The organism is Cyanobium sp. BA5m-21, assembly GCF_024346235.1.
GTDB lineage: Bacteria > Cyanobacteriota > Cyanobacteriia > PCC-6307 > Cyanobiaceae > Cyanobium_A > Cyanobium_A usitatum.
Genome location: NZ_JAGQCO010000016.1, coordinates 1 through 49663, shown reverse-complemented (window position 1 = coordinate 49663; position 49663 = coordinate 1). Strand labels below are relative to the sequence as shown.

Genomic DNA, 49663 nt, shown 5'->3' with positions numbered 1-49663 from the left:
GCAGGAGTGGTTCGGTGCCACTGGCGCGCACCAGCACCCGGCCCTGTCCCTCCATCGCAATCTCCGCCTGCTCCACGGCGAGCCGCAGCGGCTCGCAGGCTTGCCACTGCTGGCGCCGTTGCCGGTCTGGCACCGTCACATTCACCAGGGTCTGGGGGTAGGGCTTGAAACTGCTATCCATCCAGTCGGCCAGTGATTGGCCACTGCGGTGCAACAGCGTGGCCACCTGCAAAGCGGTGAGCAGTCCATCGCCACTCATGCCATGGCGGGCCGACAAAATATGGCCCGACTGCTCGCCACCGAGGCCAGCGCCCATCTGCTCCATCGCCTGGTGAACGTATTGATCACCAACGGTGGTGCGCTCAAGCACCCCTCCCTTGGCCTGCCAGGCACGCTCAAAACCGAGGTTTGACATCACCGTGGCAACGATGCGATTGGCCGGCAACTGGCCCGCATCAAGCAGGGACGATCCCCAGAGATAAAGGATCTGGTCACCATCCACCACCCGGCCCCGGCCATCGACCGCCAGCATCCGATCTGCATCGCCATCGAAGCCAAAACCCATGCTGGCTCCGCTCTCGAGCACCGCGCGCCTGAGCGGCTCAAGGTGGGTGCTGCCGCAGTCCACGTTGATGCGCGCCCCATCCGGCTTGCCGTGCAACACGGTGAGTTCCGCGCCTAAGGCCCGAAACACCGCCTCTCCACAGGCAGAAGCCGAGCCCCAACAGAGGTCCAGCACAATCTTGCAACCTTCTAAGCGCCGACCCATCACGCTCGCCACCAAGGACCGCTGGTAGTCGGCCAGTAAATCGGGGCGGTCGTGCACAACTCCTGTGCCCAAGAAGCCGCCGGAAGCACCTATTGCCGGTCCAGCCCCCACCCCCTGCAGCCCAGCCTCGATCGCCTGCTGCTGGCCGCGGCTCAGCTTGGCGCCGGAGGCCCCAAACACCTTGATGCCGTTGTCTTCAGGGGGGTTGTGGCTGGCGGACACCATCAGACCTCCAGCCGCGCCAAGACGGCGAATGGCGCCAGGAATCGCTGGCGTAGGGCATAGCCCCAGGGTCCATACCTCCCTACCTGCAGCCGTGAGTCCGGCGGTGAGCGCCGCCACCAGCATCGGGCCACTGCTACGGGAGTCCATGCCGATGAGCACCGGCGCCCCTTGGGGCAACACCTGGCCGCACCAGAAGCCAACCTGCAAAGCCAAAGCCGGGCTCACCTGGGTTCCCACCCGGCCACGGATGCCATCGGTCCCGAAACCGGCCACACCACCCCGCAGGGGCAGGCCAACGGGATGGGGAGCCAGGTCGGCCATGGGCAGCAGCAGATGCCTCAGTGATGTCCAGGTTACGTGGGCTGCTGCAAAGCGCTCACCATGGCTGGCCTGGGCCAGGTAGGGGCCTGAGCCCATTCAGCGCCAGCGGCGGGGCCACCAGATCCAGAGCACCAGTTCGCCAATCGTCCAGAGCAGCAGCGCACCAACCACCCAGCCGGGCAGCCAGCTCAATGGCCAAAAAGGGCGCAGCAGCAGCACCAGGCCCGATACCGCCAGCACCCGCAGAGCCCGCAACCGCTGCTCAGCCCCAGGCAAGGTTGAGAGATAGGGGGGTAGGGAGGGCAGGCGCACCAGCTAAGTGGGATTCACACCTCCCCAGAATGCCGAAGCTGCGCCGCTATTGCCCTTGGCTCGCCTCCCCCTGCTGCTGGCCCTCACCTGCTTGGGCAGCGGCGCCGCCTTGGTGGGCGGCAGGGCACTGCTGACCCTGATTCCCGCGCCAGACCCCAGCACACCCACCCCAACCCTGGAGCGCCTGCGGCGGTTCTCGCCCGATCCGGAACGGCGGCGGGAGGCCAGCTTGCTGCTGCTGCCGCGCCAGGCAAAAGGCGACCTAGCCGGCGAGCGCCGGTTGCTGCGCGGCCAGGGCTGGGGTGGCGATGAGCTAGCCGCCCTGGTGCTCAAACGCGATGCCCTGGCCGCCGAAGCCCTGGGTGATCAGAAAGCCGCCCAGCAACGCTGGCAGCAGCTTGTGAGGCGCTTCCCCCACACGCCCGCCTCAGCCGATGGGCTTTATGCCCTGGGCCGGCAGCAGCCCCAGCTGCGGCAGAAACTACGCAGCCGCTTCGCCGCCCATCCCGCGGCCCTCGCGGCCGCCGTGGAGGCGGGCCCGAGCGACGCAGATCGCCTCCAGGCAGCCCTGCACCTGGCCCGTCACGGTGTGCGCTGGCCCGGTGCGGGGCCACGCTTGCGCCAGGCCTGCCAGAGCACGCCCGCAGCAGCTACCCCTAGCCAGCGGGACCAATTGGCCAGGGGCCTGGCCCAGCTAGGCGATTCGGCCGCTGCCCTGAGCTGCCTCAAGGGCAGTCCGCCGAGCCCAGCAACCCAGCTAGCCCTCAGCCGGGCCCTACTCGGTGGCGGCAGCCAGCAGCAGGCCCAGGCCGAAAGTCTGCTGCTGCAACTGGCCAAATCCGCGCCGCGCTCCAGCCAGGCCAGCGAGGCCGCAGCCCTGCTCAGCGAACAGCCCGGGCCCAGGGCTCTCCAGGCCTTGAAGGGGCTGCCCTCTGCCCTGCAAGCCACGGCCCCGGTGCAGGCGCGGCGGGCAATGGAGAGTGGCGACATCGGCGCGACGCTGGCGGTGCTGCAGCGCTGGCCCAAAGATCCAGCCAGCTGGGAACTGCAGTGGCAGCAAGCCCGTCAGGCCCTGCTCAAGCGCCAATGGGCAACGGCCACAACGCTGCTGAGTGCGCCGATCGGTCGCGAATTGCCGGTGGGGCTGGTGGGACGCCAGCGCTTCTGGCTGGGTTTCAGCCAGAAGCAGCAAGGCGCCACCGCCAAAGCACAACGCACCTGGACTGATCTGACCAAACAGCATCCCGGCGGCTACTACGGCTGGCGGGCGGCGGTGCGCCTAGGCCGCGGCGATCTCAACCTCGATCCCCGCAGCAGCCCGGCCCTTGTGCAACCCCAATGGCACCCCCTGGGCAGCGGCGACTGGCAGATCGACCGGCTCTGGCGCCTGGGCCAACCCCTGGAAGCCTGGGAGCACTGGCGCACGGAGCGGAGTTCCCCCCCCACTAGTCCCCAGGAGCTGATTACGGAAGGCCGGCTACGCCGGGCCGTGGGAGACCACTGGATAGGACTCGGCCAACTCGAGCAAGCCAGCCTGCGCCTACCGGTGAATGCAAACTGCGCCCTGGCCCAACAGCTTGAGCTCGACCTGCAAACCGCCAGCTTCGTGGCAGAGCTCAAGGAGGCTGGCGCAACCGCCGGGGTGCCGGCAGCCCTGCTGGCAGCCGTAGCCAAACAGGAATCGCGCTTCAGCCCGGGGGTGAGCTCCGGCGCCGGTGCCGTCGGCTTGCTGCAACTGATGCCGGCCACCGCCGCCGAACTAGCCGGCACGCCCCTGGCAGCCGATGACCTCACCGACCCAGCCCGCAATGCCCAGTTAGGCGCGCTTTACCTAAAGCAACTGCTGGGCCAGTGGCAGGGCAACCCCGTGCTTATGGCTGCCAGCTACAACGCCGGCCCCGGTGCCACCTCTGGCTGGGTGACACCCCAACTGCAACAAGAACCGGAGCTATGGATAGAGGCCATCCCCTACCCGGAAACCCGGCTGTACGTCAAAAAAGTGCTCGGCAACTTTTGGAACTTCCAAGAGAGGCCGCTGGCTAGCTGCTAGCCACCGCTTGCCAGCCAGCGGCCTACCCATGCCCCTGACAACACGAGCACACCCAGCACCCCTGCCAGGAGCACCGGCGGGGGTGCCACCCGAATCCGAGCTAGATCGAGGCGTGCCAACAACACAGTGGTGCCCAGGATCAGCACATTCGTGAGCACTTTGAGGTGGAGCAGATAGAGGCCACCCACCGTGACGATCAACAGGCTGATCACCAGGCTCATCACCCGACTGGCGGCCATCAAATTGGAAATCCGCTGCAGCAGCAGGTCGGGCATGGTGCACACCACCACCACCAGCAAGGCGTGGAGACAGTCAAGCGACCAGAACAAGCTGGATAACTGCCCCATCCCCGACGCTGCCGCACCCTCGAGCGGCTGGCTCCACTGCAAGCCCTCGTAAACGGATATCACTACCAGCACCAGCAGCATCGGCGCCCGCAAGGGCAGCAACAGCAGACGCAACATCGCCATCACGGGGGAGCCAGCACCAGGGAAATCGCATCCAGAGGGCAACTCGGAATGCACTGTTCGCACACCAAGCAGCGTTGCGCATCGAATTGCAGCTGCCAAGCCGGCTGGGTCAAGCTGAGGGCACCGCTGGGGCAAACGCTCGAGCAGAGGCCGCAGTCGATACAGAGACTGCGGTCTACGGCTATCTGACCCGGCGCCCGGTTAAGACCAAGTCCCTGACTTTCTAGCCAGGCTTCCGCAGCCGTCAGTTCGTCGATGTCACCGGAGAGCTCCACCACCATGGTGCCGCTCTGGTTGGGGGAAATCTGGGCGCGCAGGATCTTGGCGGCGATATCGAAATCCACCGCCAGCCGATAGGTGATCGGCTGATGCACCGCTTCGCGGGGAAAGTGCAGGGTTAGGCGCCGTTTCACGAGGATCCGGTTCGCGGGAACAGCACGCTTACCTCCGCAAAACGCTAGCAAGCACTGGCAAAGTGCAGTCATGACCAACTCCACCCCGAATTCCGGCCTGGGGCCAAGCGAACGGCTGCTGCTAGTCGTGCTGGCGGCCCTACTGGCAGCGGGCCTGCTGTGGTTCCGGGGCGGACTGAATCCGGAGGCTCCACTGGAACGCTTGGCGCGCCAATCCCTGGATCTACCCGTGGCCTTGCGCAATGGCAAGCCAACGCTGGTGGAGTTCTACGCCGACTGGTGCGACGCCTGCCGCACCATGGCTCCGGCAATGGAAACGATCGAAGCCCAACACCGCGGCCAGCTTGATGTGGTGCTGCTCAACGTTGACAATCCGCGCTGGCAGCCGGAGCTGGAGCGCTACGACGTCAACGGCATTCCCCAACTAGAGCTGTTCAATGCTGCCGGTGAAGCGGTGGGCCGCTCGATTGGCGCCCGCAGCCTCAACGAATTGCGCGCTCTCAGCAGCGCCCTGATCGCCGGCGCCCCCCTGCCGGCCCTGGCCGGAGTGGGTGCCGTCAGCAACCTGAGCCAACCCGCTGGCGAAGTTGCGGCAGCGGAGCCAGCTACTGCCACGATGGCCGGACCCCGCAGCCACGGTTGACGCCCGCCATGGATTCCCGTTTCCGCGTTGACCTGATCGCCGCCACGCCTAACCCCCAGCAGTGCGTTTATGCGGGAATGCATCAGGACTACAGCGAGGGCTTTGTGGCGGCAGACTCCGCCAACTGGCCCGAGGAGAGCAAAGCAGGGGAGATCTGCATCAAACGACTTCTCGCCGGCGAGCGCGGTCACTACGGCCCCTTAGAACACGCCCAAATCGTGCTCAACGTTGGCTGGTTTCCCCACTCAGTGATGCAGCAGGCGCGTACACACCGGGTGGGGGTGAGCTTTGACGTGCAATCCATGCGCTACACCGGCGATCGCATCTGCAAGGCCGCCAATGGTGAACTGGAACTGGAGGAGGTGTTCTATCTACGGCCCATAGGTAGCTATAGCGACCGGCAAGGCAAAAAATACGCCTACACAGAAGAGCAGCGCTACATAGATCTAGAGCTCTGCAGGGCTGCGGCGGCTCGCTACCGCGACCTTTTGGCGGCTGGCTTCGCCGAGGAGCACGCCCGCGGCATCCTGCCCTTCGACTACCGCCAGCACTTCGTGGTGAGCTTCACCTTGCGGGCATTTCTGCACTTCCTTGACCTGCGGGCGAAGCTCGATGCCCAGCAGGAGATCCGTGAGCTCTGTGATCTGATGTGGCCCCACCTACAGGCTTGGACACCCCAATTTGCTGACTGGTATGAAAAGAGCCGCTTACATAAAGCCAGGCTCGCCCCATAAGGCGAACCACCTGGCGCACCTCTCGGTGCGCCAGGTGGTTCGCCTTATGGGGCATTTTGCTGGGAACTAGATACGCGCCAAGGTAACCCGTTCGGGCTGATGCTGATATTTACCAGCCCGATCTTGATAGGTTGTCTCGCAGGGATCGCCCTCAAAAAAGAGCAGCTGACAAATTCCCTCATTTGCATAAATGCGGCAGTCAGCACCCGAAGAATTACTGAACTCCAGGGTGAGGTGACCCTGCCAGCCGGCTTCCGCTGGGGTCGTATTAACAATGATGCCTAGCCTGGCGTATGTGCTCTTACCCAGGCAGATCACCGTGATATTTGATGGCACCTTCATCTTCTCCAGTGCTACTCCCAAGCCATAGGAATGGGCCGGCAAAATAAAATAGGATCCGTCCTCGTCTTCGCGCAGGGGAGCGGGCTCCAGGTTCGCCGGGTTGAACCGCTTGGGGTTCATCACGGTGCCAGGCACATGCCGAAAGATCAAAAATTCCTTGGCCGACAACCGCAAGTCGTAGCCATAGGAAGAACAGCCGTAGCTGAGCACCGGGGAGCCCGCCGTAGCGGGATCGAGGTGGCGCACCAGGCTCGACTGAAACGGCTGCAACATTCCTACCGCAGCTTGCTCGTTGATCCAGCGATCGTTCTTCAGCATCAGAGGCCTCGGCGCAACTGGGTGACCTGATCAGCCATGGCCATCAACTCAGGAGTCATGGCTGGCCCTGTCAAAATGACATCTAGATGGGCTGGTCGGCGCTCCAAGGTTGCCAGCACTTCAGCCTGCTCGATGTAGCCCAGCTCCACAGCCAAGCCCAGCTCGTCGAGCACCATTAGATCCACCGCACCACTGAGCAGCTGCTCGCGGCTGAAGGCCCACACCTGGCGCACCGCCTCCAACAGCTCGAGCCCCTGGTGGGCAGCTGGCTCTGACAGACAGCCGGGCACACCGGGCCGCAGCCATTGCAGTCGCCCACACAGCCAGACGCTGCTGCCGAGGCCCTGATCTACACCGCCCTTAAGGAACTGAGTAACTAGCACCCGGCTACCCAAGCCGGCACTACGTAGGGCCTGGCTGAGCACGGCTCCGTAACTGCCGCGGAAAGGCGCCGTATGGATTTGCAGTAAGCCCTCCGACTGGGCCACCAGCCGCAATGCCGGCGCAGCAGAAGGGGCGGACGCGGCAGCCGCCACAGCCAAAGGGCGATGGCCAGAGCGCTGAGGTTGGTGCTGGACCGCCGGAAAACCAGCTCCAGAGGAGGAGGAGGTGAGGCCTGAGACGGGCAAGCTCGCGGTCATGAACAACCTGAATAAGAACCTTGAAAATCGAAAAACAGACCTGGGGCGCCGCGAGCAGCCCATGGCCTCGCGGAGCTGAATGTAGCGGGATCGAGCCGCTCCACAAGCAAACGACACCATCCCTAGCGGAAACATACGTACTGGTGCGCAGGGGGCGCCGGCGGTGTCGTCTCAAACCGTGTGTATTGCTACAAGCCGCCCCCCGGGTGATCCTTAGGGTCCCGGCACTTGCCAAAACCTTGATGGTTGGCGCTACCCACGGATTTAGCCGTACCGCCAACACCCCATCGACGGGTGCTCCTGGCGTGGTGGCAGGCATGGGCAGCGCCGGCCAGGGCAACCCCACCCTGTTGGAAGTGATCCGGGGCCTGGCCGGCAGCAGTGTCGAGACGATCGAACGGGGCAAAACGATTTTTTTTCCCGGCGATCCAGCCGAGCGGGTCTATCTGCTGCGGCGCGGAGCGGTCCGGCTGTCGCGGGTATATGAATCAGGCGAGGAGATCACCGTGGCCCTGTTGCGCGAGAACAGCCTGTTTGGTGTGCTCTCGCTGCTTACCGGCCAGCGCTCCGATCGCTTCTATCACGCTGTTGCCTTCACCAGGGTCGAGATGGTGACCGCACCAGCCACCTCCGTGCGCCGTGCGATCGAGCAGGACGCCAGCGTGGGCTTGCTACTGCTGCAGGGCCTGTCTTCGCGAATACTGCAGACCGAAACGATGATCGAAACCCTCACCCACCGCGACATGAGCTCGCGGCTGGTGAGCTTCCTGCTGGTGCTGTGCCGAGATTTCGGCGTTCCCAGCTCGGAAGGGATCACGATTGATCTGCGCCTCTCCCACCAGGCGATTGCCGAAGCGATTGGCTCCACCCGCGTCACAATCACTCGCCTGCTGGGCGACCTGCGCAACGACGGGCTGGTTCAGATCGACCGCAAAAAGATCACTGTGTTTGATCCAATCGCCCTAGCTAAGCGCTTCAGCTGAAGGCCAGGGATACTGGGGCCCTCCGGGGACGTATGTGACGGGCTGGCTGCTGATCCTCGCTCTGCTCGCCCTGGGGGGAGTGCTCTCCACCCTGGGCGACCGACTCGGCAGCCTGGTGGGCAAGGCGCGCTTGAGCCTGTTGGGGATGCGGCCCCGCCGCACCGCCGTGTTGATCACAGTGCTCACTGGCAGCCTGATCAGTGCCATCTCCCTCGGCCTGATGCTGCTGGTAAGCGAGCGGCTGCGCACGGGCCTGTTTGAACTCGATCGACTGGAGCAACGGCTGCAAACCAGCCGCAGCGAACTGAGCCGCAGCAACAGCCAACTAGCCAGCAGCCGCCTGCAGGTGGCGCGGGCCGAACAGGGCAAACGCGAGGCTCAGACGCGCTTTGAGCAGGCCCAAGCCCGCGCCAGCAAATTGCGCCAAGAGCTGGCGCCACTTCTAACCCAGCGCAACCGGTTGGAGCTGGAGCGCAGCCGTCTCAGCCAGGAGGTGAAGGGGCGGGATGCGGAAATCCGCCGCACCGAAGCGGAACTAGCCCAGGTGCGCCGCCGGATTAGCGCCGGAGCCCAAGAACTTAAAGACCTGGAGGGCAACCTGATTGCCCTGCGCCGCGGCGACGTGGTGCTCAGCAGCGGTCAGACCCTGGCCAGCGCCAAGGTGACCCTTGAGCGCCCCGAGCAGGCCAAGGAGGTGATCACCGCCTTGCTGCAGCAGGCCAATCTCAACGCCTTCAGGCGGGTGCTGCCCGGCCAGCCCCCCGATCGCCAGATCCTGCTGGTACCCAAAAATGACATCAGCAAGCTGGAAGGCCTGCTCGCCAAACCCGGCAGCTGGGTGGTGAGCATTCTCTCGGCCGCCAACGTGCTGAGGGGCGAGCGCCAGGTGCTTGCCTTCCCAGACCTACGCCCCAACCGCCCAGTAGTTAAAGCAGGTGAAGTGCTGGCCAGCACCACGATCGAGGGCGACCTCACAGCCCTGGAGCCGGTTTCGCGGCGACTCAACCTGCTGCTGGCCGCTGCCTATGCCCGAGCCCAGCGCCAGGGCACATTGGTGGAAGGGCTGCAGTTCGATGCGGCCAGCTTTAAAAAGCTGGCCCGGGAGCTGAGCGAGCGCCAGCCGGGCCAGGTTGCCCAACTAGAAGCCCTCGCCATCAACAGCGCCAGCACCGCCGACCCAATTGCAGCGGAATTGCGCTGGTTGGCGGCCCCATCTCCCGCCCAATCGGGTCCGGGCCCTCGCCGCCCATGACGAGCGCTGCGGCGGGCCTGGTGGCAGGCCTCGATCCCGGGCGCAGCAAATGCGGTCTAGTGCTGGCTGATCCTGCCGTTGGCCAGATCCGGCAGGCTGCCATCCTGCCCCCACAAGCCTGCCTCGCCCTGCTCAAAAGCTGGCAGCAAGTGGGGCTTGGCCAGGTTGTGCTCGGCAATGGCACCGGCAGCAAAGACTGGTGCAGCCAACTTGGCCAGCAGCGGCTGGCGCTAGCTGTGGTGGATGAGAGCGGCAGCACCCTGGCGGCCCGGGAGCGCTACTGGCAGCTTTGGCCCCCTAGGGGCTGGAGGCGGCTGCTGCCGGCGGGCTTGCGATTACCACCCCGAGATATCGACGATGTGGTGGCCCAGCTGCTGATAGAGCGCTACTGCGGGGTGACCCTGCAACGCAGCAACCAGGAGGTGCTGAGGCGATGGCCGCTGCCGGTCGCGCTGGAGGCTGAATCGGTTTAAAAACGGGCCCGAACCGTAAAGATGTAGTCACCGCCAGGCTCGAGCTGGTAGTCGACCTTGAGCAGATAACGCAGCAGGGCATCCTGGATCAGAGCCCTGCCCAAAGAAGGCTCAACGCTGAGTTCACCGCGGTCAAAGGCCCAGCGGAAACTCCATTGGTAGCCGCCCGCACTCACCTCCCCCTCCAGCACCCGCTGGCTGAAGCTCTGGTGCAGCACCCGCAACTGGGCAGTGGTGGAGGGAAGGCGTGCCATCGGCTCAGGCTGCCGCGCCCTGGGGCTGAAAACCGTTGAGTCGGTTGCCAGCCCGCTCCAGGCCGAGGAGCTGGATCAGGCCAATACCTGCCTCCACCTCGCGCAGCACCTCCTCGAGCAGGGGCTGCTCGGCAGGCGTGAAGCGTCCGAGCACATGGCCAACGGTGCGGGCGCGGCGCTCGCCGGGATCTTGGGCGGGGGCGCCAATACCAATACGAAGCCGCGGAAAGTCCTGGGTACCTAGGTGGCTGATGGTGCTGCGCAGGCCGTTATGCCCCCCGGCACTGCCCGTAGCCCGCAGTCTCAACTTGCCGAGGGGCAGGTCCATGTCGTCAACCACCACCAGCAACTGGGCGGGCTCTAAACCAAACCAGTCAAGGGCTGCGCGGATCGAGCGACCACTTTCATTCATGTAGGTCTGGGGCATCAACAGCCGCAGCCGGGAAGGCCCCGAACCCACCTCAGCCAACAAGCCCTGAAGCTTGGGCTGCTGCCGAAAAGATGCACCACCAGCGCAATCTGCTAGACGCTCAAGGGCCATAAAGCCCACGTTGTGGCGAGTACCTGCGTACTTGGCTCCAGGGTTACCCAGGCCCACCACCAACTGCAACGACAACTCAGGCCGCGGGACCATCGAGAGGCTGCTCAATCAGCTCTGGAGCATCAGCCGCGGAGGCGTCAGCTGAAACAAGCTCAGTTGCAGAAACTGCAACTGGGAGGTCAGCCGCAACAGGTTCGGCGGTGGTGATCGCCGTGCGCAGCTCCTTTTCGAATTCAGAGGAGGCCGATTGAAAACCCTTAAGGGTGCGGCCCAAGGTTTTACCGAGCTCCGGCAGCCGCTTTGGTCCGAACACCAGCAGCCCGATGGCGGCAATTACCGCCAGCTCAGGCAAGCCAATGCCAAACACATTCATCAGCCGAGGCCGTTCCAATTGACAGTGATGCCCTCGAGCAGCAAGGACTTGTTGTACAGCTGCAGGATGATCAGCAGAAACACCAAGAAGAGCACCATAAAAATGCCCATCACGGGCGTGGTGCCCCAGCCGGGGACGACCTTCCCGTACTCAGAATTGAGTGGCCGCAGGATATCTCCGAGGCGGGTGCGTTGGGCCATGTCTGCTGCAGCCTCTCGGGCATGGATTCGCTTTTAGTACTGTAAGGGCCTCGCGTACCGCGCCGCGGCTGTCCGTCGAGAGTTGTGACGCAACCCGTCACCTGCATTCCCCTTCCGCCTCCATGGACCCCACCGCCACCACCAGCTCCCCGGCCCTTTCCGTGGCCCTCGCCGTGCTGGCGGTGCTGCTTTCACTCACCGGTTTTGGGGTGTACCAAGCCTTCGGGCCGCCCTCCAAGGGCCTCACCGACCCCTTTGACGACCACGAAGACTGAGCCCTAAGCGCTGACCCAATCAGGGCGCACTCGCCAAAAGCCCAGGCTCCACGGCGCCAGCAACCAGGGATCTTCAGAGAGCTTTCCCCGGGAAATCAGAGGCTGATCCAGGCCATCGAGTCGCTCCAGCAGCTGCCAGCTCTCTCCCAACTCCAGGTAACGGCGGCAAGGGGAACAGTTCTGCACGGTGAGCACCACGTCTCCCGACTCCCCTAGCGGCCGGCAGCCCAGTAGCAACAGCCCCTCGCCCAGGGGAGGCAGGGCCTGATGTCGTTTAGGCCGGCCCTGGGCCGCCGCCGGCCGCAGCCATAGCGGTTCCCTGAAGGCCACCGCCTGCTTGGGCACCTGATCCCGGCACCAACCTGCTGGGCAGGGCGCCAGGGCCAGCCGCAGGCGCTGCAAGCCGTTATCGGCGCCAGGATCGGGCCAAGTAGGCGCCCGCAGCAACGACACACCCAACTGCTCCGGACTAGCCGACACCCCCTGGGGCCCATCGAGCAGCACCGCCAAGCCGCCGCCAGCAGCCACAGAAGCGATCCAGCTGATCGCTGGCAGCTCCCAGCGGGCCTGCTCGCGGGCAGTGACCGGCTGGGCTGGCCGTTCCAGCACGCCACCGGAGGTATCTGCCGCCCAGCGCTGGGCCGACTGGGCCAAGGGGATCTCCAGGCGCAGCAGCTCATGGCGCTGGCGCCAGTCGACGCTGAGCACAAGCTCGAGCCAGGGGGTATTGGCAAGTAAGCGCCCCTCAAGCCGCACCGCACTTGCCCCGCACTGGCCCCGCCACACAAAACTGGTGCACAGCTCGCCCTGCTCCAGCCAGCTGGGCTCGCCCTGCCACTGCCAGGCCAGCGGATGGTCCCGGTAGCCCGTGGCGATGTCCCAGGCATCCCAAAACTCACCTCGATCGGCAAAACGCCGCCAGGCCAGCGGGCCTGCCAACTGGGGATGATCCTGGCTATCCCACAGCTGCTCGAGGCCCCGCGGACCCAGCTCAAAACTCACCAAACCGTTGCCGCAGCGCCAGCCCTCTCGCCACACCGGCGCCTCAACCTGAGCTACCTGAGGGGCCGCCGCTGCGACCGTTCGCTCTAGGGGCAGGGCGGCCACGCCCGCCAAGGGCGGCAGCTGCAGCCACTGGCCGCCAGCCCGGGCCGGCTGGGACGGCAGCTTCACACCGCCGCAACTCCAGCCGCCCAAAGGCACCCGCAGGCTGCGGGCCCGGGGAGGCAGGGGCTGGAGCTGGGCTACCCACCAACCCACGCCCACACCGTCATCTTCACCCTCACCAGCTCCTAGCCAGGCCTGCAGAGCCCGATCCCGTTGCAGGCAGGCGCTGCGGCGCGCTGCCCGCCACTGGGGCTCGGCCTGCTCGAACACCTCTGGAATCGAGGTGCCGGGCAAAATGTCGTGAAACTGCTGAAAAAGCAGCGTTCGCCAGTCGACCGTTTCAGGATCGCCGGCTAGGGCCTGGGCCAGCTCCGCCTCCCGCAGCAGCCGCTCGAGTGTGCGGTTGTGGCGCTTCTGATCAGGGCGCGAGGTGGCGCAGCCGCGATGCAGCTCCAGGTAGAGCTCGTCGCGCCACACCGGCAGCCGGGGCGCCAGCGGCTCGAGGTCAGCCAAATAACCCCGCAAGCTGCCGTGATGCTGGGGAGCAGCTTCAGCTTGCTGCTGCCAGAGCCGCAGCTGCTCGAGCATTTCAGCGCTGGGGCCTCCACCGTGGTCGCCCACTCCGGGCAGCCACAGGGCCGAATCAACCCCGGTCGCGCCTTGCCAAGCCAAGCGATAGCGCTCCATCGCCACGGGATCGCCATCGGTGCCGATCGGGGCGTTGATCAGGGCCAGCAGCTCGGAACCACAGCGGCTGCGCCAGCGAAACAGCCGGTGGGGGAAGGGATTGGTGGCGTTCCAGGCCATTTTGTGGGTGCAAAACCAACGCACGCCGGTGCTGCGAGCCACGGCCGGCAGGCCGCTGGCGAAACCAAAGCTGTCGGGCAACCAGGCCAGATAGTGCTCCAGCTCAGGGAAGCTGGCGGCGCTGAATTGCTGGCCCAGCTGAAACTGGCGCAGCAGTGAGGAGCTGCTGATCAGCACGCAGTCGCTCTCCACCCAGGGGCCGTTGATCGGTTCAAAGCGACCGGCTGCCACCGCACGCTGCAGGCGGGCGAACAGGGCCGGCCGGTGTTGCTGCAGCCAGGCGTATAAGGCCGGTGTGGAGTGGCCGAAATGCAACTCCTCGAAGCGCTCGATCAGATCAAGGGCAGAGGTGAAGGTGCGCTCGGCCGCTTGCCAGGTGTCGGCCACCGGCCAGAGCCAGGCCAGATCGAGGTGGGCATGGCCCAACACATGAAACCGACCCGTCGGCGGTTCGCCGCTGCGCAGCTGGGCAAGCTCAGCCTTGGTTTCAGCCAACAAATCCAACGGATCGGCTGGATCCAGGGGCTCGAGCTCGAGACGGCTCTCGATCAGGGCACCGTCGTCGTGCAAGGGGCTGCGCAGGCGTAACTCCAGCTCAAGGGCCTCCCCCTGCCACCAGCGCTCGGGCAGCAACCAGCGGCAAGCGGTGTCAAACAGGTCGCCGCCATGCACCGGCACACCATCCACCCGCAGCTCCACCTGGTCGGCCCACCAGCGCAGCACCAGCCGGGCCTGGGCAACGGGCTCCGGCTGGTGCAGCTGCAGCCAGGTCGCCGGGCAAACCAGCCGCAGCCGTAGCTCCCGCCACTGGCCACCCCGCGGCCAGATCACCAACCCCCGCGCTGCCCAATCCGGACGACATTGCTGGCCCCAAGGATCGTCAAGGGCTGGGCCAAACCGCCCTCCCGCCTGCACGCAGCGCCAGGATGGTTGGAGATCCCAGCGCGAATGGGTTGGCCGCAAACGTGACTGAATCGTTTCAATCCGTGGGGTCTGCCCTAGTCCTGAGGCCTCAGGCATCGTTGGATGGCAAGCCGAGTCCCATAGGATGATCCCGCAGCTGCGGGGTCGACTAGGCCCTTCAACGCGCCTGTCACTCCCTGTCACCCGCTCGCCATTCCCCAAGGCCGAACCATGCTCGCCCTCAAGATCTCGGTTTATTCGGTCGTCTTCTTCTTTATCGGGATCTTTGTGTTCGGCTTTTTGGCCAGCGACCCCAGCCGCACCCCGAGCCGTAAAGACCTGGAAGATTGATCAGCTGGCACTAGGCAGGCAAGATCCTGATTCTGTTTGTGGGATGATCCCCAAAAGGACCTGCTGCGCCTGATTTAATCGTGCCAATTTCAGACACGCTTCCTTCAACACTTCGGGCTCAAGAAGGTATTAAGGGCTGATGGATTTGGCTGGCAATTCCCACCGAGTGCCTCTGGGGAAATCGCCTTTAAAAAGGCTCGCTCACCAACTATTAACAGCTGCTTGCCTATCCGTCCTATTCGCTCCAGAGGCTCTGGCAGGTGAAATTCCCAGCCAGCCTGGGGCGGTCAAAGCCTCTAGTTCCGTTATTCCTGCTCCCAACTTTGCTGTAATCAAGGCCGATCAGCAAGGCTACGACCAGCAACTGGGCCGGTTTGTTGCCACCGGCAACGTAGAAGCCCGCTTCAATGGCTGGCGCCTGCTGGCAGATCGAGTCGAACTGGCAGAAGCCAGCCGCAGTGTCTACGCAAGCGGGCAAATTCGCCTGATCAAAGGAGATCAATACCTACAAGCAAGCCGTCTGCGCTATAGCGAACTAGAAGACAGCGGCGAACTTGACGACGTCTATGGCGTTATCGAGCAGGACACCCTTGCCCGGGAAATCAATTTTAAAGAGGTCAACTCCCCAGATCCCAACGCCAAAACGAACGGTCTGCCGTCTAACTTCAGCCAACCAGCGTTTGCCTGTCCGCCACTCAGCACAGATCCTGCCAATAGAACGCTGGTGCGGGTGTTGCCACCAGGTCGCAGCAGCCTGCCCACCATGCCAGCGCCAGCCGGCTGCCCTGGCAGTGAGCTCTCGACTCCAGCTCTATCTCTAAATAGGGCACTGGAATCAGTTGCTTTCGGCCCCCCCCAAGCGGGCGGCCCGCAGGCACAGGCGATCTCGATGGGATCTGGGAAACCTGTCGTTAAAGCAACTGAGATCGAGCAGCTGCCAGACGTGGACTCAAAGGTGAGCAACGTGACGTTCCAGCAGAGCTGGAGCACCAGCCTGAAGCTCGACCTGGGAGCCGTTATTGACACCACGGACTCGCTCAACAGCAATGGGCAGGGCTACCGCCCGCCCGCAAACAAAGCGGGCACGATCAGCCGCATTCGCTTTCAAGGAGCCCAGATCCAAATCAGAGGCAACCGCTGGACTGCCGAACAAATTGCTTTTACCAACGATCCCTTCACTCCTGCCGCCTCTTGGAGCCTGGCCCGCAAGGTGGTGGCCGTTATGGATGGGCGCGGCGTGACCCGCATCAACAGCCGCAGCAGCCAGATTCTGCTGGACGGCAAAGTTTCTTTGCCGGCAATCACAAACACAACCATCGGCGCCGAAGAAGCTCGTTTTGCCTGGGATACGGATAAAGAAGATCGCGATGGCTTCTTTATTGGCTACAATATGGAGCCAATAAAAATAGGCAAGCGGGGCAGCTTGCAACTCCAGCCCCAGCTGAATGTGCAGCGGGCCATCGAAGGCCGTACCAGTAGCTATGTGCTTCCTGGACAAAGCCTGGCTAATCCCACCAGCGAACAGACCGCCAAGCTCGCAGATATGTTCGGCCTGCTGGCGGGACTCAACCTGCCCATGGGCTGGCTCTCATTAAATGCTGAAGCCAGCCTGTCTACCCTCAACCCAGACAACTTCCGATCCGGCATCCGCAGCACCAGTCGCCTGACGGCTCCACTCAACCTGCCCGGCCATACAAGCGCAAACGCTGATCTATTTGGATCCTATCGCGAGCGCATTTACAATGGCAGCCTGGGACTTCAAACCGTAGTTTATTCCTATGGCGCCAATCTAGCTGGCAACGTGGTCTTGAATCAGCCCAAGGCTCAGGCTGCCCCCCCAAAAGCTCCCTACTTAGCACCGGTGAATCTCAACTGGGCAGCCCAATCTGGAGTCTACGAAGCAACATTATTTGAAGCAAACACCCTTGATTCTTTATGGCGTAGCTATGCCAACCTCGCAGCAAGCACCACCCTGCAGCTCTGGCAGGGCTCTGCCCTTGATGCCAGTGAAGATCCCAAGCGGGGCTTGCGCTATGCACCTGTGCCGGTAGTACCAGGCCTGGGAATCAACTTCGGAGCCAGTGGCTATGCAGCCACATATAGCGATGGAGCAAACCAGAACACCCTCACCCTGTGGGGCGGACCTTCGTTCACACTGGGACAGTTTGATCGACCCGTATTCGATTACACCCGCTTCTCCGCCTCAATCGCTGGCACCTTTTTAAATGGAGCCAGCCCCTTTGGCTTTGATCGCACGGTAGATCTACGCACCCTTAGTTTTCAAGCAGCCCAACAGATCTATGGTCCAATTGTGCTGGAAGCTGGTGCCACCTTCAACATTGATAATGGCTCCGAATTCTATGGCGACGTTTCCTATTCCTATGTGGAATTAAAACTGCAACGCCGCTCCTACGAGCTCGGGGTCTACTACAGCCCCTACGACGGCATCGGCGGCATCCGCATCAAACTCAACGACTTTAACTTCAACGGCAATGGCACACCCTTCGTGCCCAAGCCTAGAAGCCGTTGATGTAAGGCAACGATGCAGCGGTGCGAGCCAGCTCGCCGTCGTTGGCCAGCAACTGGGAGGTGGCATCCCATTGCCCAGAAGCCAGCATCTGCTGGGGACCGGACTGGAGTTCTAGCTGCCAAAGCTGCCCCCGTGAGGCTTCCAGGGTGGCCTTAGCCAGCGACAAGCTCAGCTCCTGGCCAGGATCGGCAATCAGCGACTCTTGCAGACTCAGCACGCTGGCGTGGGATGAGGTGAAACAGGGGATTCCCAAGGCCAGACAGTTGCCATAGAAGATCTCAGCAAAGCTTTCCCCCACCACCGCCCGGATGCCCCAGCGCATCAACGCCTGGGGAGCATGCTCACGACTTGAGCCACAGCCAAAGTTGCGGTTCACAACCAGCACAGAGGCTCCCTGCAGCCCTGCTCGATCGAAGGGATGCTCCCCAGAGAGCTCGGCCCGATCATCGGCAAACACCTGCTCGCCAAGCCCATCAAAGGTGACACATTTAAGAAAACGGGCTGGAATGATTCGATCGGTGTCAATGTCGTCACCGGCGATAACAACGGCGCGCCCGCGCACAGCCGAGATAGGGCCAAAGGGAAAGCTGGAGGTGGTCATGGCCGCGGTCATGGCGTGGTGTTAATCATCTGGCGCACATCACACACTTTGCCGGCAATTGCGGCCGCAGCCACCATCGCCGGACTCATCAGCAGGGTGCGGCCGGTAGCCGAGCCCTGGCGACCCTTGAAGTTGCGATTACTTGAACTAGCGCTGATCTGGCGGCCCTCAAGCCGGTCTGGATTCATGGCCAGGCACATCGAGCAGCCGGGCTCACGCCACTCAAAGCCAGCTTCCCTAAACACCTGGTCAAGCCCTTCAGCTTCCGCAGCCGCCGCCACCTGTTCAGAGCCAGGCACCACAAAGGCCTTGATGCCCGGAGCTACATGGCGTCCCTTGGCCACCGCCGCAGCCGCCTGCAAATCGGACAGGCGCCCATTGGTGCAGCTGCCAATGAAGCAAACATCCACCGCTGTGCCTGCAATCGGAGTGCCGGGCTGCAGATCCATGTAGCGGTAGGCCTCCTGGGCCAAGGGCCGCTCATCCGGCTCTGTCTGCTCCATGGTTGGCACCGTTTCATCAACGCCGATGCCCTGGCCGGGGGTGATACCCCAGGTGACTGTCGGCGCAATTGCCGCAGCATCGAAGCGCACCTCATCGTCAAAAACTGCGTCTGCACCACTGGCCAGGCCACGCCACCAGGCCACGGCCCGCTCCCAGGCTTCAGCCTTGGGGGCATAGGGCCGGCCTTGCAGGTAGGCAAAGGTGACGGCGTCGGGGTTGACATAGCCGCAGCGGGCACCGCCCTCGATTGCCATGTTGCAGAGGGTCATGCGCTCCTCCATCGTCAAAGCATCGATGGCTGGACCGGCAAATTCGTAGGCGTAGCCCACACCACCTTTGACACCCAACACCCGGATGATGTGCAACACCAAGTCCTTGGCATAGACGCCCGGCTGCAGCTGACCCTCAACCCAAATCCTCCGCACCTTGAGCTTGCCCATCGACAGGCTCTGGCTGGCCAGCACATCGCGCACCTGGCTGGTGCCAATGCCAAAGGCAATCGCCCCAAACGCCCCGTGGGTGGAGGTGTGAGAGTCGCCGCAGGCGACGGTCATACCCGGCTGGGTGAGGCCCAATTCGGGGGCAATCACATGCACGATTCCCTGGCGGCCGCTGCCGAGGCCATGCAAAGGGATGCCGTAGTCGCTGCAATTGCGCTCGAGGGTGGCGAGCATCTCCTCAGCCAGGGGATCAGCGAAGGGGCGCGCCTGGGATGTGGTGGGCACGATGTGATCAACCGTGGCCACGGTGCGCTCGGGGAGTCGCACCGGTAGGCCCAGATCTTTCAAGGCAGCAAAGGCCTGGGGGCTGGTCACCTCATGAATCAGGTGCAACCCGATAAACAACTGGGTGGAGCCGCCAGGCAACTGGGCCACCCGATGCAGATCCCAGACCTTGTCGTAGAGGGTGCCGGCACTCACGAAAGGTCCGTTCGACTGAGGCTTAAGCCTAAAGCTGCGCCCCGGGGGCGTCGGCCAGCCGCAGGCGCAAGCGATTGAGCGCTTCACCGCTCGTCAACCGCTGGATCCAGACCCGGCCACGCGTGGCGCCAAAGCGCACTGCCTCGCTGCTGCAACCATCAGGGCCGGCAATGGCGATATGCACAAGTCCTACCGGCTTCTCAGTGCTGCCACCCCCCGGGCCGGCGATGCCGGTCACAGCAATTGCCCAGGTGGCACCAATTGCACGGCGAGCGCCCTCAGCCATGGCGATAGCCACCGGATCGCTCACGGCGCCTTGGCTCTCAAGCAGCGCCGGCGGCACCCCAAGCAACGCCTGCTTAATCGAGTTGGCATAGGCAATCACGCCACCAACAAAGCCATCAGAGGCTCCGGGCACCGCCGCCAGTGCCGCCCCCAGCCCCCCGCCAGTGCAGCTCTCAGCTACAGCCAGCGTCTCACCGCGGCGGCGCATCTGCTCAAGCACCACACTGGCCAGGCTGTCGTCATCGGCGCCGAAGCAGGCCCTCCCGGAGCGGGCCCGGATCTGCGCCTCAAGCGGAGCCAGCAGTACCTGGGCTTCAGCAACGCTGCCTGCCCTGGCCGTGAGTCGCAGCTTCACTTCACCGGCGCCGGCGTAGGGAGCCACAGTTGGGTTTTCTAGAGCCAGCAGATCGGCCATCTGCTCAGCCAGAGCCGACTCGGAAACGCCCCAAAAGCGCAACATGCGACTGGCGAACACCCCCTCAGCCAAACCAGCTGAGCGCAGCCATGGCTCTGCGGTGCCAGACCACATCGCCTCCATTTCGCTTGGCACGCCAGGGAAAGTGAGCACCGTGAAACCTGGCTGAATGCCCGGGGCCGCAGGCGGGGTCCAGATCATGCCGGGGGCGGTGCCGGTGGGATTTGGCAACACCGCCGCCCCTGCGGGCAGAAATGCCTGCTTGCGGTTACTGGGGGAACAGAAACGGCCGCGCGCGCCGATGCGGGCCTGGATGTCAATCCAGATCTCTGGGTGCTCCACCAGGGGCGTGTCAAAGGCAGCAGCGATAGCTTCTGTGGTTAGGTCGTCTGGGGTCGGGCCGAGGCCGCCGGTTGTGATCAACACCCGGCAGCGACCTGCCGCTTCCCGAACCGCGGCCATCAGACGCGTGCGGTTGTCACCAACCACGCTCTGGCGCTGGTGGGCGATGCCCAGGGCCGCCAGCTGCTCCGCCAGCCAGCGGGCATTGCCATTGGTGATGTTGCCGAGCAGTAGCTCGGTGCCGATGCAGAGAATCTCGGCGCTCACAGCCTCACAGCTCCCGAGTGGCCGCAGGCTGCTGCAAGGCCCGGCGAGTGCTAACCAGCACCCAGATCAGCACCGCAGTAGCCAGGGCCAGCCAGAGAAAGCGCAATTCAGCATTCACCAGCACCAGGGCCAGGGAGCCCAACCACTGGGTGAAGGCATAAATGAGCAACACGGTGCGGCGATGGCTCAGTCCCGTCCTCAGCAGCCGGTGGTGCAGGTGGCGTCGATCGGGATAGAAGGGAGAGTGGCCTTCGCTGAGGCGCCCCATGATCACTGCCGACATGTCGGCCAAGGGCAGCGACAGGATCAGCAGAGGTAGTAGCAGGCTGACGCTGGTGAGCCCCTTGGCCGGGCCGACAATGCTGATCGCCGCCAAGGCAAAGCCCAAAAAATAGGAGCCGCCGTCGCCCATGAAGATGCGGGCAGGGTTGAAGTTGTGGCGCAGGAAACCGAGGCAGCTACCGGCCAGCGCCGCGGCCAGCAGGCCAGCAGCAGGCTGATGCAGGCTGAAACTCACCGACAACAAACCCACTGCAGCGATACCGCTCACGCCCGCCGCCAGACCATCGAGACCATCAAGCCAGTTGATGGCGTTGGTGATACCCACCAACCAGATCACCGTTGCCAGCAGGCTGAGCCAATCTGGCAATGGCAGCAGCAGATCAGAGCCTCCCCACCAGCCCATGGGGATCTCGATGTTGCCGATGCGCACACCCTCGTTCCAAGCAACCATCGAAATGGCCAACTGGCCGGCCAAACGGGGCAGGGGCGGCAGGGCATAGAGATCATCTGCCAGCCCGATCAAGAAAAAGCAAAGGGCTCCAGCCAGGGTGGTCCAGATCAACTGGTCCTTTTCAGCGGGAAGGTTGGCGAACCCACCCAAGGCCCAGGTGAGACCCAGTGCTGCACTAAAGGCGATAACAATGCCGACCCCTCCAAGGCGCACCATGGGAGAGGTGTGCTGCTTGCGGGAATCGGGAGCATCCACCAATCCCAAGCGCAAGCCTAGCCGGCGTACCACTGGCACCACCAAAGCCGTGCACAGAGCAGCAACGGCAAAAGTGAGCAAGGCGGCCGCGTTGGGGCTGTAGGCGAGGGTCACTGAACCAGACCGAAGCAAGCCGAAAAATGGCCTTCAGCAAACAGCTTACGGGCGTTGAAGTGGATCAAGCGTGCTGAAGCTCACGCGCTGCTGCGTAAAGCGGGAAGCGCTCACAGAGAGCCGCAACCCGATCGCGGCAGCGCTGCTCAATGGCGCTGTCTTCGGGATTGAGCAGGCGATCAGCAATCACATCGGCCACCTCGCGGAAGGCGGCTTCGTCAAAACCGCGGGTGGTGCAGGCAGCGGTGCCCAGGCGCAGGCCGCTGGTCACGAAGGGCGACTGGGGATCGAAGGGCACCGTGTTCTTGTTGGCGGTGATGTGCACATCACTCACCAGCAGGTCAGCCACCTTGCCTGTCATGCCGATGCCGCGCAGATCCAGCAGCACGATGTGGTTGTCGGTGCCGCCGCTCACCACGGCGATGCCGCGCTCCTGGATGCGCTCGGCGAGGGCCTGGGCGTTGGCAACTACCTGCTGGCTGTAGACGCGGAAGCAGGGCTGTAGGGCCTCACCAAAGGCCACCGCCTTGGCGGCGATCACGTGCTCAAGTGGCCCGCCCTGGCTGCCGGGGAACACGGCCTTGTCGAACTGCTTGCCGAACTCGGCATCGCGGCAGAGGATCAGGCCGCCGCGGGGGCCCCTCAGGGTCTTGTGGGTGGTGGTGGTCACCACGTCGCAATGGGGCACGGGGTTGGGGTGCACGCCCGCCGCCACCAGGCCGGCGATGTGGGCCATATCGGCCAGCAGGTAGGCGCCCACCTCATCGGCGATGGCGCGGAAGGCCTGGAAATCAATGGTGCGTGGGTAGGCGGAGTAGCCGCACACGATCAGCTTGGGCTTGTGCTCCAGGGCCAGCTGGCGGATGGTGTCGAAGTTGAGCTGCTGGGTGTCGGGGTTCACGCCGTAGTGCACGGCCTTGAACCACTTGCCGCTCACGTTCACCGGGGAGCCATGGGTGAGGTGGCCGCCATGGCTGAGGTCCATACCCAGGATCGTGTCGCCGGGCTGCAGCAGGGCCAGGAACACCGCGAAGTTGGCCTGGGCACCGCTGTGGGGCTGCACGTTGGCCCAGGCGGCACCAAACAACTGCTTGGCCCGCTCAATCGCCAGCTCCTCGATCGCATCAACATGCTCACAGCCGCCGTAGTAGCGCTTGGATGGCAGGCCTTCGGCATATTTGTTTGTGAGCACCGAGCCCTGGGCCTCCATCACGGCTCGGGAGGCGAAATTCTCAGATGCAATCAGCTCCAGGTGGGTTTCCTGGCGCTGTAGCTCCTTTTCAATCAGCCCGGCGATGGCGGGGTCTCCGGCAGCTAGGGACTGGTTGAGGGCAGCACCGCCGGGGTTGGTCATGGTTAAGGGTTGAATCGTTTGATGATCGTAAAGACCGGAGCCGGGCATCGGATACCTCAACGTCGAAGCCAACCCACAAAAAAACCGCCCTAAGGCGGTTTTGAAAGAAGCGCGCCTGGAGAGATTCGAACTCCCGACCCTCTGATCCGTAGTCAGATGCTCTAATCCGCTGAGCTACAAGCGCATGGGTCCATTTTCACCGCACGGAGGGCCCATCCGTCAAACACCCCGTCCTCGCCTCCCCATCAATGCCCATCCGCTGGTACGGCCCCGCCAACCCCGAAGACCCCACCTACAGGCACTTCGAACGGATCGTGAACCTGACGCTCCACGCCGCCCTATTCGCCGCCCTGAACAGTGGCCTCTGGTTGGTACAGGAAATGCGTCACCCCTGGGCCCACCTCAACTGGCTCAGCCTGGGTTGGTTGGTGGTGTTGCTGGCTCACGCTGGCGCTGTAGTGGTTCTGCGTCCAACCCCCCGGCCATGACCCTCTCCGCCACAGACCTCAAAGAACTGGAACTGGTCCTGGCAGATCGCCTTTATGTGCAAGTTGCCAGTTGGCACCTCTACCTCGGCGACGCCGGCCTGGCCCAGGCCCTGGCGATCGAATGTTCCGCCCGACTGGACCAGGGGGCGGAGGTGTGCGCACGCCAGGCCCTTGAGGCGGTGCAGGTGCCGATCGGCGCCGGTTCCACCCGGCTGCCCCTGGCTCGGCTGGTGCCCGCCGGCCAGCTGCGGGATCTCGAAGAGGTGCTGGAGCAGTTTTGCCGATAAGGTTGCGGGAACTGGCGACGGGCTGTGCTGGTCATTGAGGTAACCAACGCCCGCGATGTGGTGCGTCAACGCCTGGGTCGCCTGGGCGGACGCCTAATTGGCAAGGTGGTGGACGCCGAGGCCCAGGTTGAAAAAGCCCTGATTCAGGAGCTAGAGACGGCCTTCAAGGAATTTGGCATTGAGGCACGCATCTTTTCGGTGGACGGCCCCCGGATGCTGGGTCGCTCCCACCTGGAGATTCCAGTTCAGGTGCGAGCTGAACGGGACGTTCGCCTCGACCCCTAGCGACTGGCGCCAATTCGAGGCAAGCGATCCCGCAACTGGTCGGTCAGATCCTTGACCTCTGGCACCTGGGCAAGGCTGGCCACCACGCCATAGATCAGCACACCCACTCCGCCGGCAAAGCTGCACTCCAGCAGCCGGCCCCAAAGACCAGTGGGCCAGGCCACAGTTACTGACACGCCCCAGGCCACCAGTCCGGCCAGTACGGCAGCACCGAACAGCAGCATCGTGTCGCGCAGCCACAGCCGCAATGGCAGCCCGCCGAGCTTGGTCTGCAGCGCCAGCAGCAAACCCACACAGGTGATCAGATTCACCGCCACGGTGGCCAGCACCAGGCCGGCGGCGCCGCAATAGAGGCCAGGCAGCAGCTGGGTAGCGCCGGGCACCGGTCCGCCCACGAAAGCCCAGCAGAAGAGCGCATTCAGCCCAATCCCCGCCATCGACCAGCGGAACGGGGTAACCCCATCGCCGAGGGCGTAAAACACCCGCACCAGCACGTCGCGAGCCAGATAGGCGGGCATGCCGATGCCGTAGGCCATCAGCAGGTTGCCCACCAACTCCGCAGCACCGGCATTGAAAGCTCCCCGCTCATAGATCAGAGCCACGATCGGCAAAGCCAGCGCCACCATCAACGCCCCCAGGGGCAGCATGCTGGCGTTGGAGAGCATCAGCCCCTGGCGGATACGACCGACCAGCTCAGGTCGATCGTCCGGTGCCGTCAGCCGGGCATAAACCGGCAGTAGCGGCACCAGCAGGGCATTGGAGAGCAGCCCGAGGGGCGTTTGCACGAGCAGGTTGGCGTAGCCCAGACCCGCCGCCGCCGCCGGGATGCCCGAAGCGAAAAACAGGGACACAAACACGTTGATCTGCAGCATCCCCGAGGAGAGGGTGGCGGGCCCCATCACCTGCAGCACCTCGCGCACACCGGGGTCCCGCCAGTCCCACACCAGCTGAAAGCGTTGCAGCCCTTGCCGGGCCAGGGCTGGCAGCTGGATCAGCCACTGCAGCACCGCCCCCAAAGTTGTGGAGCCGGCCAGCACCACGCCGCCAAGCACCGCCGTGGTGGGCAGGGTGATCGCTGCACCGAGCTGCCACCACAGCACAGCGATACCAGCGATCACGGCCACGCTCGAGAGCAAGGGGCTCACCGAGGGCAACCAAAATTCATCAGCAGCATTAAGGGCTCCAAAGCCGAGGCCGATCAGCCCGGCAAATAGGGCCATCGGCGCCATCCAACGCAGCTGCAGTACGGCGATGTCGTGGCGGGTGGCATCCAGGCCCGGGCCCACCAGGGTGATCAGGGGGCCAGCGAACACCAGCAGCAACACCGTCACCCCGAGCAACCCCGCCCCCACCAGGGTGTTGATTGCTGCCAGCACGTAGGCGCCCTCCTGGCGGGGCCGGCGGGCCAGCACGCTCACCATGGCGCTGTGGAAAGGTCCGTTAATGCCGCCCAGCAGGATCAGCAGAAAGCCGGGCAGCACGTAGGCGTAGTTGTAGGCGTCGTAAGCCGCGCCAACGCCGAAGGCTGCTGCAATGGCTTGCTGCCGCACCAAGCCGGCCAACTTGCTGAGGGCAGTGGCCACTGCCACAACCAGGGCAATGCGCCTGAGGGACTTTGCCATCAAGTGGGACCCAAGGCCCGGGAGTTGGCGGCAGTATGGCTGGCCTGCTCCAATCCACCCCACTCCGCCCGCCATGGCCACCTGCGTGCTCAGCCTCGGCCCCCTGGTAGAGGGCACCTTGGTGAAGCGCTACAAGCGCTTCCTCGCCGATATCGAACTAGAAAACGGCGAGCTGGTCACGGCCCACTGCGCCAACACCGGGCCGATGACCGGAGTGCTGCACCCCGGCGGAAGGGTGCGCTTGCGCCACGCCCCTTCCCCCAGCCGCAAGCTTGCCTGGACCTGGGAGCAGGCCCAAGTGCCTGGCGCCGATGGCACGCCCATCTGGGTGGGCATCAACACGGCCCTCCCCAACCATCTGGTGCGGGCCACGATTGAGTCCGGTTGCCTGGAGCCCTGGCTGGGGCCGATCGCAGCCATCCGAGCCGAGGTGCCCTATGGCGAAGGGCGCCGCAGCCGCATCGACCTGCTGCTCACCCCAGCGGAAAACGCCGCCGATGCCAGGCCGATCTACCTGGAGGTGAAAAACACCACCTGGAGCGAAGGGGAGCTGGCCCTGTTCCCAGACACCGTTACTGAACGGGGCCAAAAACACCTGGTGGAGCTGATGTCCCTGCTGCCAGAGAGCCGGTCCGTACTGGTGCCCTGCCTTAGTCGCGGCGATGTGAGCCGCTTTGCCCCGGGCGACGCGGCCGACCCACGCTATGGCGAACTGTTTCGCCAGGCCCTGGCAGCGGGCGTGGAGGTTCTGCCCTGCCGCTACAGCTTCAGCGCCAGCGAGGTGAACTGGCATGGAATTGCGGCTGTGGAAACCCACGGTCCCGCCCTTGGCACTGGCTAAGCGCCACAATCCCGCGATGCTCCCGTTCCACTGGCTCACCCAGACCATCGCCCTGGGCCTGGGCATTTCCTTCAGCCCACTCAACATCGCTCTGGTGGCCCTGCTGCTGCTGGGCCCCAACCCGCTGCGACGCTGCTCCACCTACCTGGGGGGCTGGATACTCGCCAACGGTGGAGCGCTGGCAGCGGTGGTGCTGGTAGGCAGTCGCTTCAGTTGGGCCATGCAGCTGGGCAGCCGCGGCCAGGTGCTGATGGACCTGATCGGTGCCGGAGCCCTGGTGGCCTTGGGGCTGTTCCAGCTAACCCCTGCAGCAGCCATCGGTGAGGAGAGCTGGGCGATGCAACTGATGGGCCAGCTGCCCGAGCTCGACTGGTTTCCCCTGCTCGGGCTTGGGGCCGGCTGTGCCTTGATCAGCCCGGAAAATCTGGTTTTTTACGCCAAGGAAGGGGGCATGTTGCTCACCAACCACACCTCCCTGCGCGGGGATCTGGAGGTGGGCGCCGTATTTGTGGCCGTAACCACCTCGCTACTGCTGCTGCCACCACTGGCCTGGCTGCTGAGCGGCGGCAGGCTGCGTCAGCCCCTGAGCCGCCTCAACGACTGGCTTGTGCATCGGGCCGAATGGCTGGTGGGAGTGTTCGCCCTAGTGCTGGGGGTCTATCTGGGCTGGCAGGGAATTGAGGGCCTCCACCAGATGACCCTGGGAGCCGCAGCTCTGACCTAAGTGGCCCATAGAGTTGATTCACCGAGACCTCGACGCTGTGGATACCCGCGCCTTCAAACGCTCCTTGCACCACTCGGAGCGTTACAACCGCCGAGGCTTCGGCTTGGGCAATGAGGTGGCAGGAAGCCTGGAGCAGGCCTACCAAAGCGATCTGATCGCCAAGCTGCGGGAAAGCGGCTACTCGCTCGAGAGCGGCCGCCTCACCGTGCGGCTGGCTGAAGCTTTTGGTTTCTGCTGGGGCGTAGAGAGGGCAGTGGCGATGGCCTACGAAACTCGGCGCCACTACCCCACTGAACGGATCTGGATCACCAACGAAATCATCCACAACCCTTCGGTCAACGATCACCTGCGCGACATGAACGTGCTGTTCATCTCCGTGGAAGACGGCATGAAAGATTTTTCGGAGGTTGCCAGCGGTGATGTGGTGATACTGCCTGCATTCGGCGCCACCGTTCAGGAGATGCAGCTGCTAAGCGAGCGGGGCTGCCACATCGTTGATACAACCTGCCCCTGGGTCTCCAAGGTGTGGAACACGGTGGAAAAGCACAAAAAGCACTCCTTCACCTCGATCATCCACGGCAAGGTCAAGCACGAGGAAACCCTCGCCACCAGCAGCTTCGCCGGCACCTACTTGGTGGTGCTCGACTTGGCTGAAGCCCAAATGGTGAGCGAATACATCCTCGGCAATGGCGATCGGGAATCATTCATGGCCCGCTTTGCCAAAGCCTGCTCGCCCGGCTTTGATCCCGACCGCGATCTGATCCGGGTGGGCGTCGCAAACCAGACCACCATGTTGAAGAGCGAAACCGAAGAGATTGGCCGCCTGTTCGAGCGCACCATGCTGCAGCGCTTCGGCCCCATTGAGCTCAATGAGCACTTCCTGGCCTTCAACACCATTTGCGACGCCACCCAGGAGCGCCAAGACGCCATTTTCGCCCTAGTTGATGAGCCCCTCGACCTGATGGTCGTGATCGGCGGTTACAACTCGTCCAATACCACCCACCTGCAGGAGATCGCCGTCAGCCGCGGCATCCGCTCCTTCCACATCGACACCCCCGAGCGCATTGGCCCTGGCAACCGCATCGAGCACATGCCCCTAGGGGGCGAGCTCGAAATCGAGCTGCCCTTCCTGCCCGCAGGTCCAATCCGAGTGGGCATAACCTCCGGGGCTTCCACTCCCGACCGGGTGGTGGAAGACGTGATCGAGCGGCTGATCGAACTCTGCGAAGCCTGAGCCGAACCAAGGTGTCCGGGTGTCACAGCGGGCGGCACTTAGGCCCACCGCGGGCTTTACATTGATTAAAAAACGTCTTGAACAAGTCCGGCATCCTGCTGCCAGGGCTGGTCAAACGCCAGGAGTTGCCGTTGTTGCCTTTGTCGTTGTCAACCGCACCAGCCCAACCGTCGTCCAAGGGAGAACTCGGCTCCGGTCTGTTGCTACGCCACAGCGATGATCCGAGGGTCCGGCGCTATGCCAGTGCCTTTGCCGACGTGATGGAAATGCGGGCCAGCGCGCCCGTTGTCTCCGAATACCTCGATCACCACGAGGGTTGGTTTCGCCGTTGCGCTGCCCCGATGACTGTGGAACCCCTCGGCAAGCGGGGCTACGCGCTGACTTTGGGCACCTTTGGCAACTTCGGCTTCGAAGTGGAGCCCACCATCGGCCTGGAATTGCTGCCCCAAAACCAGGGGCTTTACCGAATTCTGACCGTGCCCCACCCCGGCGGCGATCCCAAGCTTGAAGGGCTTTACGACGTCGAGTTCAACGCCTCGCTGCAACTCGACAAAGCCAATGATGCTGCCGTCGCTTCCAACGATCCCCGGCCCCAAACTTTGGTGCGCTGGGAGCTCGACTTGAGCGTCTGGGTACGCCTACCCGGGGTGATCACCCTGCTGCCTGATGGGCTGGTGCAGTCGAGCGGCGACCACCTGCTGCGACAGATCGTGAGGCAGATCTCTCGCCGGCTCACCTGGAAGGTGCAGGAAGATTTCCACGGCAGCCACGATCTGGAGTGCCCACCCCGGCGAAGCGCCCAGTTCTAAATCAACTGGGCTGTCTTTCTTACTTGAGACCTAGAACCGAAGCCAGCACTCAGGCCGGGCGGTTTTCCCAGATTTTGTTGAGGATCTGAAAGCCACTCACCGCCTGCCACAGAAACAGGGTCATCATTGCCATGTTGAGGCCCACATGGACCTTGCGGGCGATCAGATTGCCCTGCTGCATCAGGGAGGTAAGCGACACCGCCAGGGCGATCAAGCAGGTCATGCCAATGCCCACAAGCAGGTGGGGGCCCACAAATAATTTGCCGTTATTGAGGTAGGTAACGGCCATACCGCCGAAGGTACCCAGCACGGTGATCGCCAGGATCAGGCTGCCGATCTGGAAATGGCGCTTGGCAAACTGCCCCTTGATCAGCTGCTTGCGGGTCTCAGCATCTGCGGTGCGGGTTTTCTTGGCCTTGATGCCAAGCAGCATCCCGTAGCTGGAGAGGGCCAGCAGACCCAGCATCAACAGGGGATGGAGGAAGTTGAGGTTGTAGGCGAGGGCTTCGGGCATGGCGTCAGAGGGGGCCAAGGGATGGCTGCGGCAAGTGCCCAGCAGAACAGGACTTATGGAGCGAAACTACAACTCACTGCGCCCCAGCAAGGGCGTTAATGAAGAAAATGACGGCGACCGGTTACCACCATCGCCAAGCCAAGGGCATTGCAGGCAGTGATCGAATCGGCATCGCGCACGCTGCCGCCAGGCTGAATCACAGCAGTGATGCCCTGACCAGCGGCCAGCCGCACGCTGTCATCGAAGGGAAAGAAGCCATCGCTAGCAAGCACCGCGCCCCTGGCCCGATCCCCGGCCGCTGCCAAGGCCAGCCTGGCCGAGCCAACCCGATTCATCTGGCCGGCGCCAATGCCCAGGCTCTGACCACCCTTGGCCACGGTGATGGCATTGGAGCGCACGTGGCGGGCCAGCTTCCAGGCAAAACCGAGATCGTCGAGCTCTTGGGCTGTGGGCTGGCGTTCGCTCACCACCTGCCAGGCCGCGCCATCAACCGGTTGATCGTCTAGCTCCTGTACCAGTACCCCGCCCAGCAGGGTGCGCAGCTGACGCCTGGACGCCAGAGCGATCGCCGCAGGATTCAATTCCAGCAGGCGCAGATTGGCTTTCGTGGCCAGCCGCTCCGATGCCGGTCCGTCAAAGCCAGGCGCCACTACACATTCAAGAAACAGGCTGGTCAGCAATTCGGCGGTGGCTAGATCGACCACACAGTTGATAGCCACAATGCCGCCGAAGGCTGAGAGCCGATCGGCGTCAAGGGCCCGGCTGAGGGCAGCGGCGCCGTTGTGGCCGATTGCTACGCCGCAGGGGTTGGTGTGCTTGACCACAACCGCCGCGGGCTGGGCCCCGGGGCCGTAGCCAAACTCCCGCACGGTGGCTAGAGCCGCATCCAGATCGATCAAGTTGTTGTAGCTGAGCTCCTTGCCCTGCAGTTGCACCGCGGCGCCCCAGCCGGCAGCGGGCTCGCTGTGCCAGGTGGCCTGTTGGTGGGGGTTTTCGCCGTAGCGCAGGCTCTGGCGGGCGGGCAGTTCCAGTCGCAGGGGCGCCGCCACCGCTGAGGGGAGCTCGGCTGCGCCGGCCAGCTGGCCCGCAAGCCAGCTGCTGATCGCCGTGTCGTAGCTGGCGGTGTGCTGGAAAGCTTCCAGCGCCAGCTGGCGCCGCAGGGCAGCGCTGATGGCTCCGGTGCGCAGGCACTCAAGAAAGGGTCCGTATTGGCTGGGGCTGGTCAGCACCACCACATCGGCGTGATTTTTGGCCGCTGCCCGCACCATTGCCGGTCCACCGATATCGATGTTCTCGATGGCGGTATCGAATGCCACCTCGGGGTTGGCAACGGTTTCTCGAAATGGGTAGAGGTTGACCACCACCACGTCGATCGGGGCAATGCCCTGGGCCTCCAGATCAGCCTGGTGGCTGGGCTCGCAGCGGCGGGCCAGGATGCCGCCATGGATGCGTGGGTGCAGGGTCTTGACCCTGCCGCCCAAGATCTCAGGGGCCCCGGTGTGCTCCGCCACCTTGGTGACCTCAAGCCCGGCCGCCTTGAGGGCCGCAGCGGTGCCGCCACTTGAAATCAACTGATAGCCAGCCTCCAGCAGCCCCTCGGCCAAGGGCACCAGGCCCTCCTTATTGGAGACGCTTAGAAGGGCCGTGGGGGCCATGGCTGCCAAACGTGCAGTTATAAGGGCCAACCTACGCAGCAATCGATCCCCCGCCATGAGTAGCCAAACCAGCCAGCCCAACGACCAACTGATCCGCAGTGGCCCGGATCGGTGTGACCGGCGCCTTGTGCTGCTGCACGGCTGGGGAGCGGATGCCGACGACCTGCTCGACCTGGCCGAGGTGCTGGTGGGGCCAGCGGTGAGCGTGGTGGCCCTGCGGGCACCACTGCCGCATCCAAGCGGTAGCGGCCGCCAGTGGTACGACCTGCAACAGCCAAATTGGCCCCAGCTACCTGCCGCTCGAACCCAGCTGCTAGAGCGGCTCCTGGCCCTAGCTGTAGAGGTGCCCCTGCAGCAAACGGCTCTGCTGGGCTTCTCCCAAGGCGCCGCAATGGCTCTTGATGTGGCCACAGCCGGCAGCGGCCTACCCCTGGCCGGCCTGATCGGCTGCAGCGGCTACCCCCATCCCGGCTGGCAACCAACCGCAGCATCCCTGCCAAAAATCCTGCTCACCCATGGCGAACAGGATCCTGTGGTGCCCTACGGAGCCAGTGAGGCCCTAAAAGGGCAGTTGCAACTCGGTGGCATCGACACCGAACTGGTTGGCTTTACAGGCGGCCACACCATTGACAGCTGCCTGTTTCCTGCCCTGCGGAGCTACTTGGCCAGCAAGTGGTCATGCTGAACAACCAGCGGCCCAGATGAGTTCCGCCAGGGCAAAGCCAAGCTCAGACGAAGGCGTATTCGTACTCCTCCATTTCTTCCCAGTCGTCGGCGGCGAGGGCTTCGATGCCTTCGAAAAGCACCTCCTCACCGATGCGGTCGACGATCGTGCGCAGTGAGGGAAACAGGAAATGGTTTTCCTCGGCGTATTGGGCGCTGAACAGGCCCTTTTCGCCCCAGAAGAAGCGATCAGTGGTGTGCTCGTTGCGGCGCACGTTGAGAATTGCTGGGGGCACCAACAGCTCCTCAGCAATGAAGCGGCGTGCTGCCGTGACCGGCTTGTGGGAGCCGGTCTCGAGATTAAAGGTGGGGACATGCGCCAGCACCCGCTGGCCTGCGAGCCGGCGACGGCTAATCCGCTTGCGCTTTTTGGACATTGAACTGCTCCCGAGAAGGAGGAATTAGGAGAAGGAAAAGAAACCGGAGGGGGAACGGACAGTGGGAGCGCAAGACATGCGCAGCGTCCGTGACTCAGCCCACCCGCACCCCCCAAAATTTGGAGAGCGGGGCGACGCCCAAACGTTCTGTTGTCCGAGAGAGTCAGCAGGCCCAGGGGTCAGCGACGCCACACCCCGCCCATTCGGGGTGCAGAACAACAGGAAGCAAGATCGGCGAAAGTTGGATCTGTTACTGCTGTAGCCTGAATTGCCTAAATGGGCAATAGAGGGTGAGGGCGTCACGACGACGAGCAGCTGCCCGCTTGCGGACCGCGCCGTATTGGTCGATACCGCTCATCTTAAGACTTTTTTCTGGTTTTCCCACGCCTTATCCAAACTTATTGGAAGAGGGCCAGGGCTGAGGGCAGCAGATGCAAGTCTCCAACCGCTTTCTCGCCCTACTGCGCTTCCAGCTAGCCCAGTTCGCTGATCGCAGCGACCTCAGCTCCCTAGTGGTTTACGTCACCCAGCCCGGTGAAGCCAACGCCCCCATCCTGGTACCAATCGGTCAATGGCCGAGTGATGGCCGAGCCCTGCCTGCGGTCGAAGCCGGCAGTCCGCTGAGCCTGCCAGCGGAGGAGCGGCGCTGGCTGCCGCTGCGCCATCAAAGGGTGCTGCTGGGCGCGATCCAGGTGGAAACCAGCGTGGTGCCCTGGCCAGACAGCCTGGGGCAGCGGCTCCAGGCTGTCGCCCTGTGTCTTACCGAAGCGCTCTGCCTTGATCTGGAACAACAGCAGTTGCAGCAGACCCTCGAGCAACAGCAAGCCGAAATGAGCCTGCTGTTGCACCAGCTGCGCAACCCTCTCGCCGCGCTGCGCACCTTCGGCCAACTACTGCTGCGGCGCCTCGAACAGGACCAGCAGAACCGACCGCTGGTGGAAGGCTTGCTGGCGGAAGAGCGCCAGCTCAACCGCTACGTGGATGCCCTCAGCCAGCTGGGCCGCCACGAACAAGCCGCCGTAAGCGGCGAGGCGGCGCCACCCCTGCTACTTCCCCCCGGGCTGGTGGGGCCCGAGGGCCAACCCCTGCTCGACTGGCTTCAGCCCTTGGTGCAGCGGGCTGCTGCCACGGCCTCTCTGCAGGGCCGCCCCTGGCATCCGCCATCCTGCTTGCCCAACTGGCACGGGGACAGTGGTGCCGTGGCTGAAATTTTGGCCAACCTGCTGAACAACGCCTTCCTGTACAGCCCCAGCGGCACGGCCATCGGCCTGGACTGCCAAGCCCTGGCGTCAGGGGACTGGCAACTGACAGTGTGGGATGGCGGCGAGCCGATCGCCGAAAACGAGCGCCATGCCATCTTTGAACAGGGTTTCCGGGGGCGGCAGGGGCAGAGGCGGCCGGGGACGGGGCTGGGACTGGCCCTGGCCAGGGATCTGGCCCGCAGCCTCGGTGGCGAGCTCAACCTGGTGTTGCCGCCGGCAGCCGTTGCCCAGCAACTGCCCGAGCGGGGCAACGCCTTTTGCCTCAGGCTGCCAGCCGCGGCCCCAAGCCCAGCAGCAGGGCCATGAGCAGCAGAGCCAGAGCTTCTGTCCATTCGACACAGGCTCCGTAGCTATCGCCGCTATGGCCGCCGAGACGGCGGCCGAGCCATAGGGGCACGAGAACCGCTGGCAGCAAACCCACCCCCTGGGGCCAGGGCCAGCGGGTCCAGGCCGCTAGCCCCAGGGCCAGGGCGAACACCAGCAGGGCCGGCACCAGTTCCGCGGCCAGACCCCGCCAGTGCTGCCGGTGAAAAGCAGCACTGCCCTGCTGCCTCAAATATGGAAACCACTGCATGGCCAAAAGGGGTGACACCCGGCCCCAGAAAGCTGCCCAGAGCATGGCCATCGGGGCAGCGGCCCCTAGGCAAAGCAGGGCTGCTGCCTTGAGCAGCAGCACCACCACCAGGGCCTGCACCCCCGATGCGCCCACCCGGCTATCTGCCATCGCCTCCAAGGCCCTAGGGCCGGCGCCCAAGCCATCGGCCGTATCCATTGCGCCATCAACGTGCAAGCCACCGGTGAGCACCAACCCGAGCGCCAGCACCAAGGCCACCTGGGCTCCAAGGGGCAACCAGCCAGCGGCAAGCCACCAGAAAAGGCCCTGCAGCCCGCCCAGTACCAGGCCGATCAGGGGCGCGAAGCGGGCTATGCGCTCAAAGCGCGGCGGCACTCCTGGCCAGGCAGGCAGCACGGAATAAAACACCCAGGCACCGGCCAGATCGCCCAACCAGCCGGGAATCGCCCCAGAAAAAGACTTCGGCACGGGCTCTAGCAAGCGACACCTAGCGTCGGGACAGCACCTGTTCGGCGCAATCAGCTTCCCACCAGCTTTCTCCTTCGACATCACGGCCCAGTGCAGCCGCACCCGGGCCCGCTGCGGCTGCTTTCACACCCCCCATGGCGATGTCACCACACCGCGGTTCATGCCCGTGGGCACCCTGGCAACGGTGAAAGGGGTTACGGCGTCCCAACTGCGGGACACTGGCGCCCAGATGGTGCTCTCCAACACTTATCACCTACACCTGCAGCCCGGCGAGCAGATCGTGGCGGATGCCGGTGGTCTACACCGATTCATGGGTTGGGACGGGCCGATGCTCACCGATTCCGGCGGCTTCCAGGTTTTCAGCCTCGGCGACATCAACACCATCGACGACCACGGCGTGGTGTTCCGCTCACCGCGCGACGGCGCCCGCATCGAACTCACCCCCGAGCGCTCGATGGCGATCCAGATGGCCCTGGGGGCCGATGTGGCCATGGCCTTCGACCAGTGCCCCCCCTATCCCGCCAGTGAGGCAGACGTAGCCGCCGCCTGCCGCCGCACCCACAGCTGGCTGGAGCGCTGCATCACCAGCCACACCAAGGCCGACCAGGCCCTGTTTGGCATCGTCCAAGGGGGCTGCTTCCCCCACCTGCGCCAGGAGTCGGCCCAGGTGGTGGCCTCCATGGGCCTACCCGGGATAGCCGTGGGCGGCGTGAGCGTGGGCGAGCCCCCCGAGGAAATGCATCGGATCGTGCGCCAGCTGGGGCCGCTGCTGCCTGGTGCCGTACCCCACTACCTAATGGGCATAGGCACCCTGCGGGAAATGGCCATCGCCGTGGCCAACGGCTTCGACCTGTTTGATTGCGTGATTCCCACCCGCCTCGGCCGCCATGGCGCGGCCTTGGTGGGTGGCGAACGCTGGAACCTCAAGAACTCCCGTTTCCGCCACGACCACACCCCCATGGATGCCAGCTGCCCCTGCCCAGCCTGCCGCCAGCACAGCAGGGCCTACCTGCACCACCTAATCAAGAGCGAGGAGCTGCTGGGCAAGATTTTGTTGAGCTTGCACAACATCACCCAGTTGGTGCGCTTCTCCACCGCCATGGGGCAGGCCATCCGGGACGGCTGTTTTGCAGAGGATTTCGCTCCCTGGGAACCGGACTCCCCAGCCGCCCACACGTGGTAGCGTCCGCCACTAGCTCAGTGAATTCCGGGATGGCTACCTACGCCCTGCAAACCCTGGCCCAACTCCCCGAGGCCTACCAAGCCTTCGGACCACTGGTCGACATCCTGCCGATCATTCCCCTGTTCTTTCTGCTGCTTGCCTTCGTGTGGCAGGCATCCGTCGGCTTTCGCTGAATCCGGCCTCAGCCCTGCCTGAGCACCTCCCAGGCAAATTTGGGTAGAGAGAGCATGCGGCGCCAGCGACTGGGCTCCTGAATCAGCCGGTACAACCATTCGATCTGCAGGGCTCCCATCCAAGCGGGGGCTCTTTTTTTGACCCCAGCCCAAACGTCAAAGCTGCCGCCCACGCCCATCCAGAGGCCGCCACTGCGCCCAGGCAGCTGCTGAATCCAGGTTTCCTGGCGGGGTACGCCTAGGGCCGCCAGCACCAGGTCGGGCCGAGCCGCCAGCAGCTGCTGCTCCAAGCCTGGCCAGGCTTCAGCCGGTTGGTAGCCATGGGCGTGGAGCACCAGCTTTAGCCCGGGAAGCTCCTGGCGCAAGCGCGCGGTGAGCTGCTCCATCACCTGCGGTGAGGCCCCCACCAAAGCCACCCTCCAGCCATGGGAAGCCGCGTGAGTGAGCAAATCACGGGCCAGCTCAATCCCAGGACTGCGCCGCACCCGGTAGCCCTGGCGGGCTAGGGCCCAAACCACGCCGGCACCATCTGGAATCACCAGGGCCGCCGCGGCGATGGCAGCCCCCAAGGCTGGATTGGCCTTAGCGGCCATCGTCATCTCAGCATTCAGGGTGACGATCTGCCCACCACTCCGCTGCCGCAGGGCCAAGGCCGCTGCAAACACATCTGGACACACGCTCACCGGCACCCCCAGAACCCTGGTGCGCAGTGGTTCAGTTGTTGTTGATGCCATCAGGGGTGAGGTGGGGGTGGAGAATATATGGCTGGCCTACCACTGGCATAGGGACATCCATGGCGCAATCCCTGCCACTGAACAATCCGGCCCATCAGCCGGAACCCGCCGTTTCAGCCGCCTTGGATCCGGCTCAGGCCTGGGTCCTGCTGCAAGACCTGGATAGTCAAATTGATCGGGTGGTGTTGAGCCGCCAACACCCGATTACGGGACTGCTGCCAGCCAGCACCGCCCATACCGTGCACGGCAACTACGCAGACGCCTGGGTGCGCGACTGCGTTTATTCAATCCAATGCGTCTGGGGACTTGCCCTGGCCCATCGCCGCCTGCGGGGGGCCAGTCGCCGCGTATACGAGCTTGAAGCGAGGGTGCTGCAACTGATGCGCGGCCTGCTCAACGCCATGCTGCGCCAGGCCCCGAAGGTGGAGCGCTTCAAGCACAGCCTGCATCGCCTGCATGCCATCCACGCCAAGTTCGACACGGCCACCGGCGCTGCTGTAGTAGCCGATGACGGCTGGGGGCATCTGCAACTCGATGCCACGGCGCTGTTTCTGCTCCAACTCGCCCAGCTGACCCGCTCAGGCCTGGTGGTGGTGCAAAGCAGCCACGAGCGCGACTTCGTGCAAAACCTGGTGTACTACGTGGCCCGTGCGTACCGCGTAGCCGACTACGGCATTTGGGAAAGGGGCGACAAAGGCAACCACGGCCTCCCAGAGCGCAACGCCAGCTCGATTGGCCTGGTCAAGGCCGCTCTGGAGTCCCTGGAGGGACTCGATCTCTACGGACCCCACGGTGATGGCCGCAGCTGTCTGGTGATCCCCCACGACGCCATCGTGAGGCTGCGCCGGGCTCTAGACGCCCTGCTGCCGCGGGAATCAGCGAGCAAGGAGGTTGACAGCGCCTGCCTAGCGGTGATCGGCTATCCCGCCTGGGCCGTGGACGACCCAGAGCTGCGGCGGCGCACCCGCGCCAAGATTCGCGCCGAGCTGGGTGGGGCCTACGGATATAAACGCTTCCGCCGCGATGGCCACCAAACCGTGGTCGAAGACCACACCCGCCTGCACTACGAACGGGAGGAACTGGCGGAGTTTGAGCACATCGAATGCGAATGGCCCCTGTTTTGGGCTTATGAACTAATCACGGCCTGCTGCGAAGAGCGCTGGGAGGAGGCCCGCCAATGGCGCCAGCGCCTCCATGAAGTGAGCCTGGAGCAAGCGGAGGGCGCCCTGCTCCCCGAGCTCTACCTGGTTCCCGAAGCAGCCATAGCAGCCGAACGACACCAGCCCGGTAGCCAGCGCCGGCTGGCAAACCCCAACGTGCCCTTGCTGTGGACCCAAAGCCTCACCTGGCTCTCAGACCTGTTGCTTGCCGGATTAATAAGTCCAGAAGATCTCGATCCAACCGGGCGACGCCGGCCCAGCACTCTTGGCGCCGACCGGGTGCTGGTGGCGCTGGTGCCAGCTAACGCGGCTATCGCAGCCAGCCTGGAGGCAGCTGGACTGCCCCTAGCCCATGGCCCCAGCTGCACCACAGGCCCCAGCAGTACCAATCCGGGGATCCGCATCGGCGGCTCCCAGGAGCTGGCGATGCGGATGGCCCAGGTAGGTGCAAACCCCGCCCTCGGCCTCAGCGGCCATCCACCCGTCCGGATGGAAACCATGGCTACGGCTCGCCTTTACCGGCAGGGAACCAGCTGTTTTGCGTTTTTCCCAGCCGTGCTGGAGGAAGACACCTTCTACCTGGCAGACGATCCTGAGCAGCTCGTGGACGCCGTGACCGCCGAACTGCGCCTGTTGCAGCGCCACTGGCGCGGAAGCGGCTCGCCGCTGCTGCTGCTACCGATCGCCGAGGGTGCCTTCCAGTCCAACCCAGATGCCTTCCTAAGGCTGGGGCAGCAGTTGCAGGCAGGCCAGCTGGACGGCGTCCCCGTGCAGCTGGCCCCGCTGGCAGAACTCATCGACCAGGGCAGCTGGGTGGAGCTGCCCGACCAAGCGCCGGGGGCCGTGCTTCTGCCGCCTGCACCCATACCCACCCCGTTGCGGGCTGGCACCAGCCAGACCCCCCTTAGCGCCAAGGAGGAGCAAGAACTCGAACGCGAGGACATCAGCATTGGCGAACTCGCCGATCGGCTCTGGCGCAGCTCCTCCCTGGAAGAGCAGGGCGAGGTGCTGGAGCAACTGGTGCGGCGCCTAGGGCCCGACTCCCGGCTGCAGGGACCGGCCGGCAGCCAACCAGTACGCCTGCATGACCTGTTGGAGGAGGTCTACCGCCGCGCCCTGGCCGAAGCCGACTGGAACGTGGTGCGGCGGGTGGCTGGCGCCCTGGACCTGGTCCATCCCCAGCTGGAAGATGCCCTCACCGACCTGCTGGTGCGCCAGAAGCAGGTGGTGGTAGGACGCAATTACACCAGCGATTCGCGCATCAGCGAGCCCCAGGGCAGCGCCAGCATCGCCGCCATGATCCGTCGCTTCAGCGGCGAAGACGGCCGTGAATGGATGCTGCAGCAGGAATTGCTACTTGCCCTCGACAGCCTGGCCCGCCACGAGCCGGCCCTGCTGAGCGGCAGCCTCACCCTGCAACTGGGCCAGTTGCTGCTGTTGCTCACCGGCGAACTGGCCAGCGAAGCCGGGCTCAACCCCATCGACGCCTTCGAGGCCCTTTGCGATCAGCCCCCCCACGCCATCCAGCGCCGGCTGCGGACCGTGCTGGCCGACCTGGAACATGCCAAAGCCTCCCTGCAGCGCCAGGAGCAACTGCATGTGAGCGGCCGGGTGCGTTGGGACGTTCCCGATCCCCTGGCAGAGCTACCCAAGGGCGGCTGCTGGCTGCAACACCGGCTGCGCCTCGGGGCCCTAGGGCGCGTACCCCGCGATTTCTATCCCGGCATCTGGGATCTACTGCACCACTGCCACGGCATCGTCATCGGCGACAAGCTGGAGAAGCGCAACCGACTGGACAGCGGTCCCCTATTGAGTGAAAAGACACCTGGCGAACGTAATTTCGCCGCCCTTGTCGATCACCTGCTCAGCAAAATCGAAGCGCCGGACTATCGCCAGCTATGCACGGAGACCCTGCTCACCTTGATCACCTTTATGGGTGCTAATCCCGAGGTGGTATTTGACGACGACCTGGTGTTAGACGTGGTGATCGGTCACGCCGTGCGGGTGGGCTGGCAGCAACGCCACCCGGATATTCCTGAATCCCAATACGGTCTGCATAAGGCAGACGCCTGGGATCAATTTTATCTGGCTTCGCCCGCTGATTGCCGCCGCTGGCAGCTGGCAGCTCTGCGCCAGCTCACTAGCCCAGACATAACCCCAGCAGCAAGGGCAACTTCGACGACCTAGATCGGCGCCTCCAGGCTCATGCAGAGATTTGGCCGCTCGACGCACTGCTCAATCAGGTCGGCCAGCTGCAAAGCCCGGGAAGCCTGCAAGCCATCCACCGCCGGGGTCTCAACACCCCGCACGCACTGGAGGAAATGCTCTAGTTCGGCGTATAGGGGCTCAATGGAGGTGGTACTGACCTCTTCAATTACTCCATCGGATCGGTAAACCAGCTCGCCGTGATCTGCGCTCACCGTCTCGTGAGCGCGGCGATGAATGTGCAAGGTGCGATTAAGAAAATCCGTCTCTACCAAGCTGCCGCGGCAGTGGGCACTAAGGCTGCGAATCTTGCGATGGGCCATCTTGCTGGCCGTCAGGCTGGCAACCACACCGTTAGCAAAGGCCAGGGTGGCGTTGACGTAGTCGATTGGCCCTTCAGCACTGCGACCACCGGCCGCCGCCAGGCGAATCACCGGAGCCCCAGCCAGCTCCAGCACAAGGTCAATGTCGTGAATCATCAGGTCGAGCACCACCGACACGTCATTAGCGCGGTCTGGGTTGGGACTGTGACGGCGCGCTTCAAGCACTACCACCTCCTCATTAGCCACAACCTTGACCAATTCCCGGAAGGCGGGATTGAAGCGCTCGATATGGCCCACCTGCAGCAGACGACCAGCATGCTCAGCCGCATGGATCAACTCAACCGCCTCCTCCTGACTGGCCGCGATCGGCTTCTCGATCAGCACGTGCACCCCGGCCATCAGGCAGGCCAAACCGACCCGGTGGTGAAGCAGGGTGGGCACGGCGATACAAACAGCGTCCACCTCGGGCAACATTTCCTCGTAGGAGGGGAACCAGCGGCAACCGAATTGCTCGGTAGCTAGCTGTCCGCGGCTCCCATCTGGATCAGCCACCCCCACCAGTTCGGCCTCTTTGATCAGGCTCAGCACCCGGGCGTGGTGCCAACCCATGTTGCCGATGCCGATGACACCCACGCGCACAGGGTTCAAGGCAGGGGCTCTCAACTGTCGGCATTATCGGGGGTACGGGGGCCCAGACCGCTGATCAGCCGCCCTCGGTGCGCTCCGGTTCGACGACTGGACGCTCGATCTGTACTCGCTCAATGCGCGGGCCATCCATGGCCAGCACCCGAAATTGGTGGCCCTTCCAGCGCAAACCTTCACCTGCCGAGGGAATGTGCTGCAAGCGCTCAAGCAGGAAGCCAGCAAGCGTGTGATGACCTTCCGCCTCAGGCAACTGCAGCGCCAGCTGCCTGTTGAGTTCGAAGATTTCCAGGTCCCCTGCCACCGACCAGCAGCCTTCGCCGAGTTTCTGCAGATCCTGGGCCGCCTCAAGGGAATCTTCTTCCTCTCCGACAATCTCGCTGGTGAGGTCGGCCACCGTGACCAGCCCCTCCGTACCACCATGCTCATCAACCACCACCAGCAGGGGCTGACCACTGCGAATCAGGGGCAGGAGCTCCGCCAGGGAAGTGCTCTCCTGCACCAGCGCCACGGGGGTGATGTAGGGAGCAAGGGGAGTGTCGGCACTGAGCATGCCCCTGGCAATGGGATCAGCAAGACGCCGCAGGTCAAGCACGCCACGCACGTCGTCGAGGGAGCTGCCGATCACCGGGAAGCGGGCGTGGGCGGTGTCATGAACCTCGCGCATCAGCTCGGCAAAACTCACATCCAGGGGCAGGGTGACCATGCCGGATCGGGGCACCATCACCTCCCGCACCAGGGTGTCCCTCAGCGAAAAGACTCCCTCCAAAATGTTGCGTTCGTCGGGCATCAGACCGGTGACGTTGCCGGTTTCGATCAAAGTTTCAAGCTCGCCAGCCGACAGGGCAGGCACCAGCTCATCCCAGTTACGGGGTAAGCCCAGCAGGTGCAGCAGCACACCGCTGCAACGCTCAATCAGGGAAAGCAAGGGGGCCAGATTGCGACTCACCGCAGCCAGCAACGGCGCCAGTCGCAGAGCCGAGCTTTCGGGACGATGCAACACCCAGGCCTTGGGTAGTAAGCCGCCCAGCACGGTGGCAAGCAAAACCAGTACAAGAAATAAACCGGCATCAAGCCAAACCTGGGGAATGGCTCCACCACCACTTTTGGCGGCCATAGCCATGCCGAGCTGTTCAGCCAAGCCGCGACCGGCCCAGCCCAATGCCACCAAAGCGAGCGCCGTACCCAGCTGGGTAGCCACCAGCACTCGCCGGAGCCGATGCTGCAGCTTGGCAACGGCTTGGGCACCGGGCTCACCCGCCTCCTGCAGTTGCTGCACCCGGCTAGGCCGCAGGCGAATCAGGGCGAATTCCCCAGCGGCAAAAAAAGCCAGCAGAGCCAGCAAAATGGCCAGCGCCAGGACTTGAATCACAGGAAGCTCCGCCAGGAGAGCCCTCAGTGCCCTGACGATAGGGGTTGCTGGGCAATCAGACCGCAGGGGTTGATTGAACCAAGGTGAAATGGGGGTCCCGAGGATCGAACTCGGCTAAGGCGAATTATGAGTTCGCTGCATTCACCAGATTGCTAGACCCCCTCGCCAGCAGTGCTACCAGAGGCCGCGCACCGGAGCGCTGTAGCTGGCACCGCCATCCTGCCAGCTTGGGCCATCAGGCTGGGAGCCAGCGGATCCCAGGCTGCCGGAATAGCCGTTTGACACATCCCCCGTACGCCAGGGCATGGGATCACTCTGCTGCTGAAGTAACACTTGATAAGTATTTTCCACTGCCGTGCCATCCCAGATGATCGTTTGATCGGGGAAGCCGAAGCCCATCACCTTGGTGCCATCACCACCACCCATGGCGATGCCAAATAGATCGGTGATTTGATTGGTGAGGCTCACGCCGCGAGCAAAGGGTGCCGTGTAGCTGAAAAAGCGTTGCTCCATCAGCTGGGGCGTGGTCTGCACGACGCCACAGCGGGTAACTTCAACGGGTCCGGCAGCTCCCCCATTGAGTGCCTGCCCACCGCTGTTTGGGGCCTCCAAGGTCGTGGTACAAACCACTGGGCCCGCCGCTGCAGGGGTCGAGACCAAGGCTCCTACCAAAGACCAGGCTCCTACCAAAGAAAGTGCGCCTACGGCCAAACCCAAAGTGAACCTTAAGTTGGTGCCGTAAGCCATTGATCCCATCAGCCCAGGGCTGATCCTGTCGTGATGGTCGCAAACTAATCAACCAATCGAGAATGCACCAGATCTTGTCGACCGTTTCCCTGGCTGCCCCGTTATTCACTGCCAGCCCCGCAGAGATGCGCCTGGCCCTGCTTCCCCTGCTCGCCTCCCAGGCCTACCGCCACGGCAACTTCACCTTGGCCTCCGGGCGCAGCAGCCACCACTACGTCAATTGCAAGCCAGTCAGCCTCAGTGGTAGCGGCTTGGCCCTGCTCGGCGCCCTAATGCTCGAGCAGGTGGAAGCGGAAGCGCGGGCGGTGGCCGGCCTCACCCTGGGGGCAGATCCCCTGGTGAGCGCGGTGGCAATGATGGCTGCCTTGGTGGGCCGGGAGCTCAATGCTCTGATCGTGCGCAAAGAGGCCAAGGGCCACGGCACCGGTGCCTGGCTGGAGGGGCCGCTGCCTGAACCGGGAAGCACCATCACCGTGCTTGAAGACGTAGTCACCACAGGCGGATCTTCCCTAATGGCCGTGCAGCAGCTGCGTGAGGCTGGCTACACAGTGAACCGGGTAGTGACAATCGTGGATCGCCAGGAGGGGGGCGTCGAGGCGATGACGGCTGCCGGGCTCGAGCTGCGCAGCCTGTTTCTGCTGGACGAGGTGGCTGCCACCGCCGCGGACCTGGCCAACTCATGAGCTCCGATCCCTGGGGCTGGCAGCCCAGCGGCCCGTCTCGAACCGAACAAGCGGGCTACCTGATCCGCCTGGATGGCCCAGATTCGGGCAGATTTCTACACGGCCAAACCAGCTCGGCAATCGAAGGCCAGCAGCCCGGCAGCTGGATACCCAGCTGTTGCACCACCGCCACCGGTCGTCTGCGAGCCCTCGCTGAGGTGTTGGTGGATAGGGATGGGGCCTGGCTGCTGCTGCGCGGCGCTGATGGCACCGCCCTTTGGCAGGCCCTTGAGCGGGTGCTGTTCCCCGCCGATCGAGTGCAACTGGGTCCGGTAACTCCGGTGCGTTTGATCACGCCGCTTGGGGATGGCTGCGACGCCCTGCCCCAGGTTGCTGATGGGAGCTGGATTTCTCTAGAAGATGGCAGCGGTTGGTTGCTGGGCCGCCAGTTGGTCCTGCTGACAAACGCCGAGCTGCCCGCCTGGCTAGCCGATCGAGCGCCCCTGCCGGCCAGGGAGCAGCAGCGTTGGCGCATCCAGCAGGGGGTGCCGGAGGCCCCAGGTGAGATCAACGACGACACCAACCCCTTCGAAGTAGGGCTTGCCGACCGGGTGAGCCTCAGCAAGGGCTGCTACGTGGGCCAGGAAACCCTGGCCAAACTCGCCACCTACGACGGCGTTAAACAACAGCTGCGGCGCTGGTTCTGGCGCGGAACCCAGGATCCTGGAGAGCCAGGCACAGTCTTGACGGGCGGCGAGCCCAGCAGCCCCCGGGCGGGTCTGATCACCTCCAGCCTGGCCCTGGAAGATGGCCTCTGGATTGGCCTAGCCCTGGTGCGCCGCCAGTCGCTTCAACAAACCTGCCTGCGCGCCGGCCCCGATCCCGATGGCGCGCTGCTGGAGCTATCTCGCCCGCCAGCCTGCGTTGATCCACCGGTCGGTGCCGGCCGTAAATCCTGAATCTTCAGTCCTGAATCTGAAGTCCTGAAGCGTTAGGGCTGAGCCAGTAGCCAGCGCACCACTGCCCAGGTGGCCAGGCTGTCATCGCGGTTGTAGAGAAATATCCGCTGCAACTGATAGCGACTGGCCTGGCCCCGGCTACCGCCTTGGCGGTGCCATTGACGCCACTGGCGCCACCAAAGCAGGCAGCGGGCCCCATCTACCCCTTTCTGGCTCCAGGCAAAGCCCAGCCAGCCGGCCACCGTCTTGAGCCCGTAGCTGCTCACCGGCAGGCGCCAGTGGCGCCGCAGCCGGGCGTGCACATCCAACATCCTGCCCCGCAACCGGGCCAGCTCAGCCTCACTGGCCCCCTGGCGCTGGGCCAGGCGCACCAGGCCAATCACCTCGGTTTCGCCGTAATGCAACACCGGCCAATCGGGATAGCGGGCAAGCAAACGCTGCAATCGCTGCCAGAGGCGCTGCTCACCATGCTCCTGCAAGGCCAGCAGGGGCTGGTAGCGGGCGGACTGCTCTAGCCAGCCCCCCGCCCCGTCGCTCTCCAGCACCACAAAGCCGTGCAGGAAATCATCGCGGGCATCGGGATCGGATTCGATGTCGTAGAGCAACACACCAGGTGCTGCTGCCAACTCGGGCAAGACCGGCCCACGGCCAAGGCGCTGCGGCAGGCCAGAGGCCTGCACCCGGGCCTGGGCCACCAACTCAGCGGCAATCTCGCGGTGCTGCTCTCCGTAGGCGGCTAGGGCCTCGGCCAACAGCTCTGGATCGCGGGCAGCCAGGTCCGGCAGGCTGGTGACCCCCTGCTCCAGCAACATCTCGCGGCGCTTACCGCCGATGCCACTCACCTCGCTGAGATGCCCCATGGCGGCGGCCTCCTTATCGCAGACGCCTCGCCAGCTGCACAGGGTGCACTTTTTGCGATCGCTCACCAAGGGCGGTGGCGTGGACTGGGCAAGATCAGCGGCGAGACGCTGCAGGCTCTCATCGAGCTGGTGCTGCAGGCCGCTAGCCAATGCCAGGCGCTCCCGCTGCAGGAACCTGCCTTCACCGGCCACCACCAGACCATGGGGCACTGGTGCCTGCTGGTGCTCCGCCAACAGGCGCCCCCAAAGCGCCAGCACCACCCGAGCTTCGCGGGTTAGCCGTCGCCCCTGGCGAGCCAATACCGGCCGGTATGCATAGGCGCCCCAACGGCTTTGGCCAGCGATGCGCTCCAGCAGGGAGGGATGGGATTCCAATCGCACTCCCTGGGGACCAGCCCCCCGCAGCCGCAAGCCCACCACCCCAGCCGCCCCTGCGGCGCAGGCCGCCTCGCCGTGGCCCGGCCGCTGGGGCAGCAGGGTCTGAAAGCTGCGCAGCTGGTCGCTCAAGGCCAGAGCCCGGTGGGCATTCCACTGCCGCTCGCTGGCAACCCCAAAGCGATCCAGCCAGGCGCGGCGCCTGCATCGCAGCCAACTGCGCAGCAAGCGATCAGTGAGAGCCGGCTCGGGCCCTGAACATTCAATTTGGGGCCGGGAAGTCAATGCTGGCGTCCACAGACCCCGACGCTAGGGCTGGAGCGCCGCCGGCACCGCAGAATTGCCCCAGCTCGGCATGCCCCACCCCCCATGGCCTCAGCCCCCCTGCCCCTGGAGGCCAGCCCGATCGCCTTCGGCACCGATGGCTGGCGCGGCATCCTCGGCGTGGACATCACCCTGGATCGACTGCTGCCGGTAGCTGCCGCTGCAGCCCGGGAGCTGGCCCACTCCGCCCCCGAAGGCCTGAAAAGCCGCGAGGTGGTGATCGGCTACGACCGCCGCTTTCTGGCGCCCGAACTAGCTGAGGCGATCTGCAGCGCCGTTAGAGGTTGCGGCCTCGAGCCCCTGCTTTCGGCCACAGCCACACCCACCCCTGCCAGCAGCTGGGCCGTGGTGCAGCGCCAGGCCCTGGGCGCCCTGGTGATCACCGCCAGCCACAACCCGCCGGAGTGGCTCGGCTTGAAAATCAAGGGACCGTTCGGCGGCTCGGTGGAAGGTGACTTCACCCGCCGAGTTGAAACCCGCCTGGAAGCCGGTGGCATCACCGTGCCGATCCCGGGCGACCCCCAACGCTTCGATGCCCTGGGCACCTACGTGGCGGGCCTGCAGACCAAGGTGAACACTGCGGCCCTGGCGGCAGGCCTAGAGCGCCTGGGGCTCACGGTGATTGTCGATCCAATGCACGGCTCAGCAGCCGGTGTGCTGCCGGCCCTGCTGGGCGATGGGGCCAGATCCAGTGGCGTCATCCGCGAAATTCGGGCAAACCGGGACCCCCTATTTGGCGGCAACCCTCCCGAGCCCCTGGCCCCTTACCTGCAGGAATTGATCACGGCCGTAACCGCCAGCACCGCAGCTGGCCGGCCCGCCATGGGGATCGTGTTTGACGGCGACGGCGACCGCATCGCCGCCGTGGATGAGCGCGGCCGCTTTTGCAGCACCCAGCTGCTGATGCCCCTATTCATCGACCACCTGGCCCGGGCCCGCCAGCTGCCGGGCTGCGTAATCAAAACCGTAAGCGGCTCCGACCTAATGCAACTTGTGGCAGAAGGCCTGGAGCGCCAGGTGCTGGAAAAGCCCGTGGGCTTCAAATACATCGCGGCAGAGATGCTGAGCGGCGAGGTGCTGGTAGGCGGCGAAGAATCAGGCGGCGTGGGCTTCGGCATGCATCTGCCAGAGCGGGATGCGCCCTTTGCAGCCCTGCTGCTGATCGAAGCGCTGGTGGAGGGAGGCCTGCCCCTGGGGGAGCGAATCGATGCCCTGCAGCAGCGCTGCGGTGGGGCCGCCGCCTACGACCGACTCGACCTACGCCTGCCAGACATGGCAGCCCGCGAGCGGCTCGAAGCAAAGCTGGCCGCAGCACCGCCCAGCGAGGTGGCCGGCAGCCCCGTGCTGGAGGTGATCACCACCGATGGGGTGAAGCTGCGCCTGGGCCCCAGCCACTGGCTGATGCTGCGCTTCTCCGGCACCGAGCCGCTGCTGCGGCTCTACTGCGAAGCTCCCAGCGAAGCCCGGGTGGCTGAGGTGCTGGGCTGGGCCCGCCAGCTGGCGGAATCGGTCTGACGCCATGCACACAACAGATATGGTCTGCTCACCCGTCACCAAGCTGGTGATCGCCAGCGGCAATGCCGGCAAGGTGCGCGAGTTCCAGCACCTGCTGGCCGGACTCAACCTGGCAATTGAGGCCCAGCCCGATTGCTTGGAGGTGGAGGAAACCGGCAGCACCTTTGCCGAGAACGCGCGCCTCAAAGCGGTGGCCGTGTCCAGCGCCACCGGCTGCTGGGCCCTGGCCGATGACTCAGGGCTGAGTGTGCATGCCTTAGGCGGCGCGCCAGGCGTGCACTCAGCCCGCTACGCAAGCAGCGACGCAGCCCGTATCGCCAGGCTGCTGCAAGAACTGGAGGGCGCTACCGACCGCAGCGCCGAGTTCAGCGCCGCCCTGGCGGTGGCCGATCCGAGCGGCAGCGTGCGGCTGGAGGTGGAGGGCCGCTGCGCCGGCCTGATCCTGCCAACGCAGCGGGGTAGTGGGGGCTTCGGCTACGACCCCGTGTTTTTTGTGCCGCACACGGGGCTCACCTACGCCGAGATGGACAAAGGCCTCAAAAGCGAGATCGGCCACAGGGGCCGGGCTTTTGCCCAGCTGGAACCCCAGCTGGGCTCCCTGCTGGGCAGCTGATCAGGCAGTTGCAGACCAACTGCCGTGCAGCCCATAGGGAATGGCGAGGGGAAGCTCGAGCACGGCTTGCTCTGTCATATCGGCAGCGTTGAGGATCACCAGATCCGTAGCGCAGCGAGCCCCGTTCCAAACCGGCACCAACACCCAGCCACTATCTTCTGCGGGACTGTCTTCTGCAGCACTGTCTTCGGCAGAGTTGTCTTCTGGTGAATCACCAGTTAGGCGGGGCACCATCACCGGTTCGGTGACAAAACCGCGGGGGGCCGCACTCCAAACCAGGCGTTCGCCGGTCTGCAAGTCGAGCTTCTCAATCGCCTGGAGCGGATCATTACCCCGCTCCCGCTGCGCTACCGCCATCCAGGCGAAGCGCGCGTTTAGGCCATGCTTTGCCGGATTAACCATGGCGAACTCACAGCAGCGCTGCTCCAGCCACTCGCTCCGCACCGTGCCGCTGCGGGGGTCTATCCGGCAACGGCGCAACTGCCCCTCAGGTATCGAGTCGAAATCGATTTCGCGGTAGTCAACCTCCGGGCCAATCGAAGGGAAATCGTCGTAATAAATCGAATCCACCACCACCTCGCCCGTGGCCGGATCCTCAAAGGCATTGAGGTGGTGGAAGACAAAGCCTTCAGGAGCAGGAAGCAGCAGCGGGCGGGCGCCAGCGTGATGACCCGGCTGGCGAGGCACCAACCAAAACTGGCCGGCCTCTCCGGGCTTGGAAGCCAGGCATTGGGCCGCCCCCTTCTGCCCGAGCACAAACGGCAGGGGGTTAAACGCCACAGCGTTCTGCAGAAACACAGCCCAGCTGGGTGTGATCGCAAAATCATGCAGGAAGGCAAAACCCTTGAAGCTGTGGCGACTGTCAGCCACCAGATC

52 protein-coding genes and 2 tRNA genes are annotated in these 49663 nt (G+C 64.3%); 25 read left to right on the top strand and 29 right to left on the bottom strand.

The genetic code is table 11. The features are described 5' to 3' along the window. On the bottom strand, positions 1–1315 hold a 1315-nt coding region (gene glmM, locus KBY72_RS06895; RefSeq protein WP_254993298.1), incomplete at its 3' end, for a phosphoglucosamine mutase. A 96-nt stretch (positions 1316–1411) separates the two neighbouring features. Further along, entirely contained in the window at positions 1412–1627 is a 216-nt protein-coding gene (locus KBY72_RS06890; RefSeq protein WP_106632295.1) for a hypothetical protein, read from the bottom strand. Positions 1628–1682: 55 nt separating this feature from the next. On the opposite strand from KBY72_RS06890, the gene KBY72_RS06885 reads away from it, so the two are divergent. Beyond that, positions 1683–3677, top strand: a complete 1995-nt coding sequence (locus KBY72_RS06885) for a lytic transglycosylase domain-containing protein (RefSeq protein WP_254960403.1) — start codon at positions 1683–1685, stop codon at positions 3675–3677. On the opposite strand, the gene KBY72_RS06880 is transcribed toward KBY72_RS06885, so the two are convergent. Both KBY72_RS06880 and KBY72_RS06875 read right to left on the bottom strand, forming a co-directional pair. Next, entirely contained in the window at positions 3674–4147 is a 474-nt protein-coding gene (locus KBY72_RS06880) for a hypothetical protein (RefSeq protein WP_106632293.1), read from the bottom strand. The genes KBY72_RS06885 and KBY72_RS06880 overlap by 4 nt on opposite strands. Continuing rightward, positions 4147–4560, bottom strand: a complete 414-nt coding sequence (locus tag KBY72_RS06875; protein WP_254941715.1) for an NIL domain-containing protein — start codon at positions 4558–4560, stop codon at positions 4147–4149. Before KBY72_RS06875 ends, KBY72_RS06880 begins: the two co-directional genes overlap by 1 nt. A 70-nt stretch (positions 4561–4630) precedes the next feature. Between KBY72_RS06875 and KBY72_RS06870 the strand changes: the two genes are divergently transcribed. Continuing rightward, the gene (locus KBY72_RS06870; protein WP_254960402.1) at positions 4631–5203 is read left to right on the top strand and encodes a thioredoxin domain-containing protein; all 573 of its coding nucleotides are present in this window, start codon (positions 4631–4633) and stop codon (positions 5201–5203) included. A gap of 8 nt (positions 5204–5211) precedes the next feature. Next, complete coding sequence (gene thyX / locus KBY72_RS06865; protein ID WP_254960401.1) at positions 5212–5937, top strand: FAD-dependent thymidylate synthase; 726 nt, start codon at positions 5212–5214, stop codon at positions 5935–5937. Positions 5938–6003: 66 nt separating this feature from the next. Here thyX and dcd read toward each other — a convergent pair whose 3' ends face one another. Beyond that, complete coding sequence (gene dcd / locus KBY72_RS06860; RefSeq protein ID WP_254960400.1) at positions 6004–6597, bottom strand: dCTP deaminase; 594 nt, start codon at positions 6595–6597, stop codon at positions 6004–6006. Next, a complete protein-coding gene (locus tag KBY72_RS06855) occupies positions 6597–7238 on the bottom strand; it encodes a cob(I)yrinic acid a,c-diamide adenosyltransferase (RefSeq protein WP_254960398.1) in 642 nt (213 codons plus the stop codon). Before KBY72_RS06855 ends, dcd begins: the two co-directional genes overlap by 1 nt. A gap of 242 nt (positions 7239–7480) precedes the next feature. On the opposite strand from KBY72_RS06855, the gene ntcA reads away from it, so the two are divergent. The 3 genes from ntcA to KBY72_RS06840 are packed head-to-tail and all read left to right on the top strand — an operon-like array spanning position 7481 to position 9946. Then, positions 7481–8221 carry a global nitrogen regulator NtcA gene (gene ntcA / locus KBY72_RS06850; protein ID WP_106632287.1) on the top strand — a complete coding sequence of 247 codons (741 nt, stop codon included), beginning with the start codon at positions 7481–7483 and terminating at the stop codon, positions 8219–8221. Between the two features lie 34 nt (positions 8222–8255). Beyond that, positions 8256–9473 carry a DUF3084 domain-containing protein gene (locus tag KBY72_RS06845; RefSeq protein WP_254960397.1) on the top strand — a complete coding sequence of 406 codons (1218 nt, stop codon included), beginning with the start codon at positions 8256–8258 and terminating at the stop codon, positions 9471–9473. Beyond that, a complete protein-coding gene (locus KBY72_RS06840; RefSeq protein ID WP_254960396.1) occupies positions 9470–9946 on the top strand; it encodes a resolvase in 477 nt (158 codons plus the stop codon). The genes KBY72_RS06845 and KBY72_RS06840 overlap by 4 nt, the downstream gene beginning before the upstream one ends. On the opposite strand, the gene KBY72_RS06835 is transcribed toward KBY72_RS06840, so the two are convergent. From KBY72_RS06835 to psbH, 4 genes are read right to left on the bottom strand one after another with little or no spacing between them, the layout of a single operon-like run. Further along, the gene (locus tag KBY72_RS06835) at positions 9943–10200 is read right to left on the bottom strand and encodes a DUF3146 family protein (protein ID WP_106632284.1); all 258 of its coding nucleotides are present in this window, start codon (positions 10198–10200) and stop codon (positions 9943–9945) included. The two genes, KBY72_RS06840 and KBY72_RS06835, sit on opposite strands and share 4 nt — an antisense overlap. Positions 10201–10204: 4 nt before the next feature. Continuing rightward, positions 10205–10834: an aminoacyl-tRNA hydrolase gene (pth, locus tag KBY72_RS06830; protein ID WP_254960394.1), complete on the bottom strand. Its 630-nt coding sequence runs from the start codon at positions 10832–10834 to the stop codon at positions 10205–10207. Further along, positions 10818–11114: a TatA/E family twin arginine-targeting protein translocase gene (locus KBY72_RS06825; protein WP_254960393.1), complete on the bottom strand. Its 297-nt coding sequence runs from the start codon at positions 11112–11114 to the stop codon at positions 10818–10820. The genes pth and KBY72_RS06825 overlap by 17 nt, the downstream gene beginning before the upstream one ends. Further along, positions 11114–11314: a photosystem II reaction center phosphoprotein PsbH gene (psbH, locus tag KBY72_RS06820; protein ID WP_094559148.1), complete on the bottom strand. Its 201-nt coding sequence runs from the start codon at positions 11312–11314 to the stop codon at positions 11114–11116. The genes KBY72_RS06825 and psbH overlap by 1 nt, the downstream gene beginning before the upstream one ends. A gap of 122 nt (positions 11315–11436) precedes the next feature. Between psbH and psbN the strand changes: the two genes are divergently transcribed. Beyond that, complete coding sequence (gene psbN, locus KBY72_RS06815; protein WP_254932007.1) at positions 11437–11589, top strand: photosystem II reaction center protein PsbN; 153 nt, start codon at positions 11437–11439, stop codon at positions 11587–11589. Between the two features lie 3 nt (positions 11590–11592). Here the strand turns inward: psbN and KBY72_RS06810 are convergent, their stop codons facing one another. After that, positions 11593–14523 (bottom strand): alpha-mannosidase, encoded by a 2931-nt coding sequence (locus KBY72_RS06810; protein WP_254960392.1) that lies wholly within the window; start codon positions 14521–14523, stop codon positions 11593–11595. Between the two features lie 114 nt (positions 14524–14637). Between KBY72_RS06810 and KBY72_RS06805 the strand changes: the two genes are divergently transcribed. Together KBY72_RS06805 and KBY72_RS06800 are read left to right on the top strand one after the other, a co-directional pair. Then, the gene (locus KBY72_RS06805) at positions 14638–14757 is read left to right on the top strand and encodes a photosystem II reaction center protein I (RefSeq protein ID WP_006172424.1); all 120 of its coding nucleotides are present in this window, start codon (positions 14638–14640) and stop codon (positions 14755–14757) included. 145 nt (positions 14758–14902) lie between these two features. Then, a complete protein-coding gene (locus tag KBY72_RS06800; RefSeq protein ID WP_254993297.1) occupies positions 14903–17287 on the top strand; it encodes a DUF3769 domain-containing protein in 2385 nt (794 codons plus the stop codon). Here KBY72_RS06800 and KBY72_RS06795 read toward each other — a convergent pair. The 6 genes from KBY72_RS06795 to KBY72_RS06770 all read right to left on the bottom strand — a co-directional run bounded on the left by KBY72_RS06795 (position 17274) and on the right by KBY72_RS06770 (position 23261). Continuing rightward, positions 17274–17888: a 3-isopropylmalate dehydratase small subunit gene (locus KBY72_RS06795; RefSeq protein WP_254993296.1), complete on the bottom strand. Its 615-nt coding sequence runs from the start codon at positions 17886–17888 to the stop codon at positions 17274–17276. The genes KBY72_RS06800 and KBY72_RS06795 overlap by 14 nt on opposite strands. Before the next feature lie 8 nt (positions 17889–17896). Next, on the bottom strand, positions 17897–19312 hold the full coding sequence (gene leuC, locus KBY72_RS06790) for a 3-isopropylmalate dehydratase large subunit (RefSeq protein WP_254993295.1): 1416 nt from the start codon (positions 19310–19312) through the stop codon (positions 17897–17899). A 28-nt stretch (positions 19313–19340) separates the two neighbouring features. Continuing rightward, a complete protein-coding gene (locus KBY72_RS06785) occupies positions 19341–20621 on the bottom strand; it encodes a competence/damage-inducible protein A (RefSeq protein WP_254960388.1) in 1281 nt (426 codons plus the stop codon). Positions 20622–20625: 4 nt separating this feature from the next. Continuing rightward, positions 20626–21723, bottom strand: a complete 1098-nt coding sequence (locus KBY72_RS06780; protein WP_254960387.1) for a glycosyltransferase family 4 protein — start codon at positions 21721–21723, stop codon at positions 20626–20628. A gap of 64 nt (positions 21724–21787) precedes the next feature. Further along, positions 21788–23077 carry a serine hydroxymethyltransferase gene (glyA, locus tag KBY72_RS06775; protein ID WP_254960386.1) on the bottom strand — a complete coding sequence of 430 codons (1290 nt, stop codon included), beginning with the start codon at positions 23075–23077 and terminating at the stop codon, positions 21788–21790. Between the two features lie 110 nt (positions 23078–23187). Then, positions 23188–23261: transfer RNA gene (locus KBY72_RS06770), tRNA-Arg, on the bottom strand. A gap of 64 nt (positions 23262–23325) precedes the next feature. Between KBY72_RS06770 and KBY72_RS06765 the strand changes: the two genes are divergently transcribed. The 3 genes from KBY72_RS06765 to KBY72_RS06755 are packed head-to-tail and all read left to right on the top strand — an operon-like array spanning position 23326 to position 24137. Next, positions 23326–23565, top strand: a complete 240-nt coding sequence (locus KBY72_RS06765; RefSeq protein WP_106632274.1) for a hypothetical protein — start codon at positions 23326–23328, stop codon at positions 23563–23565. Further along, complete coding sequence (locus KBY72_RS06760; RefSeq protein ID WP_254942928.1) at positions 23562–23852, top strand: DUF3181 family protein; 291 nt, start codon at positions 23562–23564, stop codon at positions 23850–23852. The genes KBY72_RS06765 and KBY72_RS06760 overlap by 4 nt, the downstream gene beginning before the upstream one ends. Before the next feature lie 24 nt (positions 23853–23876). Continuing rightward, the gene (locus KBY72_RS06755) at positions 23877–24137 is read left to right on the top strand and encodes a cytochrome-c oxidase (RefSeq protein WP_254935140.1); all 261 of its coding nucleotides are present in this window, start codon (positions 23877–23879) and stop codon (positions 24135–24137) included. Here the strand turns inward: KBY72_RS06755 and murJ are convergent. Continuing rightward, positions 24134–25759 (bottom strand): murein biosynthesis integral membrane protein MurJ, encoded by a 1626-nt coding sequence (gene murJ, locus KBY72_RS06750; protein ID WP_254960385.1) that lies wholly within the window; start codon positions 25757–25759, stop codon positions 24134–24136. The genes KBY72_RS06755 and murJ overlap by 4 nt on opposite strands. A gap of 73 nt (positions 25760–25832) precedes the next feature. On the opposite strand from murJ, the gene sfsA reads away from it, so the two are divergent. The 4 genes from sfsA (at position 25833) to KBY72_RS06730 (ending at position 29367) form a co-directional block, all read left to right on the top strand. Further along, positions 25833–26600 (top strand): DNA/RNA nuclease SfsA, encoded by a 768-nt coding sequence (gene sfsA, locus KBY72_RS06745; RefSeq protein ID WP_254960384.1) that lies wholly within the window; start codon positions 25833–25835, stop codon positions 26598–26600. A 16-nt stretch (positions 26601–26616) separates the two neighbouring features. Beyond that, complete coding sequence (locus KBY72_RS06740; protein ID WP_254960383.1) at positions 26617–27324, top strand: GAP family protein; 708 nt, start codon at positions 26617–26619, stop codon at positions 27322–27324. A 37-nt stretch (positions 27325–27361) separates the two neighbouring features. Continuing rightward, positions 27362–28558 carry a 4-hydroxy-3-methylbut-2-enyl diphosphate reductase gene (locus KBY72_RS06735; RefSeq protein WP_254960382.1) on the top strand — a complete coding sequence of 399 codons (1197 nt, stop codon included), beginning with the start codon at positions 27362–27364 and terminating at the stop codon, positions 28556–28558. Between the two features lie 146 nt (positions 28559–28704). Beyond that, positions 28705–29367, top strand: a complete 663-nt coding sequence (locus tag KBY72_RS06730) for a DUF1997 domain-containing protein (protein WP_396121815.1) — start codon at positions 28705–28707, stop codon at positions 29365–29367. A gap of 49 nt (positions 29368–29416) precedes the next feature. Here KBY72_RS06730 and KBY72_RS06725 read toward each other — a convergent pair whose 3' ends face one another. Together KBY72_RS06725 and purH are read right to left on the bottom strand one after the other, a co-directional pair. Continuing rightward, positions 29417–29881, bottom strand: coding sequence for a DUF4079 domain-containing protein (locus KBY72_RS06725; protein WP_254960381.1), 465 nt, complete (start codon positions 29879–29881; stop codon positions 29417–29419). A gap of 95 nt (positions 29882–29976) precedes the next feature. Beyond that, on the bottom strand, positions 29977–31536 hold the full coding sequence (purH, locus tag KBY72_RS06720) for a bifunctional phosphoribosylaminoimidazolecarboxamide formyltransferase/IMP cyclohydrolase (protein ID WP_254960380.1): 1560 nt from the start codon (positions 31534–31536) through the stop codon (positions 29977–29979). 55 nt (positions 31537–31591) lie between these two features. Here purH and KBY72_RS06715 point away from each other — a divergent pair, with 55 nt between their 5' ends. After that, positions 31592–32221 (top strand): alpha/beta hydrolase, encoded by a 630-nt coding sequence (locus KBY72_RS06715; protein WP_254960379.1) that lies wholly within the window; start codon positions 31592–31594, stop codon positions 32219–32221. 43 nt (positions 32222–32264) lie between these two features. Here the strand turns inward: KBY72_RS06715 and KBY72_RS06710 are convergent, their stop codons facing one another. Then, positions 32265–32636: a DUF3155 domain-containing protein gene (locus KBY72_RS06710; protein WP_106632267.1), complete on the bottom strand. Its 372-nt coding sequence runs from the start codon at positions 32634–32636 to the stop codon at positions 32265–32267. 431 nt (positions 32637–33067) lie between these two features. Between KBY72_RS06710 and KBY72_RS06705 the strand changes: the two genes are divergently transcribed. Next, on the top strand, positions 33068–34204 hold the full coding sequence (locus KBY72_RS06705; protein ID WP_254960378.1) for a sensor histidine kinase: 1137 nt from the start codon (positions 33068–33070) through the stop codon (positions 34202–34204). Here KBY72_RS06705 and KBY72_RS06700 read toward each other — a convergent pair. Beyond that, a complete protein-coding gene (locus KBY72_RS06700) occupies positions 34161–34940 on the bottom strand; it encodes an adenosylcobinamide-GDP ribazoletransferase (RefSeq protein ID WP_254960377.1) in 780 nt (259 codons plus the stop codon). The genes KBY72_RS06705 and KBY72_RS06700 overlap by 44 nt on opposite strands. Positions 34941–34989: 49 nt before the next feature. Between KBY72_RS06700 and tgt the strand changes: the two genes are divergently transcribed. Both tgt and KBY72_RS06690 read left to right on the top strand, forming a co-directional pair. Then, the gene (gene tgt, locus KBY72_RS06695; protein ID WP_254960416.1) at positions 34990–36123 is read left to right on the top strand and encodes a tRNA guanosine(34) transglycosylase Tgt; all 1134 of its coding nucleotides are present in this window, start codon (positions 34990–34992) and stop codon (positions 36121–36123) included. 29 nt (positions 36124–36152) lie between these two features. Next, positions 36153–36296, top strand: coding sequence for a photosystem II reaction center protein K (locus KBY72_RS06690; protein WP_106632264.1), 144 nt, complete (start codon positions 36153–36155; stop codon positions 36294–36296). Positions 36297–36304: 8 nt separating this feature from the next. Here the strand turns inward: KBY72_RS06690 and KBY72_RS06685 are convergent, their stop codons facing one another. Then, positions 36305–37030, bottom strand: a complete 726-nt coding sequence (locus KBY72_RS06685; RefSeq protein WP_254960376.1) for a WecB/TagA/CpsF family glycosyltransferase — start codon at positions 37028–37030, stop codon at positions 36305–36307. Positions 37031–37089: 59 nt separating this feature from the next. Here KBY72_RS06685 and KBY72_RS06680 point away from each other — a divergent pair, with 59 nt between their 5' ends. Continuing rightward, positions 37090–40377, top strand: coding sequence for a glycoside hydrolase family 15 protein (locus KBY72_RS06680; protein WP_254960375.1), 3288 nt, complete (start codon positions 37090–37092; stop codon positions 40375–40377). On the opposite strand, the gene KBY72_RS06675 is transcribed toward KBY72_RS06680, so the two are convergent. The 4 genes from KBY72_RS06675 to KBY72_RS06660 all read right to left on the bottom strand — a co-directional run bounded on the left by KBY72_RS06675 (position 40374) and on the right by KBY72_RS06660 (position 43344). Beyond that, positions 40374–41366, bottom strand: coding sequence for a Gfo/Idh/MocA family protein (locus KBY72_RS06675; protein ID WP_254960374.1), 993 nt, complete (start codon positions 41364–41366; stop codon positions 40374–40376). The genes KBY72_RS06680 and KBY72_RS06675 overlap by 4 nt on opposite strands. Before the next feature lie 55 nt (positions 41367–41421). Beyond that, positions 41422–42729 carry a hemolysin family protein gene (locus tag KBY72_RS06670; protein ID WP_254960413.1) on the bottom strand — a complete coding sequence of 436 codons (1308 nt, stop codon included), beginning with the start codon at positions 42727–42729 and terminating at the stop codon, positions 41422–41424. A gap of 92 nt (positions 42730–42821) precedes the next feature. Next, positions 42822–42894 (bottom strand) — tRNA-Ile (locus KBY72_RS06665). Positions 42895–42906: 12 nt separating this feature from the next. After that, on the bottom strand, positions 42907–43344 hold the full coding sequence (locus tag KBY72_RS06660; protein ID WP_315859528.1) for an Occludin/ELL family protein: 438 nt from the start codon (positions 43342–43344) through the stop codon (positions 42907–42909). Between the two features lie 260 nt (positions 43345–43604). Here KBY72_RS06660 and pyrE point away from each other — a divergent pair, with 260 nt between their 5' ends. Then, positions 43605–44162: an orotate phosphoribosyltransferase gene (pyrE, locus tag KBY72_RS06655; RefSeq protein ID WP_254932104.1), complete on the top strand. Its 558-nt coding sequence runs from the start codon at positions 43605–43607 to the stop codon at positions 44160–44162. Next, the gene (locus KBY72_RS06650) at positions 44159–45100 is read left to right on the top strand and encodes a YgfZ/GcvT domain-containing protein (RefSeq protein WP_254932097.1); all 942 of its coding nucleotides are present in this window, start codon (positions 44159–44161) and stop codon (positions 45098–45100) included. The genes pyrE and KBY72_RS06650 overlap by 4 nt, the downstream gene beginning before the upstream one ends. 32 nt (positions 45101–45132) lie before the next feature. Here KBY72_RS06650 and KBY72_RS06645 read toward each other — a convergent pair whose 3' ends face one another. Next, complete coding sequence (locus KBY72_RS06645) at positions 45133–46563, bottom strand: TM0106 family RecB-like putative nuclease (RefSeq protein WP_254932098.1); 1431 nt, start codon at positions 46561–46563, stop codon at positions 45133–45135. A gap of 141 nt (positions 46564–46704) precedes the next feature. On the opposite strand from KBY72_RS06645, the gene KBY72_RS06640 reads away from it, so the two are divergent. Continuing rightward, the gene (locus KBY72_RS06640) at positions 46705–48174 is read left to right on the top strand and encodes a phosphoglucomutase/phosphomannomutase family protein (RefSeq protein ID WP_254960373.1); all 1470 of its coding nucleotides are present in this window, start codon (positions 46705–46707) and stop codon (positions 48172–48174) included. A 4-nt stretch (positions 48175–48178) separates the two neighbouring features. Then, a complete protein-coding gene (gene rdgB / locus KBY72_RS06635; RefSeq protein ID WP_254932100.1) occupies positions 48179–48787 on the top strand; it encodes an RdgB/HAM1 family non-canonical purine NTP pyrophosphatase in 609 nt (202 codons plus the stop codon). Here the strand turns inward: rdgB and KBY72_RS06630 are convergent. After that, positions 48788–49663 (bottom strand): carotenoid oxygenase family protein (locus KBY72_RS06630; protein ID WP_254993294.1); only part of this gene is annotated, 876 nt, incomplete at its 5' end. It lies immediately after the preceding gene.

Coding starts and splice junctions, on each gene's coding strand:
- KBY72_RS06870 (WP_254960402.1), top strand. CDS start 4,631: ATGACCAACTCCACCCCGAATTCCGGCCTGGGGCCAAGCGAACGGCTG.
- KBY72_RS06810 (WP_254960392.1), bottom strand. CDS start 14,523: ATGCCTGAGGCCTCAGGACTAGGGCAGACCCCACGGATTGAAACGATT.
- glyA (WP_254960386.1), bottom strand. CDS start 23,077: ATGACCAACCCCGGCGGTGCTGCCCTCAACCAGTCCCTAGCTGCCGGA.
- psbN (WP_254932007.1), top strand. CDS start 11,437: ATGGACCCCACCGCCACCACCAGCTCCCCGGCCCTTTCCGTGGCCCTC.
- dcd (WP_254960400.1), bottom strand. CDS start 6,597: ATGCTGAAGAACGATCGCTGGATCAACGAGCAAGCTGCGGTAGGAATG.
- psbH (WP_094559148.1), bottom strand. CDS start 11,314: ATGGCCCAACGCACCCGCCTCGGAGATATCCTGCGGCCACTCAATTCT.
- sfsA (WP_254960384.1), top strand. CDS start 25,833: ATGGCCACCTGCGTGCTCAGCCTCGGCCCCCTGGTAGAGGGCACCTTG.
- pyrE (WP_254932104.1), top strand. CDS start 43,605: ATGCGCCTGGCCCTGCTTCCCCTGCTCGCCTCCCAGGCCTACCGCCAC.
- KBY72_RS06640 (WP_254960373.1), top strand. CDS start 46,705: ATGGCCTCAGCCCCCCTGCCCCTGGAGGCCAGCCCGATCGCCTTCGGC.
- KBY72_RS06650 (WP_254932097.1), top strand. CDS start 44,159: ATGAGCTCCGATCCCTGGGGCTGGCAGCCCAGCGGCCCGTCTCGAACC.
- KBY72_RS06760 (WP_254942928.1), top strand. CDS start 23,562: ATGACCCTCTCCGCCACAGACCTCAAAGAACTGGAACTGGTCCTGGCA.
- KBY72_RS06880 (WP_106632293.1), bottom strand. CDS start 4,147: ATGGCGATGTTGCGTCTGCTGTTGCTGCCCTTGCGGGCGCCGATGCTG.
- murJ (WP_254960385.1), bottom strand. CDS start 25,759: ATGGCAAAGTCCCTCAGGCGCATTGCCCTGGTTGTGGCAGTGGCCACT.
- purH (WP_254960380.1), bottom strand. CDS start 31,536: ATGGCCCCCACGGCCCTTCTAAGCGTCTCCAATAAGGAGGGCCTGGTG.
- KBY72_RS06690 (WP_106632264.1), top strand. CDS start 36,153: ATGGCTACCTACGCCCTGCAAACCCTGGCCCAACTCCCCGAGGCCTAC.
- KBY72_RS06835 (WP_106632284.1), bottom strand. CDS start 10,200: ATGGCACGCCTTCCCTCCACCACTGCCCAGTTGCGGGTGCTGCACCAG.
- pth (WP_254960394.1), bottom strand. CDS start 10,834: ATGGTCCCGCGGCCTGAGTTGTCGTTGCAGTTGGTGGTGGGCCTGGGT.
- KBY72_RS06765 (WP_106632274.1), top strand. CDS start 23,326: ATGCCCATCCGCTGGTACGGCCCCGCCAACCCCGAAGACCCCACCTAC.
- KBY72_RS06725 (WP_254960381.1), bottom strand. CDS start 29,881: ATGCCCGAAGCCCTCGCCTACAACCTCAACTTCCTCCATCCCCTGTTG.
- KBY72_RS06825 (WP_254960393.1), bottom strand. CDS start 11,114: ATGAATGTGTTTGGCATTGGCTTGCCTGAGCTGGCGGTAATTGCCGCC.
- KBY72_RS06715 (WP_254960379.1), top strand. CDS start 31,592: ATGAGTAGCCAAACCAGCCAGCCCAACGACCAACTGATCCGCAGTGGC.
- KBY72_RS06685 (WP_254960376.1), bottom strand. CDS start 37,030: ATGGCATCAACAACAACTGAACCACTGCGCACCAGGGTTCTGGGGGTG.
- KBY72_RS06680 (WP_254960375.1), top strand. CDS start 37,090: ATGGCGCAATCCCTGCCACTGAACAATCCGGCCCATCAGCCGGAACCC.
- KBY72_RS06710 (WP_106632267.1), bottom strand. CDS start 32,636: ATGTCCAAAAAGCGCAAGCGGATTAGCCGTCGCCGGCTCGCAGGCCAG.
- KBY72_RS06840 (WP_254960396.1), top strand. CDS start 9,470: ATGACGAGCGCTGCGGCGGGCCTGGTGGCAGGCCTCGATCCCGGGCGC.
- ntcA (WP_106632287.1), top strand. CDS start 7,481: ATGGTTGGCGCTACCCACGGATTTAGCCGTACCGCCAACACCCCATCG.
- KBY72_RS06705 (WP_254960378.1), top strand. CDS start 33,068: ATGCAAGTCTCCAACCGCTTTCTCGCCCTACTGCGCTTCCAGCTAGCC.
- thyX (WP_254960401.1), top strand. CDS start 5,212: ATGGATTCCCGTTTCCGCGTTGACCTGATCGCCGCCACGCCTAACCCC.
- KBY72_RS06805 (WP_006172424.1), top strand. CDS start 14,638: ATGCTCGCCCTCAAGATCTCGGTTTATTCGGTCGTCTTCTTCTTTATC.
- KBY72_RS06855 (WP_254960398.1), bottom strand. CDS start 7,238: ATGACCGCGAGCTTGCCCGTCTCAGGCCTCACCTCCTCCTCCTCTGGA.
- KBY72_RS06740 (WP_254960383.1), top strand. CDS start 26,617: ATGCTCCCGTTCCACTGGCTCACCCAGACCATCGCCCTGGGCCTGGGC.
- KBY72_RS06795 (WP_254993296.1), bottom strand. CDS start 17,888: ATGACCACCTCCAGCTTTCCCTTTGGCCCTATCTCGGCTGTGCGCGGG.
- rdgB (WP_254932100.1), top strand. CDS start 48,179: ATGCACACAACAGATATGGTCTGCTCACCCGTCACCAAGCTGGTGATC.